Source organism: Parasphingorhabdus pacifica, from assembly GCF_054779195.1.
In genome coordinates this window covers 57,672-115,342 of sequence record NZ_BAAGYS010000002.1, presented here as the reverse complement: position 1 = coordinate 115,342, position 57,671 = coordinate 57,672, and the positions used below count along the sequence as shown (strand labels likewise).

Genomic DNA, 57,671 nt, shown 5'->3' with positions numbered 1-57,671 from the left:
ACGGCATGAAGATGTCGAAGTCGAAGGGCAACTACCCGGACGTCAACGAGGTGTTCGAACGGGACGGTTCGGACGCGATGCGCTGGTTCCTGATGTCGAGCCAGATCCTGCGCGGGGGTGACCTGGTGGTCACCGAGCGGGGCATCCGCGATGCGGTGCGCCAGGCGGTTCTGCCGTTGTGGAACTCGTGGTACTTCCTGGCTCTGTACTCCAACGCCGAGGGCGTCGAGGGCCGGTACCGGGTGGACAGCGAGCACGTGCTCGACCGGTACGTGCTTGCCAAGACCCACGAGCTGGTGGGCGACGTGCAGGACGCGATGGACGCGTTCGATCTCGCGGGCGCCTGCGCGACGGTGCGCGACTTCCTGGAAGTGCTCACGAACTGGTACGTCCGTCGTTCGCGGGACCGGTTCTGGGCGGGCGACCAGGATGCGATCGACACCTTGCACACCGTGCTGGAGGTGACGAGCCGGGTGGTTGCGCCGATGCTGCCGCTGACCGCCGAGGCCGTGTGGCGCGGGCTCACCGGTGGGCGTTCGGTGCATCTGGCCGACTGGCCGCTTGTCGACGAGCTGCCCGCGGATGCGGCTCTGGTCTCGGCGATGGACAAGGTCCGGCAGGTGTGTTCGGCGTCGTTGGCCCTGCGCAAGTCGAACAAGCTGCGGGTGCGGTTGCCGCTGGCGAAGCTGGTGGTGGCCTCTTCGGAGGTCGACTCGCTGCGACCGTTCGTGGACTTGCTGCGGGACGAGGTCAACGTCAAGGAGGTCGAGCTGACCACCGAGGTAGCTGCGCACGGCCGGTTCGAGATCGCGGTGAACGCGCGGGCGGCCGGCCCGCGGCTGGGCAAGGACGTGCAGACGGTCATCAAGGCGGTCAAGGCGGGCGACTGGTCCCGCACGCCCACGGGCGATGTGGTCGCGGCCGGTGTTGAGCTGCAGGAGGGTGAGTACACCGAGCGACTGGTCTCCACCGATTCGGGCGCGGCCTCGGCTCTCCCGGCCGGTAGTGGGCTGGTGGTGCTCGACACCGAGGTCACCTCGGCGTTGGCCGCCGAGGGTGTGGCGCGCGATGTCGTCCGGGTGGTTCAGCAGGCCCGCCGGGATGCCGGTCTGCAGGTGTCGGACCGGGTGGCTGTGACCGTGTCGGCCCCGGCCGAGGTGCTCGAGGCGGTGGCGGCGCATCGTGAGTTCATCGCGGGGGAGACGTTGGCGCAGGTCGTCGAACCGGGCTCGGCGGAGGGCGGTTTCGAGGGCAGCGTCGGCGACGGCGTCGGGATCGCGGTGTCGGTGACGAAGGTGTGATCGGTTCTCGGGTGGGTTCGGTGCTCCCGAGCCCACCCGAGCTCCGGAACCCAGCCGAGTTCGGGCCCGGCCGAGTTGGGGAACGGTCTGTTCGTCGACCGTGGTTCGTACCGCTGCGAGCGCGGTGAGCACGGTCGGGGACAATGGCGGTGTGAGCGCAGAACAGCCCGATCATGAGCGGGCCCCGAGGTCGTCCTCGCCGGAAGCGTCCTCGCCGGAAGCGCCCGTGCCGGAGGATTCCGGTTCCGACCCCGCCGAGTCGGTAGCCGAGTCGGGTTCCGAGCGGGCTTCCGAGCTCGGGGGAGCCGCTCGGCCCGCCCGGGATTCGACTGCGCAGGAACGCGCCCGGCCGGACACGGGGGCGGGTTCGGACGGCGCAGCCGGACCGGGTGATGCTGCCGGATTGGACACTGCGGCGGGTTCGGACACTGCGGGGGACTCGAGCAGCGCGGCCGAGCAGGGCCCGAACGCGGGCCCGCCGGTGGGACGCCGCTTGCTGGTGTTGTTGTTCGGGATCGCGACGCTGTCCTTGGCCTTGGACATCGTCACCAAGGTGCTGGCGGTGGCCAAACTGGCCGACCAACCACCGGTGCGATTGCTCGGCGGCACCGTCTACCTGGTGCTCGTGCGCAATCCCGGCGCGGCGTTCTCGTTGGCCACTGGGCTGACCTGGTTGCTGGCGCTGTTGGCGTTCGTCGTGGTCGGCGTGATCATCTGGCTCGCCCCGAAACTCCGTTCGACCGGATGGGCGATCGGACTCGGACTTGTTCTCGGCGGTGCCTGCGGCAATCTGGTCGACCGGATCTTCCGTCCGCCGGGGCCGCTGCAGGGGCACGTCGTGGACTTCGTGTCGTTGTTCGCTCCGGACGGCAGCGTGTGGCCGGTGTTCAACGTGGCCGACTCCGCGATCGTGTGCGGTGGTGTCCTAGTGGTGTTGATGTCGCTGCTGGGGCGGGACTACGACGGGAGCGTCCACCCGCCCAAGCGCAAGCGGACCGTGAAGGATTCCGGGGACGAGTCGTGACTGATCTTCGAACGCTGCCCGTTCCGGACGGGTTGGATGGCATGCGCGTGGATTCGGGCCTGTCGAAGCTGCTCGGCCTGTCGCGCAGCGTCGCGGCGACCTTGGCCGAGTCGGGCGACGTGGTCGTCGACGGTGCTCCGGCGGGGAAGTCGGACCGGTTGATGGCGGGAACCTGGTTGGAGGTGACTCTGCCGCCCACCGAGCAGCCGATCGAGGTCGTCCCGGTCGCGGTAGAGGGAATGGGCATCCTGCACCAGGACGACGACATCGTGGTGATCGACAAACCCATCGGGGTGGCGGTGCACCCGAGTCCGGGCTGGGACGGCCCGACGGTCATCGGTGGTCTGGCCGCCGCCGGGGTCCGGGTCGCCACGTCCGGCGCTTCCGAGCGGCAGGGTGTGGTGCATCGGCTCGACGCGGGGACCACCGGTGTCATGGTGGTCGCCAAGAGCGAGCGCGCGTACACCGTCCTCAAACGGGCGTTCAAGGAACGCACCGTCGACAAGCGCTATCACGCGCTGGTGCAGGGCCACCCCGATCCGAGCCGCGGGACGATCGACGCTCCGATCGGGCGGCATCCGCGGCACGACTACAAGTTCGCCGTGGTGACGGGCGGCAAGGACAGCATCACCCATTACGAGACGGTCGAGGCGTTCCGCGCGGCTTCGCTGGTCGACGTGAAACTGGAAACCGGGCGCACCCATCAGATTCGGGTGCACTTCGCGGCGATCAAGCATCCCTGTGTGGGAGATACGACCTACGGTGCGGATCCGGTGCTGACTCGCAGGCTCGAGGTCACGAGGCAGTGGCTGCACGCCCGCACGCTGGGGTTCGAACATCCGGACGATGGGCGTTGGGTCAGTTTCGACAGCCCGTATCCGCAGGATCTGCAGCATGCGCTGGACATTCTGCGCGCACAGGATGCTTGAGGACGTTGCTGTCGCGTAAATTGGGCGGGAAGATCTTGAACACGAGGAGTCTTCATGAGCGCCACGGACGGTTCCGAGCCTGATCGCCCCTGGACGGACGACACGCCCACCCCCGTAACCGGAATTCCCGCGCAGCCGCAGGCGGCGACGGACGACATGACACCACCCACCGGCATCGAAGGCCTCGCCGGCGCGGTCACCGCCGAGGACTTCGGGCAGGCAGGTCCTGCCGTGTTCGGCGCGGAACCGCAGGAATCGCCGAGGGAAGCCGACACCGGCGACTGGCCGAAGCTCGAATACCGCAGCCGGAACAAGCCCGAACGCCGTCGCGGCGGCATGTTCGACACGCTGCGCGGCCGGAGCGGCGAGCAGCAATAACACGTTCGGTGGGCCCGCTCGCGGCGCCGGCCTGGCAACGGCTGTACCCGAGCTGCGCGGCACCGGCCGTTCGGCGCGCAGGCCACCTCACCGGAAGCAGGCGCCGCGCGGGCCGGATCAGAGCTCGGTGATGTCCCACGTGAGCGTGCGCCGGTCGTCGCCGCGCCTGGGCATCCAGCGGACCGCGGCGAGATCGACCGGTTCGGGGAGCACGTAGATCGTGTGGCCGCCCGCGGTGGCCCCGGCGGCGAGGCCCGTCTGGTGCGGCGGCCGTGATGACAACGAAACCGGAGCCTTGCTCACCACGGAGCCGTCGGTCGCGATCAGTTCGAGGTACTCGTCGGGCAGTGCCGCGAACGGCACGCTGCCCCGGTTGGTGACCTCGGTGTGCACGATCACCGCGCGCTCGCCATCCGGAAGCTGGTATCCGGCCGCCGTGTACAGGAAGTCCGCTGGGTCGACCACCTCGACGAGCTGGATGGTGATCCGCTCGCCCTCGTACCCTTCGACGTCGAGCTTGCTGCCGATCGTTCCGGCCGGGACCGGTGCGGGCTGTGGAGGCGGCGACTGTGGAGGCGGCGACTGCGGAGGTTGGGCCCCCGCCTGCTGATCGCCGCGCGTCCAGGAGGCGGAGCCGGCGGGGCCCCACGTGCTCGCCGGGTCGGCGGGCGGTGCGTCTCCTTGCGGTGCTGCCTGCGCCGGGTATGCCTGGGCCGGGTACGGCTGTGACGGGTACGGCTGTGACCGGTACGGCTGTGAGGGATACGGCTGTGAGGGATACGGCTGGGAAGGGTACGGCTGCGGGCCGCTCTGCACCGGGGTCTGCCCGGACGGCTGCGGGTGGTTGCCGCTGGGATGCTGCGCCGGTGGCCACCCGGTCGGGGCCGGGACCGGATAGGAACCGCTCTGCGGCGGAGGCACCGGATGGCTGCCGCTCGGCGCCGGCCCGTGGTGCGCGCCGCTGTGCCCCGGCGCCGGCGGTCCCTGGTTCGGAACCTGGCCCGGCGGCTGGGTCTGGACCGGGTACGACCCGCTGGCCTGCTGGTACGCGTTCGCCGCAGCGAGCGCGCTGCGCAGGCCGTTCGGGTCACACTCGACCCCCACCACCAGCAGTAGGCCGGTGGTGGACAGCGACGCGAGCCGCGCGGCGACTTCGCGAACGTCCATGCCGAGTCGACCGGCGATCTCGTGCACCGCGGCCCGGCCCGTCTCGGCGACGACGCTCAGCAGACGGACGTCCACGGGATCAGGGGCAGCCACGCCTGTCCACGCTACCCCGTCGGGACGGGCCACGGATGCCGGGCACGCGGCGCTCCACCGAACGCCGGAGCGGCCCGGCACGAGCTGTCCGACGCGGGGCGGGGATGTCCCCGAACTCGTCGGGGCTTGGCGTTAGGCTGGGGTCGATCGGCGCCAGGCGCCACATCCGCCGGCTTCCGCCGCCCGTGCAGACCGGCGCCGATCCACCCGCAGCATCGCGCCGAACGTGCCGCGTTCGCTTCGTTGACAACGCCAGGAGGTTCGAACCTTGTCCGTCGACCCCTTCGTTCATCTGCACGTGCACACCGAGTACTCGATGCTCGATGGTGCGGCGAAGGTCGAGGCCCTGTTCACCGAGGCGAAGCGGTTGGAGATGCCCGCGGTCGGAATGACCGACCACGGCAACATGTTCGGCGCCGACGAGTTCTACCAGCAGGCGAAGAAGGCCGGCATCAAACCGATCATCGGCATCGAGGCGTACGTGGCCCCGCACAGCCGGTATCACAAGAAGCCGGTGTTCTGGGGCGAGGCGAAGCAGCGCTCCACCGACGAGTTCGGTGAGGGCGGTGACGTCTCGGGCGCGGGTGCCTACACCCACATGACCATGCTCGCGGCCAACGCCACTGGGCTGCGCAACCTGTTCACGCTCTCCAGCCGGGCCAGCATGGAAGGTCAGTACAGGAAGCCCCGCATGGACAGGGAGCTGATCTCCGAGCTCTCCGAGGGCATCCTCGCCACCACCGGTTGCCCGTCCGGTGAGGTGCAGACGCGGCTCCGGCTGGGACAGTACAAAGAGGCGCTGCAGGCAGCCTCGGACTACCGGGACATCTTCGGCCCCGAGAACTTCTTCTTGGAGTTGATGGACCACGGGTTGGCGATCGAGCGCTCGGTCCGCGAGAACCTGCTCAAGATCGGCAAGGAACTCGACCTGAAGCCGCTGGCCACCAACGACAGCCACTACGTGACCGCCGACCAGGCCGATTCGCACGGCGCGTTGCTGTGCGTGCAGTCGGGAAAGACGCTCGACGACCCGACCCGGTTCAAGTTCGGCGGCGACGGTTACTACCTCAAATCCGCCGAGGAGATGCGCGAGTACTGGGACAAGGAGGTTCCGGGCGCATCCGATTCCACGTTGCTGATCGCGGAGCGGGTCGAGTCCTACGACGACGTGTGGGACTTCCGCGACCGCATGCCGCGCGTGGCGGGCAAGGACGGCATGTCCGAGCGCGACCAGCTCGAGGCGGAGATCGAGCACTACCTCCCGTCGCGCTACCCGGAGGGTGCCAGCGAGGCGGTGCGCGAACGGGTCAAGATCGAGCTGGACGTGCTCGACACGAAGGGCTATTGCGCGTACTTCCTGGTGGTCGGTGACATCACTCGGTGGGCGAAGTCGCAAAGCATCCACGTCGGGCCCGGACGTGGTTCCGCGGCGGGCTCGTTGCTGGCCTACATCCTGCACATCACGAACCTCGACCCGCTCGCGCACGGGCTGATCTTCGAGCGGTTCCTCAACCCGGAACGTGACTCCCCGCCGGACATCGACCTCGACTTCGACGACCGCCGTCGCGACGAAGTGCTGCAGTACGCGATCAACAAGTACGGCAAGGACAAGGTCGCCCAGGTCATCACCTTCGGCAAGATCAAGACGAAGGCGGCGATCAAGGACGCGGCGCGGGTGCACCACGGCCAGCCCGGCTTCGCCATCGCCGACCGGATCTCCAAGGCCCTGCCCGCACCGATCGCGGCCAAGGACATCCCGCTCGCGGGCATCGTCGACGAGCAGCACGAGCGCTACGCCGAAGCCACCGAGGTCCGCAGCCTCATCGAGACGGACACCAGCGTGTCGCAGATCTTCGACACCGCTCGGGGACTCGAGGGACTGATCCGCAACGCAGGCGTCCACGCGTGCGCGGTGATCCTGTCCTCGCAGCCGTTGTTGGGGACCGTCCCGCTGTGGCAGCGCGACGACGGTTCGGTCATCACCGGCTGGGACTACCCGTCGTGCGAGTCCATCGGTCTGCTGAAGATGGACTTCCTGGGACTGTCCAACCTCACGATCCTGGGTGATGCCCTGGAGTCGGTGAAGGTCAACCACGACATCGAGGTCGATCTCTCGACGCTGGGCCTGGACGACGAGAACACCTACCAGCTGCTCGCCCGCGGCGACAGCCTCGGCGTGTTCCAGCTCGAAGGTGGCGGTATGCGGGAGCTGCTGAAGCGGCTCCGGCCCACCGAGTTCACCGACATCGTCGCGGCGAACGCGCTTTACCGGCCGGGTCCGATGGAAGTCAACGCGCACATGGACTACGCGGATCGGAAGAACGGTCGCAAACCCGTCGAACCGATCCACCCCGAGCTGGACGGGCCGCTCAAGGAGATCCTGGCCGAGACCTACGGTCTGATCGTCTACCAGGAGCAGATCATGGCCATCGCGCAGAAGGTGGCCGGGTACAGCCTCGGGCGAGCTGACATCCTGCGCCGGGCGATGGGCAAGAAGAAGAAGGAGGTCCTGGACCAGGAGTTCGAGGGCTTCCGCGACGGCATGCTCGGGCAGGGTTTCTCCGACGAAGCGATCAACGCGCTGTGGACGACGGTGCTGCCGTTCGCCGGCTACGCGTTCAACAAGTCCCACGCCGCCGGTTACGCCCTGGTGGCCTACTGGACCGCTTACCTGAAGGCGAACTACCCCGCCGAGTACATGGCGGCACTGTTGACCTCCAACGGGGACAACAAGGACAAGATGGCCGTCTATCTGGCGGAGTGTCGGCGGATGGGCGTCCGGGTGCTGTCGCCGGACGTCAACGACTCGCGGGACAACTTCACCGCCGTGGGCGCCGACATCCGGTTCGGGCTCAGCGCGATCCGCAACGTCGGGTCGAACGTGGTGGGTTCCATCTGCAAGGTGCGGGAGGAGAAGGGGCGCTACGGCTCGTTCACCGACTTCCTGGACAAGTCCGAGACGCTGGTGTGCAACAAGCGCGTGATCGAATCGCTGATCAAGGCGGGCGCTTTCGACTCGCTCGGGCACACCCGGATGTCGCTGGTGCAGCATCACGAGTCGGCCGTGGACGCGGTGATCGGCCTCAAGCGCCAGCAGGCACTCGGTCAGTTCGACCTGTTCGGCGCCGATTCGGGTGGCGAGGAGAACGCGGATGCCTCGCCGTTGGCCCATCTCCAGTTCACCACCGAGGAGTGGCCCCGCAAGCAGATGCTCTCCTACGAGCGGGAGATGCTCGGGCTGTACGTCTCGGCGCACCCGCTGGACGGTGCGGAGCGGTTGCTGGCGCCGTATCAGGACACCGGGATCGCCGAACTGGTCGGCGGAGAGCGGGACAGCGGCGGCGGTGGCGGCGGTGGCAAGGAGCCACAGGTCAAGGTCGCCGGCATGATCTCGGGAATTCAGCGCCGCATCAACAAGAACGGCCATCCGTGGGCGATCGTCACGCTGGAGGACCTGGATGCCAGCGTGGAGGTGCTCTTCTTCCCGAAGTCCTACGAGATGTTCTCGGATTGCCTGCTGGAGGACACCGCGATCGCGGTGAAGGGGCGGATCAACGAGCGGGAGGGCACGGTCAGCGTCTTCGCGTCGGATGCGGTGCAGGTGGACATCTCGGCGGCGGAGACCGATCCGGGAACCAGTCCCGCGTTCGTCATCAAGATTCCCGCGGGGCGGGTGGACCGGTCGCTGGTGAGCGAGCTCAAGCGCACCCTGCAGGCGCATTCCGGCACGGTTCCGGTGGAGGTGAAACTCCAGGGGCCGCGTGGCGTGACCCGGCTGGCGTTGTCCAGCGATTACTTCGTCTCGACGGAAAACGGGTTGCAGGGCGAGCTGAAGGGCCTGCTGGGCGCGGGCTGCTTCGAGGGCTTCTGAGGGGTCGTAGCACGGATTTCGCGGGGCCGCACGACTTTCTCGTGCGGTCGCTGCCGCGCTGGTTCGTCCGGGTGGTGTACCCGGTCCGCGTGTGACAGCCGGTCGCGATGTGAGTTGACTGGACGGCGATGTGTCGGCGACTCCTGGAGGACTCGCATGTCCCTGCCCGAATCAGCGCTACCCGACGACCACGTGGTCTTCGACCGCGACTTTGCTCAGGATCCGCATCTGCGTTTCGCGTTGATGCGCGATGAAACGCCGGCTCGGCGGGTGGTCACGAGCAGCGGACTGCCCGGTTGGGTCCTCACGCGGTACGACGACGTCCGCGCGGCGTTGAGCGATTCGCGGATCAGCAAGGACGTCGGGCGACTTCGGGAGGTCATTCGCGAGCGGCGGTTGCCCGGGGTCGGCGACCGGATGATCGACCAGTCGTTGTCGTTCCACATGCTCAACGCGGACCCACCCGATCACACCCGGTTGCGCAAGCTCGTGGTGAAGGCCTTCACGCCGGGCAGGATCGAGTCGATGGGACCCCGGGTTGAGCAGATCACCGACGACCTGCTCGACGCGATGGACGGTCGGTCCGAAGTGGACCTGCTGGACGAGTTCGCCTTCCCGCTCCCGATCACGGTCATCGCCGACCTGCTGGGCGTGGACGAAGACCGGCGGGAGGAGTTCCGCGCCTGGTCGAAAGTCCTGCTCGACGACGGCGTCTCCGAGGCCGCCGCGGAAGCGTTGCGGCAGACCACCGAGTACCTGTCCGGACTCGTGGCGAAGAAGCGGGAGCAGCCCGGCGACGACCTGCTCAGCGCGCTGGTCGAGGCGAGCGAGGATGAGGACCGGCTGGATGAGAACGAGCTGCTGGCCATGGCGTTCCTGCTGCTCGTAGCGGGGCATGAAACCACGGTCAACCTGCTGGCCAACTCGGTGCATGCGCTGCTGCGGAATCCGGAGCAGTTGGCGAAGCTCCGCGCGGATCCGGGATTCGTTCCGGCCGCTGTCGAGGAGACCCTGCGATTCGACAGTCCGGTCATGAACGCCACCGTGCGGCACACCACCGAGCCGGTGAGGTTCGGCGAGGTGGAGGTTCCGGCTCGTTCGGTGGTGTGGCTTTCACTCGGAGCGGCCAACCGCGATGCGGAACGGTTCACCGACCCGAACAGCTTCGACGTCTCCCGGGACACCAGCGGGCATCTGGCGTTCGGTCACGGGATCCACTTCTGCGTCGGTGCGAGCCTGGCCCGGTTGGAAGGCCGGATCGGATTGCGCAAGCTGATCGACCGGTTTCCGAACCTGCGTGCCGTCGAAACCCAGAGAGGATTGACCTGGCGGTCGAGCACGCTGATCAGAGGACTCGAACGGTTTCCCGTCCGCCTGGATTGAGTCGAGCCAGGCTCGGGGTGCCCGGTTCGGGCGGTGGTGCGGAGGTCAGCGGCGGGCAATGATCGTGTAGGGGCCCACGTCGCGCTGGGCGAACTCGGGGGACTCGAACGCGGCCCGGTCGAAGTGCACGTCGTAGTCCCGCACGTTGGGCAGCTGCGGGAACGCGTCTCCCTTGAGTTGGAGGGCCAAGTCGTCGGCGTGCCGACCGTCCTCTGGTCCTTCCTCCGAGTTCAACGGGCTCGTCGGGTTGCGGAAGACGAACACGTTCGGAGCTTCGTACGGGCTCCGGCGCAACATGTTCAGAAGTTCGCGCGGGTTCTCGGCATCCGCCCAGCGCTTGATCTCGGCAGCGCGGCCTTCGTAGTCGGCGAGCGGGTTCGCGTAGTGCGGCGTCTCCTGCTGGAAGCCCCAGTAGGGTTTGAACGACATGATCTTGTAGTTGGTGCTCAGCAGCAGGTTCTTCTCCGGGGAACGGCCGGTCATCCCGCGGATCGCGGCGAACACGTCATCGGCCCACGCGCCGGTCTGCTCCGGGTCTCGATGCCCCTTGGCGTTGTCGCCGGTCGGGTAGTAGTCCTCGTAGGCGAGTTTGGTGGAGTCCGCCAGTTTGGAACCGATCGCGTCCTGGGTCAGCGCGACCGCGCCCAGCAGGCCGAAAGTCGCGCTGATGAGCGAGACCCGTGCTGCGTAACGGGTGTCGACGTGGCGGCGAAGGTAGGTGATCAGCTCGACGAGGCCGAGCACGCCCGCGGTGGCGAGGACGAGTTCCAGGATCACGTTGAGCCGGAACGCCAGCAGCGTGGTCTTGGCCATGAGCGCCAGCGTGGAGAGCGCGAACCAGCAGTAGACGGCGAGCACGATCGTGAACATCGCCGCCGCGACCTCGCTGTTGCGGAAGCGCATCAGCAGCCAGACCACCCCTGCCAGGCAGAGCACGCCGAGTACCGACGCCTCGGTCATCGGAAGCGGGAGGAAAGCGCCGTTTCCCGGCAGGTAGTGCTGTGCCGCGCTGCGCGGATTGTTCAGCAGGAACTGCGTGGAAAGCAGGTAGGGCAGCCACACGAGCAGGGCCAGCAATCCGCTCACGATGCCGATCGGCAACAACCGGAGGAACAGCCGCTGCACCGTCGGCCACACGGCGGCACCGTCCCGCACGCGGAAGATCCCGATCAGGACGGCCATCGCGACGAACAGCAGGACCGCGAAGCCGAAGTGTAGCGTGTAGGTGATCGCCGTGAAGCCGACGTAGCCGCCGATGCAAATCAGCGTCCAGCGGGGTGCGCGGTGCTCACGGCGCAGCGCGTGCCAGGTGAGCACGGCGATGGGTGGCAGCCAGGCGGCGGACGGCCAGGCGTACGGCTCTTCGATCCCGTGCAACATGCCGGCCAGCGTGGTCGCGAGTGCGGCGACGAGGGCGAGCCTGCGTCGCAGCACGACGCTCCAGAGCGTGAACGTGACGACCGCGGTCACAGCTACCCAAGCCAGCGCGTACGGCTTGTACGCGGCCCAGCCCTCCCAGCCGAGGAGGTTCGCGAACCGGCCGCCCAACCAGAACCAGCCGCTCGGGTAGTAGGGCGCGGTGTCGGCGTAGTTCATGTCGGCGAGGCCGGGTGAGGAGGCCGCGCGCGTCATGAACTGCAGCCGAAAGCCGTTGTCCGTTGAGGACCCGCCGAAGTAGTAGCGGGTGCCCTGCAACGGGATGGCGAGGGCGATCGTGACGAACGAGGACAGGGCGAGCCAAGTGCCCCCCAGTCGGGCCCAACGTGGTGAACGTCGACGACCGAGGAACAGTAGTCCGAACAGGACGATCAGGATCGTGCCGCTGCCGACGGCGGCGAGTGCCTCGGGCGCGAAGCTGGGCTCGCTGATGCCCAGCCGGGCGACGACGAATTGGAGCACGAGGCTGACCACGGCGGCCAGCGCCGAGCCGAGCAGCAACTCACCGATCGTGCTCCGCAGCGGCAGTCGCACGGCCGAGGCGCGGCGCGGTTCGTCGATCGGGCTGAAGTCGGTCGGTGCCGAGGTCGGCAAGATTCCCGCCACGTGGGCTCGTCCTTCACCGGTGGGCGACATTGGGGCATGCGAAGAATAGTTGATGCTCGATTGAGCTCTTGCGGCCGAGGTGCCCGTCGCTCGCGCTGCCGGTCAGCGGGGTACGTCGGTCGATCCGGGCGTTCGCGCCAGGCTGCGTCCAGGGTCGGCGTGCGGGGGCGGCGACCGGGCCGGTGGGGCGGTGGCTCGGCGGTGGTGCGTACGGGCGCGGGGGTGTGAGCGCTATGGTTCCGGGAGCAGCCGTCGGTGAGGTCGAGGAGGTCGCCAGCGTGCGTGACGAAGCGCCGTCGGAGTCGGTCGATGCGCGTGCGGAGCCCGTGCGGATACGTCCGGACGGCGTCGAGGGAGGCCTCCTGTCCGGGAGGGCGGACACGATCCCGCGAGTGGTCGTCAAGGCGGACCTGCTGCCGGCTCTGAGTGCGTTGTCCCTGCTGGCGTTGCTGGGTTTCCCGCTGGCCTGGGCGTGGTCGAGGCTCGCGCTCCCGCAGGAGAGCGTGCTGGCCCGGAACGGTGAGCTGGTGCCGCTGCTGCTGGCCGAGAGCTACCACGAGTTCGATTCGCTGGGCGTGTTCATGCTGCTGGAGTTGGCGCTCGGCGTGCTGTCCGCCGCCGCGCTGTGGCAGCTGCGTGGTCGGCGCGGGCCGGTGATGCTGATCGCGGGGGCGGCCGGTTCGTTGGTGGCGGCGTGGATGGGGGCTCGAATGGGGCCGTCCTTCGCCGCCTCGCGCTACCCGATGCCCCCCGAGCTGGAGGTCGGTGGCTTGGTGACGGTGGCCCCGGAGATCACCCAGCTGTGGGTGGTGCTCGCCGCGCCGTTGGCGCTGGCGTTCACCTACGGTCTGCTGGTCGCGTGGAACGGACTGGACGACTTGGGACGCCGATTGCGCTGACCCGGGCGGGTCAGTCGCCGGGGCGGAACGATTCGCCGATGCGGTCGACCACGTCGGGCGGGACTGCCGCGGGCACTTCCTGGTCGGCGATCGTGATGTGCACGACCGAGCTGGTGCCGTTGTTGTTCGTGGCGATCACGTTGATCAGGACGGCCGGCGAGCCGCACTGTTCGGTCCCGGCGGGGGTCACGGTGGCGGCCACGCGGGTGCCGTCCGTCGCGCCGTCCGCGCCGAGCCGAACCTGCTGGACGGGACTCAGTGCCACCTGCGGCTTCGTGCCGTCGACGGTGTAGGCCAGCTCCGCGAGCTTCCGGGCGGTGTCGGTGGCCACTCGGGCGTCGTCGGGCCCCTCGCGAGCGGTGGCGCCCGCGAGTGCCCGGAAGCTGCCGCTCTGCCCGGCGCAGAATCCCCGCTCGTGGGTGGCTACGCCGGTCATGGTCACCGAGTCCTCGGGCGGACCGAAGCCGATCACGTTCGTCGGGGACTCCGTTTCCCAACCGGGTGGAACGTCGTAGACCGCTCCGCGCTCGGGAACCGGTACTGCTTGCCAGCCCGGGACGACGGCGGTTCCCGGGGCGATGGTGGCGGTCGCCGCGCTCGTCGGCGCGGTGGGGGTTTCCCGCGCGGCAGGCTGCTGCGGTTCCCCGTCGCGGTTGACCAGGACGATCGTGGCGGTGATCGCCACGATCGCGACCGCCGACGCGGCGAGGGTGGCGATCAGCGGTCCACGCTGCTTCTCCGGCGGTTCGGGTTCGCCACCGCCGGCAGCGGGGTGCGAGAAGGTGCCGAGCCCCTGGTAGCGCCCGCTTTGGTGCCCCTGCTGTGTCGGTCCGTACTGCGGGCCGGGGTGAGTGTGTTGCGGGGCGGCGGGGACTGGCTGACCGGTGAGCGGGTCGTAGTACTGATGCCCCTGGTCCGGCATGCGCGGGGCGCCGTCCGCACCCCCGGGTGGTGGGCTCCCGCCCGAGAACGGCCCCCAGGTCCGGTTACCGTCCGAATTCCCGTTGCCCGGGTCACCAGGTGACGACATGGGCAAGATCCTATCGAGTCGCCGCCCGGTGCGGGGATTCAGTTGACGCTGGTCTGCTCGGCGAACTGCGCCAGCGGTGCCGGGATGGCACGGAGCTCACGGAGGAACTCGGCCTCGCGCAGCATCAGCGTGCGCGCCAGCCGCAGGCGTTCGAGCGGGTCGGTTTCCGCCAGTAGCGCCTGCCGATCCTCGGTGGTGAGCACGCAGTCCTCGGCGAGCGTGTAGGACAACTCGGCGCTGTCCAACGCGGCGTCGGGGGCTTCGTAGCGGTCGCCGCGCAGCCCGGTCGCGTGGTAGCGCTCGTGGGCGAACCGCGCGGACGCGTCGAGACGTTCGCGCCGCCGGTCCGAATCCCCGTTGGACGCGACGTCGGGGAGCCACTGCACGCGGGCCATCAGGTAGGGCGCGGCCTCCCGGTCGATCTGCAGCAGGCGAAATCGGCGCTCGCCCGTCCCGGTAATGTCGTAGCGCCCCTCGGGCAGTTGCCGGGCGTGTTGGAGCACGGCCGAGCATCCGACGTCGTACATCGAGTCGATGTTGTCGTCACCCACCTCCCAACCTTGTTTGATGCCGACCACGCCGAATCGGCGGTCGGGTACCACGTCGTTGAGCAGGTCGACGGTGAGCTGTCGATACCTCGCCTCGAAGACGTGCAACGGCAGGGACGCGCCTGGCAGCAGCACGGTGCTCAGCGGGAAGAGCGGGAGCGTGTCCATCACGTCGTCCACACTACTGCGAGGTCCGGGTCGGAGGGGTCAGGAACCGGTCTCGGACGTGGGTGGGCGGAACACCGCGAACGGGTCGGTGATCGCGAGGTCACCCTCGGTGAACCGGAACAACGCGGGTGGGCGTCCGCCGGAGGGGCCGGCGGGAACCGTGCGGCCGGTGGGCTCGAGCACGCCGCGCCGGGACAGCACGCGTTGCAGGTTCGTGGCCGACACCTGGTAGCCGAGCGACGCGGAGTAGATGCGGCGGAGTTCGGAGATGGTGAATTCGGCCGGAGCCAGCGCGAAACCGATGTTGGTGTAGGAGAGCTTGGCCCGGAGTCGTTCCCGGGCGGTGAGCACGATCTTCTCGTGGTCGAAGGCGGTCGAGGGCAGGGCGTCGACCGCGTGCCAGGCGGTGTCCGCCGGCACTTCCGGGTCGACGTCGGACGGCACCAGTCCGAGGAAGGCGGTGGCGACGACGCGGCGCGACGGAACTCGTGTCGGATCGCTGAACGCGGCGAGCTGTTCGACGTGGGTGAGCTTGTGCATGTCGACCTTCTCGGCGAGCTGGCGGCGGATGGAGGTCTCCACGTCCTCGCTGGAGCCGAGTCTGCCGCCGGGCAGCGACCAGCGACCGAGATGCGGGCTTTGCGCACGCTGCCAGAGCAGGACGTGCAGGTGGCCGCGTCGTGACTGCAGGACGCTCGCCAGTACTTCGTGACCGGCGTCGCTCTCGTGCCGATCGGTGTCGGTGTTACGATGAGGCACGTTTTCGATTGTAAGGCGAAAACCCGCGCAAGACCATCTCGGCGGGTTGAGCCCGGGTGAGTCGCGCCATCCGGCCAGGTCGTCGGCGGTGCGGTGAGGAGGACGAGATGTCGGTTGCCGACAACGCGCTCGCGGTCGTGCCGCAGCGGACGGAGGCCGGTTACGTCGGGGTGGAGCCCGACGGCGACTGGGCAGCGGAAGTCCGCAGGCTCGCGAACGAGCATGACGCCGTGCTGCTCGCGCACAACTACCAGATGCCGGAGATCCAGGACGTCGCCGACCACACCGGAGACTCCCTTGCTCTGAGTCGGATCGCCGCATCCAGTACCGCGAGCACGATCGTCTTCTGCGGCGTGCACTTCATGGCTGAAACGGCCAAGATGCTCGGCCCCGACAAGACGGTGTTGATCCCCGACGAACGCGCCGGTTGCTCGCTGGCCGACTCGATCACCGCCGAGCAGCTACGTGAGTGGAAGGCGCAGCACCCCGGTGCGGTCGTGGTTTCCTACGTGAACACGACCGCTGAGGTCAAAGCCGAGACCGATATCTGCTGCACCTCGTCCAATGCCGTCGACGTGGTGCGCTCCATTCCGGCCGAGCAGGAAGTGCTGTTCTGCCCCGACCAGTTCCTCGGCGCCCACGTTCGGCGCGAGACCGGGCGGGAGAACCTGTACGTCTGGGCGGGTGAATGCCACGTGCACGCGGGCATCAACGGTCCGGAACTGGCCGACCGGGCGGCGGCGAACCCGGACGCGGACCTGTTCATCCACCCCGAATGCGGCTGCGCGACCTCAGCGCTCTACTTGGCGGGAGAGGGCACGCTGCCCGAAGACCGGGTCAAGATCCTTTCCACCGGCGGAATGCTCGATGCGGCGCGGGAGACCGGGGCCGACTCCGTACTGGTGGCCACCGAAGTCGGCATGCTGCACCAGCTGCGCAAGGCCGCTCCGGAGATCGACTTCCGCGCGGTCAACGAGCGGGCCTCCTGCAAGTACATGAAGATGATCACACCGGCCGCGCTGTTGCGCTGCCTGCGCGACGGAGCCGACGAAGTGCACGTCGACCCGGTCACCGCAGAGCGCGGGCGCGCTTCGGTCGAGCGCATGATCGCCATCGGAACGCCGGGAGGCGGCGAGTGACCTGGGAGGCCAGGGCGGACCTTGTCGTCATCGGCACCGGCGTCGCGGGGCTGACCGCGGCACTGCGCGCCCGCGCGGCGGGGCTGCGCGTACTCGTGGTGACCAAGGAGGCCGCGGAAGCGGGCAACACCGGCTGGGCGCAGGGCGGGGTCGCGGTCGTGCGTCCCGGTGAACACGACCCGCAGGACAGCATCGAGCGGCACGTCGACGACACGCTGGCGGCCGGGGCGGGGCTCTGCTCGGCTCCGGCTGTTCGGGAGATCCTCGCGGGTGGGGCGGCGGCCATCGAGTGGTTGCGGGAGGTTGGGGCATCGTTCGACACGGCGCACGACGGCATGCTCGCCCGAACCCGCGAAGGCGGGCACAGCGCGTTCCGCGTGATCCACGCGGGAGGTGACGCCACGGGAATCGAGGTGCAGCGCGCGCTCACCCGAGCTGCCGATGACGTTCCGGTACTCGAACAGCACTGCGTGGCCGAACTGCTCAAGGACGAAGCGGGTGCGGTCGCCGGCGTGCTGGCGCTCGACGCGGAAGGGCGGTACGGCGTCGTCCGGGCGCCCGCCGTGCTGCTGGCCACCGGCGGTCTCGGGCAGCTGTACGCGGCCACGACCAATCCCGATGTGGCCACCGCCGACGGGATCGCGCTGGCGCTGCGGGCCGGAGCCTCGGTCGCCGATCTGGAATTCGTCCAGTTTCACCCGACCGTCCTCTTCACCTCGCGAACCGCGCGTGGGCGACGTCCGCTGGTCACCGAAGCGGTGCGAGGTGAAGGTGCGGTCCTCGTCGACGTGCGCGGTGACCGGATCATGGCGGGGGAGCACCCGCTGGAGGACCTGGCCCCGCGCGACATCGTCTCGGCGGCGATCAACCGTCGGGCGGCCGAGACCGGCGCGGAGTGCGTCTACCTGGATGCCACCGGTATCGGAGCCGGTTTCGCGGAACGGTTCCCGACGGTTTTCGCGGCCTGCGGCGAAGCAGGCATCGATCCACAGCGTGAGCCGATCCCCGTGACCAGTGCCGCGCACTACTCGTGCGGGGGCGTGGTGGCCGATGTGGACGGACGTACCGGGGTCGCCGGGCTGTACGCGGCAGGAGAAGTGGCCAGCACGGGCCTGCACGGCGCGAATCGCCTGGCCTCCAACAGCCTGCTCGAAGGTCTGGTCGTCGGTTCGCGCTCCGCCGCCGCGGTCGCCGAAGACCTGCGCAGCGGTGTGCTCGCGCGAAGGCCCGGCCAGCCCGCCGACGTGGCACCCGCCACGGCCGTGGTGGATCGGAGTCTGCTCCAGCGCACCATGAGCCGCAGTGCCGGTATCGGACGTTCCGGCGAAGGAATGGCCGCTGCGCTGACGGAACTCGATCAGGCGGGCGTCGTTCGTCCACTACGGACTCGACAAGCGGTGGAGGATTCGTCGTTGGCGTTGACCGCCCAGGCGTTGCTGACTTCGGCGGGTGTGCGCACCGAATCCCGCGGCTGCCACCGGCGGATCGACCACCCGTACACCGATGATCAACGTTGGCGCCGCAGCAGCGTCCTGCGCCTGGACGTGTCCGGCTGGTTGATCCGAACCGAAAGCGAACCCTTGGGGAGGGCGGCGTGACGCTGTCGGACACCACGAGCGCCGCACTGCGTTCGGCCGGTCTCGATCCGGAAGAGACCCGGGCGCTCGTTCGGGCCGGGCTGGCCGAGGACCTGCGCTACGGGTCGGACGCGACGTCGGCCGCGACCGTCGCCGCCGACACCATCGCCGAAGCTGGGTTCAACACCCGTCCCGCGGGGGTGCTGGCCGGGATCCCCATCGTGCGCGCCGTACTCGACGAGGTGCTCGGTGCCGACGGGTACCTGGTCCGGTCCGAGCGGCCCGACGGATCCACCCTGCGTCCGGGCGAGTGCGCGCTGCAGGTCAGCGCACCCGCACGCGGACTGTTCACCGCGGAACGAACGGCGCTGAACTTCGTCTGCCACCTGTCCGGCATCGCCACCGCCACGGCGGCGTGGGTGCGTGCGGTCGCGGGAACGGGATGCCGCATCCGGGACAGCCGCAAGACCCTGCCGGGCCTGCGACTGCTGCAGAAGTACGCGGTCCGGTGTGGTGGTGGGGTCAACCACCGGATGGGGCTCGGCGACGCGATCCTGATCAAGGACAACCACGTGGCGGCGGCCGGGTCGGTGGTCGCAGCGCTGCGTGCCTGCCGACACCAAGCCCCGGAACTGCCGATGGAAGTCGAAGTGTCCACGCTCGACGAACTCGACGCGGTGCTGGCGGAAGGAGTCGAGCTGGTGCTGCTGGACAACTTCACACCCGAGCAGTGCGCGGAGGCGGTCCGGCGCACCGGCTCGGTCTCGCCTGCGACCGAGCTGGAAGCGTCCGGTGGCCTCGCCCTCGATGTCGCGCACACCTACGCCGAAACCGGCGTGCACTACCTCGCGGTCGGTGGCCTCACCCACTCGTCCCCGTCCTTGGACCTCGGTCTCGACATGTGACCGAGCGCGGTTCGGCGGCGGGGAGCTTCGGAATCGAGATCGACCGCCGGTTGGGGTGGAACAACGACCGAGCAGCCCACGCCGGGGCGGCGTCCCGCCCCGGCGGGCACGCGATCAGCGGACGTCGGCCGGTGCCGTCCTCGCGGTCAGCGCGGGCAGCAGCAGGTGGGCGTGGGCTTCCGGGGTCCGGTTGTACGGCAGTTTCGAGAGCAGGTGCGCCATGGCACAGGTGTTGCTGACGGCGGCGAACGTCAGTCCGGCGCCGATGAACCCGGCGAGCCACTTCGCCGGCTTGAACACGGTGCTGGCCAGCACCCCGGTCAGCGCGAGCGATCCGGCAACCAGCCGGACCTGCCGCTCCATCTCCCAGCGTCCCTCGCCCTGCTCGACGGGGTAGCCTTCCTTGCTCCACTTGTCGAGGCCGCCCGCGAGTACACCCAGTTCGCCGACACCGGCGTTCGCCAGCAGTGTCCGAGCCTCGTCCGCACGCGCCCCTGATGCGCACACCAGCACGACCGGTTCGGAGTGCTGGATCCGCAACGTGTCCTTGTTCTCCTCCAACAGGTCGAGGGGCACGTTGTGCGAGCCGGGGATGCGCACCGCGGCGAACTCGCCGGTGGTGCGCACATCGATCACCCGGGTCGGAGACCCGGTTTCGAGTAAGTCGCGAACTTTGCTCATGTCCACAGTAGAATTGTGAGTCGTCACGGAATTCCTCTCTCCTGGACCGTGGAAAAACATCCTGCGAAGATCGATTTCTTCGGGGTGGCTGTGCGCCGAGCGCCTCCCGCGCGTTCCGGACACATCAGTCCATTGAGGTCAGTGGTACGCCGGCGTCGCTCGCCGTGGCGAACATGTCGTCGATGAGTACCACCGCGCGCCCGGCGGCGTCGAGCAGCGAAGCTCCCGCGGCAGCGCGGTAGCCGCTTCCGCAGTGGACCCAAACGGTACCGTCCGGAACTTCATCGACTCGGCGCGGAAGTTCGTAGAGCGGGATGTGCACCGCGTTTTCCACGTGGGACGCGCGGAACTCGTTCTTCGTCCGCACATCGAGCACCACTCCCGGAGCGGGAAGTTCGGAACCGCCGCCGTTCAGCGCGCGAGCGAGGTCCGCGAACACGGCGGTGGGCATGCCGCGCAACTGCGCGGTGTCGGCCGCGAGCTCTTCCGGGGTGCCGGTGGCGGCGGCGGAGAACTTGTCGATGCCGATGCGGGCGAGTTCTCGCTGCGCCTCCGCGACCTGGCCCGGCGTCTCGCCGAGCAGCGTGATCGGAGCGCCCCAGTCGATCATCCAGCCGAGCCACGTGACCATCGGACCGTCCAGGCCGAGGCTGATGGTGCCCGCAAGGTGCGAGTGGACGTAAGCCTTGCGGGCACGCAGGTCGACGACCCACTCGCCGCGTTCGAGTCGTTCCCGCACCTGCCCCGGGTCGGCCGTCGTCGGTGCGCGCAGGTCGATCGGTTCCGGGCCCGCGGTGTTCCGCACCCCCATGTGGGCGTAGTAGGCCGGGTATTCGTCCAAGCCGGACAGTGTCCGTTCGACGAACTCGCGCTCGGCCAGGGTCAGTGCCGGGTTCTTCTCCTGCTGGTCACCGATGGTGGCGGAGTCGCCGTCCGCCTGCGCCGCCGAGCAGAAGCTGCCGAACCCGTGGGTGGGCCAGATCAGGGCTCCCGAGGGCAGCAGTTCGGCGAGCTTGCGGGCGGAGGCGTGCTGGTGGCGTGCCAGCTCCTCGCTGAGGTCCTGGCCGAGCAGGTCGGTTCGGCCGGTGGTGCCGTACAGCAGCGAACCGCCGGTGAACACGCCCACCGCCCCTTCCGGGTCTTCGAGCGCGTAGGACAGGTGGTGGAAGGTGTGCCCCGGAGTGGCCAGCGCCCGCACCCGCAGCCGGTCGGACACGTCGATGACATCGCCGTCTCGAATGGGGCGTCGTTCGTACGGGACTTCGTCATCGGCGGCGACGCCGTACTCCGCCCCGGTGAGACGAGCCAGTTCCAGTCCTCCGGAGACGTAGTCGTTGTGCACGTGCGTTTCGAGCACGAGCGCGATCCGCACCCCCAGTTGCCCCGCCGCGGCGATCACGCGGTCCACGTCGCGCTGCGGGTCGACCACTACCGCCACCTGCCCGTCGGTTGCGAGGTAGCTGCGGTCGCCCAGCGAAGACGTTTCGATCACTTCGACGGTCAGTACCGGTGTTCGAGAAGTGTGCGGAGCCATTTCGAACCTCCTTCAACCGCGCGACCGGACTCGATCGACCCGGAGGTGCTGCCGAGGACCGAGGCGACCCGCACGCCCACGGCGTTCATGGTCGCGGCCCGGAGACCGTGCCCCATCGCCCGCGCCCATCACCCCCGGGCCGCCCCGGTCCTACCAGCTTGGCCCACCAGCTTGACAGATTGCGTGGACGGTTTCAGTGGTGAAGCGGGCGGGTAACGAGGGCGTCGTTCATCGGGATGCCGATCGTTCCGGGGCATGTGTCCTCTCGCGCATTCGGCGGAGCGGACATCGACCACCGTGGTGCCCCGGTTCCGCGCGGCGGCTCGACCATACCCATGAGGACCCGAGTGGTCCAGGAATCGCCGCTGCGCGAGTTCGCCGCTACGTAGTCGGTAGCCGATCGTCGTGCTGCGCGATCGCTCCGGCACCGGTGGCCTCTCCACCGCGACAACCGGCGCCTCAGAACTTGCGGTTGGTCAGCACCGGGAGCGCGCTACGCACGCCTTCGACCGCTGACGGGTCGACGTCGACCACCAGGACGTCGGGGGCGTCGCCGAGCTGGGCGTGGACCTGACCGGTGGGGGTGGCCACCAGGCTGTACCCGATGCCCGTCGGGGCCTTGCCGTTCGGTTCGCGACCGATGCTGCGCGGATCCGCCTGCCCGCAGGCGACCACCCAGGACGTGGAGTCCAACGCGCGTGCGCGCGCGAGCAACTCCCATTGCTCCCGCTTTCCCTCGCCGGCACCCCACGAGGCCGACGTGACGATGATCGAGGCACCCCGGTCGCTGAGCGTCGTGTACAGGCCTGGGAACCGGATGTCGTAGCAGGTGGTCAGACCGACTCCGGTGCCGTCGAGATCGACGACGAGCGGCTCCTCGCCGGGAGCGACCGTGTCGGACTCGGCGAAGCCGAACGCGTCGTATAGGTGGACCTTGTCGTAGCTGGTGTCGAGGCCGCGACCGGTGACGAGCAGGGTGTTGGTCACGCGCCCGTCCTCGGTGGGGGTGAACATGCCCGCGACCACAGCGAGATTCGCCTCGGCGGCGAGTCGCCGCACCTCGGTGGCCCACGGCCCGTCCAGCGGTTCGGCGAGCGGACCGAGCTTCACCCCGAAGCAGGCCATCGTGGCCTCGGGGAAGACCGCGAGATCGGCGCCTGCCTCGGCGGCCCGTCGCACGCCGTCGGCGATCAGATCGAGGTTCTCCCGGGGGTCCGGAGTGGACACGAGCTGGCACAACGCGATCCGCATTGTCGTTCCGCCTTTCTGGTGCGCACGGGGCCGGGCGCGGCGCGATTCCGTGAGGGCGCCTCGGAGGTCGCTCAGCGCCACCGTATCGTTCGAGCGTTGCGACGTTCGGGTGAGACTCCGGGCCGGCCGAAGTGTTGCGTGAGCGTCCCCGGCTGTGCGGCGGCGGTGCGTCGGTGGTCGCGCTCGGAGTGCACTCAGAGGGATCGACGTCTCACCGTTATTGAGAGTTTCTTGCAATTGCACATACTATTCGGCTGTGCTGACACGTCGTGGATTCCTCGCAGTCATCCCGCTCACCATGGGTGCATTCGGTGCCGGATGTGCCGCCCCTTCCTCGCCCGGTTCCAGTGGCCCCGGAGCGCGGTCCATGGTCCTCGCCGACGGCTACGAGCCGGAGAGCCTCAACCCGCTGCTCGGGTACGGGCAGGAAGGCGCCGCGAAGTTCTACGACGGGTTGATGGCCTTCGACGGTACCGGGGCGATGCGTCCCGCGTTGGCGGCTGAGGCACCCCGGTCGGAGGCCGGAGCAACGAGCTGGACGGTCCGGTTGCGGGAGGGCGTCACCTTTCACGACGGGACCCCGCTGGAAGCCCAGGACGTGGTGGCGACCTACCGGGCGGCGATCGATCCCGCCTACGCCTCCACGATCAGCTCCGAGTACTCGATGCTGGCCGACGTGCGCGCCATCGACTCGCACACGGTGCGGTTCGACCTGAACATCCCCTACGCACCGTGGCCCTCGAAGCTCTCGCTCGGAATCCTGCCCGGGGAGAAGCTCGCCGAACCCGTGCCACAGGACAAGTCCGAGCTCAACACCAGCCCGGTGGGCACCGGTCCTTACCGGCTGGTGGAGTGGCGCCAAGGTGATCGGATGGTCTGGGAGGCCAATCCGGACTACTGGGACGGCGCACCGGAGGTCGGCGAGGTGACGGTCGTCTTCTCCGAGGACGACAACACCAGAGCCCAGCGGCTCCGCTCCGGAGAGTTCGACGGCACGGTTCTGCCGCCGGTGCTCGCCGAGAGCGTGGGTGTCGACGGGTATCGGACGGTTCACCACGAGACCGCCGACTACCGCGGGATCGCGCTGCCCAACGAGCACCCGGTGGCCGGTGACCCGGCGGTGCGGCTGGCGCTCAACCACGCGGTCGACCGCGACGGGATGCTCAAAGCGCTGCTCGGCGGACACGGGGTGCCCGCGCACACGCCGATCCCGGAATCGATGGGCGATTCGTACGACGCCGGAGCCAAGTTCGACTTCGACCGGAAACGAGCCGAGGGGATACTGGAATCCGCGGGTTGGCGGATCGGCCCGGACGGGATCCGGGAGCGTGCCGGTCAGCGCGCCCGCTTCACGCTGATGTACTTCGCCGACGACAGCCTGCGCAAGGACTTCGCCAGGGCTTTCGCTTCCGACGTCAAGGCGGTCGGCATCGAGGTCGAGCTGGCCGGAGTGGATCGCTCGGTGGTGCCCGAACGGTTGGACACCGACGGAATCGTGCTCGGCGGCGGAAACCCGATGGACCCGGACCCGCAGGCCTACAAGAGCCTCCACTCGTCGGTGATCGGCACCGGCACCTACAACAACCCCGGTCGCTACCGCAACGAAGCGGTCGACGCCGCGCTCGACGGCGGGCGTCGTTCGACCGACCCGGCCGAGCGCGCCGAGTTCTACAAGCGCATGCAGCGTGCCTACGTGGCCGATCCGGGCTTGGTGTACCTGGCGTTCATCGACCACAGCTACGTGCTCCGCGAAGGCCGGTGGGAGGGCTACCGGCCGGCCATCGAGCCGCACACCCACGGAACCACCTGGGGTCCGTGGTGGAACATCGAGGATTGGACGCTGCGCGAATGAGCGTCCTCCCCGATTCGAATCGCCTGGCCGCCGCCGGATTCCTGGTGCTGCGCAGGTTGGCGGTTGCCGTGCCGATCCTGGTGATCGTGGCTTTCGTGGTCTTCCTGCTCGCCTCGGCGTCCCCCTTCGACCCGGTGCACCAGTACTACGGGGTGGAGCTGTTCACCGCCTCCGCCGCGGATGTCGCCCGGGTACGTGCCGAACTCGGTCTGGACGATCCCGTGCTCGTCCAGTTCTGGAACTGGGCAACCGGGGTGCTCAGCGGGGACCTGGGCGTGTCCCGCTCGATGCGGCAGCCGGTCGCACAGGTCGTCGGGGAACGACTGCCGTGGACCATGCTGCTGGCCACCACCGCGCTGGCCTTCGCCATCGTGCTCGCCCTCGTGCTGGGCACCGTGGCGGCATGGCGGCAGGGCGGCTGGATCGACCGGTTGGTGACCGCGGTCGGGCACGCGCTCGAAGGTGTTCCGCCGTTCGTGCTGGCGCTGTTGTCGATCGCGGTGTTCTCCCTCGGGTTGGGCTGGCTGCCGGTGGCGGGTCTGACCGATGCGGGCAGCTCGTTCAGCGTGGGGCAGGTCGCCGAACACCTGGTGCTGCCCGCCGTGGTGCTGGGCATCTCGCAGTCGCCGTGGCTCGTGCTGCACGTCCGGCAGTCCATGCTCGGCGCACTCTCGGAGGACCACGTGACCGGCGCACGCTCCCGTGGCTTGAGCGAACGGATCGTCGTGCTGCGGCACGCGCTGCCGACGGCGCTGCTGCCGTTCGTGACCGTCATCGGTGCGCGCGTCCCCGAGCTCGTGACCGGGGCGGTCCTGGTCGAGGAGGTCTTCTCCTGGCCGGGCCTGGCCGCGGCGGTGGTCACGGCGGCGACCGCGGTGGACTACCCGTTGCTGGCCATGGTGACGCTGATCGCGACGGCTGCGGTACTGCTCGGATCACTGCTGGCCGATGTGGCCGCGGTGCTGCTCGACCCGAGGGTGGCGGCCGATGGTTGAGCTGCGGAACGAGGGGTGGATCTCCGCCGGGCGCGCCCGCGCGGGTGTCTCGCGCGGGCGCGCGGCGGAAACGCGGGCCCGCGTCCGGTTGTGGGGTTCGGTGGCGGGCCTGGTCGCCCTGGTGCTCGCCGCGCTGTTCGTGCCCGCGCTGTCGGGCGGGGCGTTCGGGATCCGGTACGACGCGATCCGGCTGCCTCCGAGCTTCGCGCACCCGATGGGCACCGACTCCGGTGGTCGGGAACTGCTGGAGCGGTCGCTGGCGGGTCTGCGCGTGTCCTTGCTGGTGGCGGCGTGCTGCGCGGCGATCTCCACCGTGCTGGGGGCCTTGTTCGGGGTGGTCGCAGGCGCGCTCGGCGGTTGGTCCGACCGGATCCTGATGCGCTTCGTGGACACGGTCAACGCGGTTCCGCACCTGCTGCTGGGCATCGTGATCGTGGCGCTGTACCGGGGCAGCCTGCTGGCGGTGATTCTCTCGATCGCGCTGACGCACTGGACGACCGTCGCCCGAGTGGTTCGTTCGGAAGTGCTGTCGCTGCGGCAGCGCCCGTTCATCGACGCGGCGGTCGCAGGCGGTTCGTCCCGGTGGCGGGTCACGAGCAGGCACCTGCTGCCCGCCATCGTTCCCCAAGCCGCGCTGTCGGCCGTGTTGATCCTGCCGCACGCGGTGTGGCACGAGACGGCGTTGAGCTTCCTCGGTCTCGGGCTACCGCCCCACATGGCCAGCATCGGCAACATCCTCGGCGATGGCCGGGAAGCGGTCCTGCTGGGCGCGTGGTGGATCATCTTCTTCCCGTCGGTGCTGCTGGTGCTGACCACGCTCGCGGTGTCGGGGCTGGCGGCCACCTGGCGGGACCGCGCCGTACCCAGACGTCGATCGGAGCTGGAGCTATGACGGCGAACCAGGCGGATGTGCGTACCCACGGGAAGGTCTCGCACCGGACCGGGGCGGACTCCACCGACGTGCTGCGGTTGGACGACGTTTCCGTGCGGTTCCTGCTGGGCCGGCGTCGCGGAGGTGCCGAGGTCCGGGCGGTCAACGACGCGGACCTCGGTGTCCGACCGGGACGCGTGATGGCCTTGGTGGGTGAGTCCGGCTGCGGCAAGTCGGTGCTGATCTCGGCCCTGCTCGGGTTGTTGCCCTCGAACGCGCAGGTTCGCGGGCGCGCGCGGCTGCGGGTGGACGGTGGCTCCGTCGAGCTGCTCGGCGCGTCGGAGTCGGTGCTGTCCCAGCAGGTTCGCGGCAGGCTCGTGGGATTGATACCGCAGTCCGCGAGCACCCATCTGACCCCGGTGCGGACGGCGCGCAGCCAGTTGGCGGAAACGGTCCGGACGTTGCGTCCCGAGGAAGCGGGCTTCGTGGACCAGCTGGCCGACCGGGTCGGGTTGAGCCCCGGCGAGCTGGACCTCTTCCCGCACGAACTGTCCGGCGGCATGGCCCAGCGAGTGGCGATGGCGATGGCACTGGTCGCCGACCCGCCGCTGCTACTGGCGGACGAACCGACGACCGGGCTGGACCGCCCCCTCGTGCACCGCGCCCTGGACCTGCTGGCGGCGTCGGCGGCCGACGGGCACGCGGTGCTGCTCGTGACCCACGACATCGCGGCCGTCCGCCGAGTGGCTACGGATGTAGCGGTGATGTACGCGGGACGCATCGTGGAATCCGGCCCGGCGGCGGAGGTTCTCGGTGACCCATGGCACCCGTACACCGCGGGACTGCTCGACTCCCTGCCGGAGAACGGCTTCCGGCCCATACCCGGGCACCCACCCGCGTTGAGCGAGCTGGATCGCCTCGAAGCGGAGTGGGGATGCGTGTACTGCCTGCGCAACCCCGACCCGGACGGTGCTTGCACGGGTGATCCCACCCTGCTAGTCCGGGGCGACCGGGCCGTCGCGGCTCACGCGCCGTGCTGACCGGGCGGAAGTTGGTTGCCGGGTACCGCAAGGGCCTCCCGGTGATCGATGGTGTCGACCTGGACGTCCCACCCGGGTCGGTGGTGGGGCTGGCGGGACCGAGCGGCTGCGGAAAGTCCACTTTGGCCAGAGTCCTCGGCATGTTGCACGCGCCGTGGTCGGGAGAGGTCGAAGTGGACGGATCGCCGGTCGCGGGATTCCGGCATTCGGCTCCGCGGAAACTTCGCACCTCGGTCGGGTTCGTGTTCCAGCAGCCGCGTCCGGCGGTCGATCCGCGGTTCACTCTGCACCGGATCGTTGCCGAACCCCTGCTCGCCAACGGTGTTCGAGAGCAGGTCGGGGACCGGGTCGCCGAGGTGACCGAGCTGGTCGGGCTGACCACCGAGCTGCTGTCCCGGCGCCCGCACGAGGTGAGTGACGGGCAGCTGCAGCGGGCCTGCCTTGCCAGGGCACTGATTCTGCGTCCCCGCTACCTGATCTGCGACGAGATGACCGCGATGCTCGACGCCTCCACGACGGCGGCACTCGTTCGGGGCGTCAACCAGCGGGTCGATGAGCAGGGGACCGGGGTGTTGACGATCAGCCATGACGAGGACTTGCTGCGGTGGTGGGCTTCGCATGTCGTCCGTCTGTGAAAGATCGCGGTATGACAGGGTGGCCGCCGTCGCAAGTTCGTGTGGCGGACGCTCTGGAGGCAGCGAAGAGTATGGGAGACAGGGACGTGAGCGACGGTGGCGAAGGCACCACGTTCATGCAGTGGCGTGAACGGGCTCAAGCGGAGGTCCGCGACGGTGAACCGCGGCTGCGCAAGATGCTGATCACGGCTGGAGTCGTGGTCGTGGCGGGCATCGTCCTCGGGGTGATCGTGCTCCTGCTGTCCTGACAGCTCGGGAGGCGAGCGGCACGCGTCCAGGACCGGACGCGCACCGGAACGGCGCAGGCCCTGCCTCGAGGTAGGCCCTGCTTCGAGGTAGGCCTTGCCTCGGGGTGGGGCCTTCCCCGCTCGATTTCCTGGCCGGTGGCGTCGCGGCGGATCCGGGCGGTGTCCTGCGGTTCCGCTCTGCTCGGCCTCGCCGTTCAGTAGCCCACGGTTTCAACCAGGTAGGGGCTCAGCACGGTCGAGATGGACCCCGCTGTTTCTGCCGGGGTGCTGGCGGGGGACGCGGCGTGGCTGACCGCCAACCGGACCAGGCACTCGGCGATCGGCTCCAGCGCGACCGGGTCGGCGTCCGGCCAGCTCCGGCTCAGGTGGTTCGCGAGTCGCCGTTTCGCTCCGTCCAGCAGCGGTCCCGCGTGGTTGGTGACCACCGACAGCAGGCCGTCGCTCTCGTCGCCGGCCACGATCGCCCTGATGAGCGGCTCTTCGCCCGCTGCCACCAGGAAGACCTCGATGGCGGCCGACAGCGCCTCGCGAGGTGCGTCGAGACGAGCCGCGACGGCTTCTTCGACGGCGTTGAGGAACCGTTCCGACTCGCGGAGGATGTAGGACTCGGCGAACGCTTGGCGAGAACCGAATTCCTTGTACAGGGTCTGCCTGCTGACGCCGGCTGCTTTCGCGATGTCCGCCATTTTGGTGTGCTGCCACGAGCGCGTCCGCAGCAGATCGGTGGCCGCGTCCAGCAGTGTGTTCCTGAGCAGCTCGCGGGCGGCTTCGGCGTACGGCACTCGCTGGGGAACGGTCGTCATCCTTCAGATCTTTCTCGTATCGGCGGGAATGCTCCCCGGCGGGCGATCGCGGTGAAACGCAGGTTTCGGAAGTGAATCCGGTCGAGCTCCCCGACGTTGCGAGGTGGGGGAGCGGTCGAGTCAGCGACGTTGTCACCACGTGCTGGGCGTGTCAACGGGACGGACCACATTGCGAACATGATTCGCCCGCCGCACCCGTGCCTGGTCAACGCCCGCCCGGCGAACCGGTCATCGCCGCGAACCGGTCGGCGTCGCGCGGGGTCCACAACAGATGAGGACCGGGGTGGTGGGGCACCCCGGTCCTCGGTGTTTCGACGCCGCTACGTCAGGCGCCGGCCTCCCGGAGCAGGAGGTCCACCGCGGCGTCGTTGCGCGCGGTCTCTTCCTCGATCACCTCGTCCGGCGGGTAGAAGCCGTCGAGGCCACCGCCCGAAGCCGGGTACATCTCGAAGGTGAACGCCAGGATCTTGTGCTCGCCCCACATCCAGTCCAGGCTGTCGCCGTCGGTGACGTAGAGGTCGCTGGATTGTTGCGGGGTGTAGCCGTTGGTCTCGGCCATCGCGGTACCGACCCGCTCGAACCGGTCGCGCTCCTCCTGGGACATGCCCTCGGTGGTGTCGTCCGTCGTGTGGCCGAACGGCCAGAGCACGAGCTCCGAGTAGGTGTGGAAATCGACGGCTGCCTTGATCTGCTGGGTGCCGTCGACCACGCGGGAGTCGATGAAATCGCGCATGGCGGCGGTTTCCGGGGCCGACCAGGGTTCGGTGCCCCGGTAGGTCTCCGAGTTGGGGTCACCGCTGGAACCGCCGCAGCACCCCCACTTGTACCCCCAGTTGCGGTTCAGGTCGGTGCCGGTCTCCTGCCGGTTCTTGCGCCAACCGCGGTACTGGCCGGACTCCACGTCGTAGATCGAACCGTCCACGTTGAGCATCGGAATGACCCAGATCTCCCTGGTGTCGACCATTTCCGTGACGGTGGGATCGCTGCCGTACCCGCCGGTGAAGCGGTCGACGATCCGCAGGCACATCTCGGTGGTCAGGTGCTCACGAGCGTGCTGGTTGCAGTTGAACAGGACCTCCGGCTCGTCCTCGTCCTTCCCGACGTTGTCGCTGATCTTGAGCATCGGGATGTCCCGGCCCTCGAAGGTCTCGCCGATGCTGGACTTGGCCGCGATGTCGGAGTGGTCGCCGGCTGCCGAATCGAGTTCGGCGACCATCTCGTCGTAGTTGTGGTACTTCTGGTCTTCCGGTGGGAAATCCCCGGGAACGGCCGGGGTCCGCGCGTTGATCCCTGCCAGCGCCTCGGCAACGCCGGTCTGCCTTTCGAGTTCGAACCCGTCCGCGCGCAGTGCCTCGGCCTGGCCCTCGGTGGCTTCCACGGTGGCGGTCCCGCCGCGCACCGAGATGATCTGGGCGCCGCTGCGGTTGATCTCGGTACGCGCGGCGGTGTCGGTGCCCGCCACGGTGTAGACGGCCCGTCCCTGCTGCGGGGCGGCCTCGGGAGTGGGCGAGTCCGGAGCTGCCAGCACGCTGGCCTGGAGCGGCGGGAGGAGCACCAGGCACGCGGCTGCCGCTACCGTCGCGGCCTTGCGTCGTGAGCGCAACATCGAGTCTCCGATCGATCACTGAAGGTGACCTTGAAAGGTTCCGCCAGTGATCTTGGGGTTGGCAACCCACTTATGTCGGAGAAACCAGGCCAGTTTTCCCACTCGACGTCGGTAACCGGAGGGCGCTCACGGGCCCGCGCGGCACGATCGGCGACCGGCCCGGGCACCGGGGCAGCCGAATGCCCGCGCCGGTCGCGGCGGAGGGCGAGGTCACACGGGAGACGTCCGTGGTCCCGGGGCCAACCGGGGCGATTACCCTGGGGGGGTGGATCCCCCCGTCACGGAAGGACGCTCATGCTCACCCGTACCGACCTGCGCGGTCGTGTTCCCTCCACCGCAGAACTGCGCGCGACCCTGCCGCGCGCCGAAACGGACGTGGAGCACGTGCTGCATCAGGTGCGACCGGTGATCGACGCCGTGCGGGATCGCGGAGTGGACGCGGTGCTCGACTACACCGAGCGCTTCGACTCGGTGCGTCCCGAGCAGGTGCGGGTACCGGCGGGGGAGCTGCGCCGAGCACTCGCCGAACTCGACCCCGCCGTGCGGGCGGCCCTGGAGGAATCGATCGCGCGGGCGCGCAGGGTCCATCAGGACCAGCTGCGCAGCGATGTGACCACCCAGGTGGTTCCCGGCGGTACGGTCACCGAGCGGTGGCTACCGGTCGAGCGGGTCGGTCTGTACGCGCCGGGCGGGCTGGCGGTCTACCCGTCGAGCGTCGTGATGAACGTGGTGCCCGCACAGGCCGCCGGAGTCGACTCGCTGGTCGTGTGCTCCCCGCCGCAGGCCGATTTCGCGGGTCTGCCCCACCCGACGATCCTGGCGGCCGCCGAACTCCTCGGGGTGGCGGAGGTGTGGGCGGTCGGCGGTGCGCAGGCCGTGGCGCTCCTCGCTTACGGCAGCACCGACACCGACGGCAGCGAGCTGCTGCCCGCCGACATGGTCACCGGCCCGGGAAACGTCTACGTGACGGCCGCCAAGCGGCACCTGCGCAGCCTGATCGGCATCGACTCCGAGGCGGGGCCGACGGAGATCGCCATCCTCGCCGACTCGACCGTCGACCCGGTGCACGTGGCGGCGGACCTGATCAGCCAGGCCGAACACGACACCCTGGCCGCGAGCGTGCTGGTGACCGACTCCGAACAGCTGGCCGACGCGGTCGACGCCGAACTGGAGAGCCAGGTCGCCGCGACCAAGCACACCGAACGCATCCGAACGGCTCTGACCGGTGTGCAGTCCGGCTGCATCCTGGTGTCGGGAGTCGACGAAGGGGTGCGGGTGGTCGACGCGTACGCGGCCGAGCACCTGGAGATCCAGACCGCGGACGCTTCCGCGGTGGCCGGACGGGTGCGCAATGCGGGCGCCGTCTTCGTCGGCCCCTATGCGCCGGTGTCGCTGGGGGACTACTGCGCCGGATCGAATCACGTGCTGCCCACCGGCGGATGTGCCCGGCACTCCTCGGGGCTGAGCGTGCAGAGCTTCCTGCGCGGCATCCATGTCATCGACTACAGCGAGCAGGCGTTGCGAGACGTCGCGGGCCAGGTCGTCGCCCTGGCCGACGCCGAGGACCTGCCCGCCCACGGCCAGGCCGTGACCGCGCGCTTCGACGCGTGAGAACGGCACACGAGAGAGTGAACCCCATGAGTGACGTGCTCGGTGGCGATCTGAACCTGTCCGACCTGCCTCTGCGGGCGGACCTGCGCGGACGCAGTCCCTATGGCGCACCCCAGCTGGACGTGTCGGTGCGGCTCAACACCAACGAGAACCCGTTCCCACCGCCGCCCGAGTTGGTTTCGGACGTGACCGAAGCCGTTCGGGAGACCGCGGCCGGACTGCATCGCTACCCGGATCGGGACGCCACCGAGCTGCGGGCCGATCTGGCCGCCTACCTCACCGGCGCGACCGGAGTGACGGTCTCGGAGGCGAACGTCTGGGCGGCCAACGGGTCGAACGAGGTTCTGCAGCAGATCCTCCAAGCGTTCGGCGGCCCGGACCGCACAGCGCTCGGATTCGAGCCGTCGTACTCGATGCACCCGATCCTCTCGGCGGGGACCCGTACCGAGTGGTTGCCCGCGCCGCGTCGGGACGACTTCAGCCTCGACGGTGCGGAGGCCGCGCGGATCGTTTCCGAGAAGCGGCCCGACGTGGTCTTCGTGACCAGCCCGAACAACCCCACTGGGCAGTCCGTGTCCGTCGACGATCTGCGGGCGGTGCTCGAAGCCGCACCGGGCGTGGTGGTGGTCGACGAGGCCTACGTGGAGTTCTCCTCGGAGCCGAGCGCGGTCAGGCTCATCGGCCAGTACCCGGCGAAATTGATCGTCAGTCGCACCATGAGCAAGGCGTTCGCCTTCGCGGGGGGCCGGCTCGGTTACCTCGCTGCCGCGCCCGCCGTGATCGACGCGTTGCTGCTGGTCCGGCTGCCCTACCACCTCTCGGCGCTCACCCAAGCCGCCGCCCGGGCCGCCCTCCGCCACGCGGAGGCGACGCTGGGGTCGGTCCAGGCGCTCGTGGACGAGCGTGAGCGGGTGGTGCGGTCGTTGCGGGAACTAGGGTTCACAACGGTCCCCAGCGACGCCAACTTCGTCCTGTTCGGACGATTCGAGGACGCGCACCGGGCGTGGGAACGCTACCTCGATTCCGATGTGCTCATCCGGGACGTCGGGATCCCCGCACATTTGCGGGTGACGATCGGAAACCCGGAGGAAAACGACGCCTTCCTGGTCGCCAGCAAGGCTGTGAGCGAGGAGATCTCCCAGTGACCCAGGCAGCTTTCCCGATCGGCACCCGCACGGGCAAGGTCGAACGCACCACGAAGGAATCGTCCGTGTTCGTCGAGCTGGACCTCGACGGGACGGGGCAGGTCGAGGTGGACACGACGGTGCCGTTCTACGACCACATGTTGACCGCGCTGGGCACCCACGCGGCATTCGACCTGACGGTGCGGGCCACCGGCGACGTCCACATCGATGCCCACCACACCGTCGAGGACACCGCCATCGTGTTCGGGCAGGCGTTGCGCCAGGCGCTGGGGGAGAAGAAGGGGATCCGCCGTTTCGGGGATGCCTGGATCCCGATGGACGAGACGCTCGCGCACGCGGCCGTGGACGTCTCGGGGCGTTCGTACTGCGTGATGGCCGGTGAGCCCGAGCAGTACAACAGCTTCACGATCGGCGGCAACTACCCGTTCGTGCTCAACCGGCACGTGTTCGAATCGATCGCGTTTCACTCGCAGATCAACCTGCACACCCGGGTGATCCACGGCCGGGACCCGCACCACATCGCCGAGGCCGAGTACAAGGCGATCGCCCGGGCGCTGCGTGCGGCGGTGGAGCCGGACCCCCGGTTCGCCGGGGTGGTCCCCTCCACCAAGGGCGCGCTCTGAGCCCAGTTTCGACCCTCGGTTCGGCGGAGTAGCGGCGGACGTGGCGGTAGAGGCGTCGACTTTCGCCGAAGTCAACGCCTCTCACCTGTCCCCCAGGGGCGGTCGCCGGTCTAGCTGCGGTCGTGTTCGTCGGACGTTTCCCACGGAGCCCAGGCCAGCACCGCCAGCGGTATGGCCAGACCCGCGATGAGGATCAGCACCAGGGTCATCGACCTGCTCCAATCGGCGGATGTTCGGCCCCGGTCGCGAGGCCGGTCGCGGTGTTCTTGGTCGTTTTTCGGCTCACCTGCGCGATCGGCCGCCTCGGTCGAGATCCGTGCCGGTGAGCCCGAACCCGTCACCATGACCGTTGGCAGCCGTGGCGATGGTCCGTTGCGCAGCACCGGAACCCGTGCGGGTCGGAATTTCGCACTTCCGTGGCAGGGAGCGTCATTCGTCCCCGCTGCGGGGTATCCGCCGTTCGTGTTCGATCCGGCGGTTCCGGTCCCCCAGCGTCGCGGTGATCCGTACGCAGCTCATGCACGGCATGCCGTGAGCTACTTCCATCAGCTCCGGATCGAAGGTCTGCCCGCAGAGGGAGACCAGCTGTCCTTCCGGGGTCGTGGTCGCCGCATGCACCACGCGGGCTGATTCCCCCACCACGCCGAAGCGGTAGCGGATGTTCAGCATCGCCACGTCCCGGTCGCCGGGCGTTGTGTGCGGAGCGCGGCGGTATCGGTCGGACGGTAGTGACCGACGTGCCGATCGCGGAGTGCACGCACCATGCTCGTCACCTGCTTGTTCACTTGTCGTAATCCTGCGTGCCCGACGGTAATTCATACCGGGCACCCGGAGTGACAGTCTGGTGACAGTAAGCGTATGTCGGTGTCTTCATGTGCACCTGCATTTACCCTAAAGCATGGTTGTATTCGCGCGTTCGAGGAGAGTTGATGAGCTCCGTCGCAGCTGGTTCGACCACTGGTGAGCGTGTGGCCATGGCACGCAAGGTCGCCGGCCTGAACCAGCACGCCCTCGCACAGCGGGCGAACTACAGCACCAGCATGGTGCGGGCGGTGGAACAGGGGAGAGAGCCGGCTTCGCCCGCCTTCGTCGCCGCGGTCGTCCGCGCCTTGGGCATCGAGACGGAGGAGCTCTACGGCCAGCCCTACCGGGAGCTGCTCGACGACGACGGCGGGGCGCCGGGTCTTTCCGCGCTGCGCGCGCTGTTCGCCGAGGGAAACTGGGTGCTCGCGGTGGACCCCGGATCGGCTGCCGACCTGGCCGCGGACCTGGAGCGAGTCCGCGAGCTACGCCGCACCGACCGGGCCCACCAAGCGATCGAGCTCATGCCCGTGCTGCTACGCCAGCTCTTGGGGGCTGTCGAGCAAGCCACGAGCGGCGCGCGGCGCGAGCACGCGCAGCGCATGCTGGCCGCCGCGTACGCCAACACCGCGCAGCTCGTCTACCGGTTCGGCTGGACGGTTCTGGCCGCGCACGCGGTCGATCGGATGGAGATCGCCGCCGAGAAGTCGGACGATCAGCTGCTGCTCGCGCACGCGGCACAGCACCGTTCATTGCTGCTGCTGTCCCACGCTTCCTACGACACCGCCGGCGATCTCGTGGCCCGCTCGCTCGACAGAACGACCGGGTTCGCGGACGAGGAGCCCGTGCTTGCGCTGCGCGGGTCGGCACATCTGCGCGGAGCGATCATCTCGGCTCGGGCGGGCCTCCCGGACCGCGCGCGGGAGCACGTCCGCGAGGCGCGCACGTTCGGTGCGCGGTTGGGGCGTGCGTCGACGGCTTACGACACCAATTTCGGGCCGGGGAACGTGGAGATCCACGATGTGGCGGTCTCGTTGGAGGTCGGTGATCCCGGTCGAGCGGCGCGGGACGGTTCGGCGTTGAACCTGCCGCCGGACACCCCGCCGAATCGCGTCGGGCACCACTGGCAGGACGTGGCCCGCGCGTGGGTGCTGTCCGGCGAGCACGCGAACGCGCTCAAAGCGTTGAACCAGGCCCGGCGGGTCGCTCCGCAGCAGACCCGCTACCACCCCCAGGTGCACGAGACCGCTCGGGCGATCGCCCTCGCCGAGCGCCGCAAGTCGGACAGCATCGCGCATTTCACCGCATGGTTGGGCCTCAAGGCGTAGACACGCGCGTTGAGCGGGCCGCTTCGGAGCGAGTTCGATCAAAATCAGCTCTGGCCGCCGCTCTGTTTTTAGGTTAGCCTCCCCTTAGCGTCGAATGGAGGGGTGGATGAGTACGACGGCACAGGCCACTACGACCCGCACGAGCTATCGCTTCGCGACCGTGCGCAGTGTCGAATCGGTGACCCCCAACATGCTGCGGGTCGGGTTCGAGGGGGCCGACCTCCGCTGGATCGTGGGTGCTGGGCCGGATCAGTACGTCAAACTGTTCTTCCCGATCCCCGGACAGGCTCGGCCCCAGCTCCCGGAGGGCGAGACCGAATACGGCATGTCCTGGTACCGGGCCTATCTGGACATGCCCGACGATGTGCGGCCTGCGATGCGTACCTACACGGTTCGTGCGCTGCGTCCCTCGCTCGGCGAGATCGACGTGGATTTCGTCCTGCACGGTGACGACGGGCCCGCATCGCGCTGGGCGCGGCGCGCCCGCCCTGGTGACGAGGTGGCGATGATCGGTCCGCACGGCATCTACGCGGTGCCACCGGAGGCGAACTGGCAGCTGCTCGTCGGTGACGAGACCGCTGTTCCGGCCATCGCGGCGATCGTGGAGAGCCTGCCGCGGGAGGTCGCCGCCCGCGTGTTCGTGGAAACCGGTTCGGAGGTGGACGAACAGCACTTCGACACCCCGGCGGACGTCGACATCCGGTGGTTGCCGCGCGGTTCCGCGCCGCGTGGGCAGCGCTTGCTGGAAGCGTTGCGTGCCGACGAGTTCCCGGCCGGCTTCCCGTACGCGTGGCTGGCGGGTGAAGCCGGCGTGGTCAAGCACGTCCGCCGCCACTTGGTTTCCGAGCGCGGATTCGAGAAGCGGGCGATCACCTTCACCGGCTACTGGCGGCAAGGAAAGTCCGAAGAGGACACGGGGAGGGCGGTCGTGCAGCAGCGCGACCGCGTCAAGGAAACCGAGGACTGAGAACTCGGTTCGGAAGCGTTCGGTGGCCGCGTTCCGCCCGGTACGCCCCACCGCCGAAGTCGCTGCATAGCCGATAGGCGGTTGCACGGGCAGGTACCGCGCAACGCGAACCTGCCTGGGGATCCGGACATCGTCTGACTGAAACACCAGGCGCAACGCGCCGCCGGAGCCGCATTCGTGCGGCCGATGCGTGCGCGCGAAAAGCGCTGAATTCCGCGGAACGAAAGAGAAAAGAAAATTGGGTATGGCAGCAGGCGATGATGCTCGCCTTGATGGACAGTCCCGGACGCCGTCGTCGGTGTCGTCCCGGAAAGACATCGGTCGCCGGGGTTTCCTCGCGGCGATGGGTGGACTGCTGGCGGTGGGTGCCGCCGGCTGCGGTTTCGGGGCTTCCGGTTCGAACGAGGAAGGGAGCAAGCCACGCAAGATCCAGCACAAGCACGGCGTGACCGAGATCGAAGGCATCCCCTCCCGGATCGTCACCGTCGGCCTGACCGAGCAGGACTACGTACTGGCGCTCGGAAGTGCCCCCGTGGCGGTGCGCGAGTGGTTCGGTGACCACCCCGGTGCCCTGTGGCCGTGGGCGCGGCAGGCGCTGGGTGATCGCCCGCTGCCCGAAGTGCTTCCCGTGGACGGGCTCGATTTCGAACGTATCGTGGGCTTCGAGCCGGACCTCGTCATCGGAGTCAATTCGGGGTTGACCGCGCAGGAGTACGACACCCTCGCGAAGATCGCGCCCACGGTGGCCCAGCCCGAGGACTACGCCGATTACGGTGCGCCCTGGCAGGAAATCACTCGCGTCATCGGACAGGCGATGGGACGCGAGCAGCAGGCCGAAGACCTCGTCCGCCGGCTGGAGCAGCGGTTCGACCGGACACGCGCGGAAAACCCCGGTTTCGCCGATTCGACGGCACTGCTCGCGGCCTCGATGGGGGGCGAGGCCTACGCCTACGCCGAGGGGCCCGCGCCGAAGTTCCTCACCCAGCTCGGGCTCGAGCTTCCGCCCGCTGCGGCGGGGTTGTTCACCGGCGAGAATCGCGCGCCGGTCCAGGTCAGCCTGGAACGCCTGAAGGTGCTCGAAGCTGATGCGCTCCTGCTCGGCGTCTACGACACCGCCGGGCGCGGTGTCGCCGACAAGCGCGTCTACCAGGAGCTCGACACCGTGAAGCAGGGTCGTGACCTGGTGATGCCGCAGATGAGCAGAGTCAACGGAGCGCTCTCGTTCGGGTCGGTGCTGAGTCTGCCCATCGCGTTGGACGAGGTGGTGCCCCGGCTCGCGGCCATGGTCGATGGTGACCGGCGCACGGAACCGGAACCGGCGGGCTGACGAAACGTGGGTGCGGGGTCCTCTGTGTTCACCCCGCTTGGGCGTCCACTATGGTCGGAGGCAGGCCACTGCGATCGGTCACCGCGACCGTGCACTGTGGTTGTTCGTTTTACCCGGCTAGAGCAGTGAGAACCGGCCGCCGCCGATGACCGCACCCACGGCCGCCCCCGCGACGACCTGAGATCGGCCGTACGGACCCGTGACCACGAGGTGGCGACGACGATCATCATTCGCAGCGGGCACCACGGCCCGTCGATGTCACCGGCGCCGCACGCGTCCAGCCGATGCCCCGCCGCGTAAACTGGCCAGGATGGCGATGAATGCGGCGAGGAGCGTGCTGTGCAGGACTACCTTCCGATAATCCTGCTGGGAGTGGCGGGTTTCCTGGCAGGTGGTGCCTACACCACCTGGAAGAACACGCGCGGTTTGGCGATCATGCTGGCGGCCGCGGCCGTGGTCGCCCTCGCCGCCGGTATCGGCTGGATGTTCTGAAACCGCGTCATCCGGCGCGCCAGGGCGACCAACGTCGAAGCCGCCCCGGCACATCGGCGGATCAACCGCGGGTGAACTCGGGCAGCCGCGTCGCGACCTCCTCCGGGGAGGGCATCGCGGCGATTTCGTCGGCGATCCGGCGTGCGGAGGCGGTAGCGGTTCCCGCCAGCAGTGCTCGGGCGGCCGCGTTGATGGAATCCGGGGTGGCGTCCGCCGGGAACAGCTGGGTACCCGCACCGGCGGCAACGGCGGCGTCGGCATTGATGAACTGATCCGCTCCTTGCGGGAGGAACAGCTGCGGGACGGCAGCGCCAAGTGCGCCGAGCGTCGTACCCGAACCGCCGTGGTGCACGACGAGATCGGCGTGCGGCAGCAGCTCCGCTTGCGGAACCCACGGCAGAACGGTGACGTTGTCGGGCACGTCCCACAGTTCACTCGCCTCCACCCGCGGCCCGGCGGCGACCATCAGATCGCCGTCGACCGCGGCCAGACCCTCGATAGCGGTTCGCAGCAGTTCGGCGTTGGCGAACGCGGTGCCGAGAGTCAGGTAGACGAGCGGGCGTCCGCGATCCCGTGCGGTCACCACCCCCGGCAGCTTGCCTCCCTCGTCGAACGGCACCGGACGCAGCGGGATGCGGTTCGGTGCGGTGCCCGACTCCGGGCCGCGCAGCGAGGCCGGGTAGATGTCGAGGTACGGGTTGCCGAGGGAGCTCGACAGAGGACTCGGCAGCGGGAGTCCCATTTCGGACCCGAGCGAGTGCAGTGATTCCAGCAAGAGCGGGCCGACGCTGCTGATGTCCTCGCGGCCGAATCCGTGGCACACGCCCGGTACGCCGGCGCGCATGGCGGCCAGACCGGCGCCGGGGTTGCCCGCCTCGTGCACCACCAGGTCGAACCGGGCATCGTCCAGTACGGGGATCAGGTCGCGGACGAATCGGCGCGGCAGCACATCACCGAACACTCGGGACATGACCTGCCGCTGCCATTCCGCCACGGAGAAGTCGTCTCGGCTGAGCTCCCCGTTGGCACCGCGCATTTCTTCCACGGCTTCGGGCATGCTCATCCCCGCGGTGGCGGGTTCGAGACCCGCCGCGATCAGGGTCGAGTGGAACGCCGGCCCGGTCGCGAAGACGACCTCGTTCCCGGCTCGGCGGGCGGCGACCGCCAGTGGGAGCAGCGGGTAGCAGTGACCGTGGGTCGGAAGAGCCGAGAACAAGATGCGCACGCCTTCACCATAGACACACCGGTTGGTGGGTGGCGGCCCGGTCGGCCGAGCGAGGCGGGACGGTTCGACATCGGGACGCGCTCACCGGAGCCTTTCGCGGGCGCCGCGGATCGAGTTTCCACCATCTCGCTCCACCATCTCGCGAAACAGGTGGAGAGTGCGTGGAGAGGAGAGCGAGAGCATCCCCGCATAGCGTTCGTCGGTACCGGGTTCGCAATACCGACCAGGGCTGATCCTGGAGATCCGTTCCCGGGAACGTCCTCGAACCAACAGTTCCGATTCCCCGTCGCAGAACCACTGGGGAGGAGGCATCATGCAGGGAAACGTCCACCCGTTCAAGGCGATCATCATCGGAGCCGGTCCTGTCGCGTGTCTGGTCGCGCTCCAGCTCCGCGCCCGTTCCATTCCGGTCGACGTCTACGAAAAAAGCGTCGACATCCGGCGATTACCCTTCAACAAGAGCCACTCGTTCAATCTCACTCTTACCCGGCGCGGGTTGGGATCGCTTGCCCCGAAGCTCACCGAAGCCCTCTACGGAATGGGTGTTCCGCTTCCACAACGGGTTATTCACCAAGCGGACGGGACGCTCTCGTACCAGCAGTACGGAACCGCGCCGGACCACCACCTGTTGTCGATTCCACGAGACAGCCTGCATCGCACGCTGCTCACCGAGGCCGAGAACGCGGGCACCAGGTTCTTTTTCGGACACCAGTGCGTAGGCGCGGACCCGAACACGGCACGGGCCACGTTCGCGGTGGAAGGCAACGGAATCACCGAAGCGGCCGGGGACGTCCTCATCGGCTGCGACGGCGCGAACAGCATCGTTCGGCACGAGATGTCCCGGCGCGGTGCCCGCATGCGCATCACCCAGGAGTACATCGAGCACGGTTATGTCGAACTGCGCACACCGCCGGGGACGGACGGGCAGCACGCGTTGCTCGGCGCCCTGCGCGATCCGGAACAACCCGCGAGCCAGCTCCACGGCCTGCACGTCTGGCCGCGCGGCGATTTCATGGCGCTTGCCCAACCCAACGTCGACAACAGCTACACGACCAGCCTGTTCATGCCGTTGACCGGCTCGGAGGGGCAGCCGAGTTTCCGGTCGTTGCGCACGCCCGGTGATGTGGACGCCCTTTTCGAACGCCATTTCGCGGATCTCGCGAAGTACGTCCCCGATGCATCCACGGACGTGCTCGCGACACCGCCCGCCTCGTTGAAGACGGTCAAATGTTTTCCGTACCACCACGAACGAGCGGTGCTCATCGGTGATTCCGCGCACACGATGGTGCCGTTCTACGGGCAGGGAATCAATTGCTCCTTCGAGGACGTGGAAACATTCGCGGCGATTCTCGATCGCCATTTGAAAGCGATCGGACCCACCGAGGCGATCCGGCAGACCCTGATCGACTTCACGGCAGCCCGCAAGGATCCGGGTGACGCGATCGCGGACCTGTCCCTTTCCAACCTGAGAGAACTGACCTCGCAGACCGGTAAGAACACCTATCACACCCGAAGTCATCTCGAGCAGAAACTGCACGAACGTCATCCCGACCTGTTCATCCCGCTCTACCACATGGTGGCGTTCACCGACATTCCCTACCAGGACGTGGTGCGCATTCGGGAACAGCAGGAGAAGGTATTGGACGAACTGTGCGAGCGTTTCGACGCCGGAACCGAAGCGGATCGGATCATCGAGGCCTACGCCGCCAGGGCAACCGAGAATCCGTGCGTTCCCGACAACGCAGCCGAGCTCACCGCCCTGTCGTCGAGTCTGGAGCTCACACCGGACGAGTCCAGAACGTTCGTGAACACCGTCGTGGCCCGGATTCTGAAATACCAGGAAGACCTCGCCGCCGGGCGATACCCGGCGTCCTACCTGCACGGTGCGGAGAACGCCCGCGACTACTCGGAGGGCAGGCGGGTGGCCGTCCGGCTGCGGGAGCCACGCCCACCCTTGCTGGGTACCGACCTGGACACCTTGTTGAAGGAGGTGTTCGACACGGTGATGACCAACGGGATGATCCACCCGCATCCCGGTTTCCTCTCACACGTGCCCTCGGGTGGCCTGTTCCAGGCGGCCGTCGGGGAGTTCCTCGCCCGCACGCTGAACCGGTTCGCGGGGGTGTGGGCGGCCGCGCCCGGCTTCACCCAGATCGAGACCAACGTGATCCGTTGGTTCTGCGGGATGCTCGGCTACGGCGAAGGGTCGTTCGGCTACCTCACGACAGGTGGTTCCATCGCCAACTTCATGGGCCTGCGGTGTGCCCTGGAACAGCAGGACGAGGTGTCGCGGCGTTCCGCCACCGTGTACGTCTCGAGCCAGGGCCACTTCTCGGTCGCGAAGGCGGCGCGGATGGCAGGCGTCGAAACCGATCGGGTCCGGGTCGTCGACGCCCATCCCGATCACACCATCGACGTCGAGAACTTGCGGGAGCGGATCGAGCAGGACAGGCGGCTCGGGCTGTCTCCGGCGTGCGTGGTCGGCACGGCGGGCACCACCAACACCGGGGCGATCGACGACCTGGTGCGGCTCGGTGACCTCTGCAGGCAAGAGGGAATCTGGTACCACGTCGACGCGTGCTTCGGTGGCTTCTTCCGGCTCACCGAACGCGGCCGGGCACTGCTCAGCGGAATCGAGCAGGGCGACTCCATCGCCGTCGACGCGCACAAGTCGCTGTTCCTGCCGCACGGTACGTCGGCGCTGCTGGTGAAGGATCAGGCGAACCTGCGTGGCGCGTTCGAGGTTCCCGGTGCCGGCTACATTCCGGAACTCACCAGCGACGACGACCACGTCGACTTCTGCGACTACGGGCCCGAACTGACTCGGGAGGTGCGCGGGCTGACCGCGTGGCTGCCGATCAAGTTGCACGGTGTCCTCGCGTTCGAGCAGTCCCTGGACGAGAAGCTCGACCTGGCCGCCGATCTCGCCGAACGGCTGCGCCGGCTGGACGGGATCGAGGTCGTGGAACGGGGTTCGCGACACCTGCCGGTGGTCGCCTTCAAGCTGCGCGCCGAGAGCGGTGCGGAGGAAGAACTGTTGAATGAGCGGCTCTGCGAACTGATCTGCGCGCGCGGGAACGTCTACCTCGCGACTGCCCGCTTGCCCCGAGAGGGCCTGGTCATCCGTGCGTGCGTGCTGCATCACCAGACCGACAAGGCAACCATCGACCAGCTCCTCGACGACGTCGCCTGGTCGATCAGCAACGTGCGACAGGAGGCTTTGAGCAATGCCGACCACGACTGAGCCAGCATTCCCGCCCGGACCGACCGGTAGTACGGGGGAACAACTCGAACGCTTCAACCAGGATCCGTTCGGACGCGTGCTCGAGCTGGAGCGGGAGCACGGAACCATCTTCACGCTGCGGCTGGGCGGTCTCGGCAACGAAGAGCTGGTGGATATCGACAACAACGGTCACTGGGTTTTCTTGTCCCGGCCGCACCAGATCAAGGCGATGTACTCGGCCGATGCGGAGACCATCAGCGGTGCCCAGGCCAACGCGCTGTTCTTCGGCACCAACGAGAAGTCCGTGTCCTACCTCGACGGCAAGGACCACCGGTACCGGCGGTCGCAGATCCTGCCGTCGTTCAGCGGCGGCCGGGATTACGTCTCGATCATCTCCTCGGCCATCGACCGGAACCTGTCGCAGTGGCCCAGGGAAACACCTTTCGCCCTGTTTCCCGCTCTGCAGAAGCTCACGTCGGAGATCATCGTCGAGATCGTCTGCGGCAACTTCGACGAGCTGGATCGCGTCGAGCTGGCGGCGTTGATGCCGCGGATCGAGAACGCGCACAACACGCTCGACGACGTGCTGGAAGCGGATGGGAAGATCCGCTCCTTCGTCGACGCACGAATCGACGGTCACCTGGTCAAGTCGGACGAGGCAGGCCGGGACGACGTGCTCGCCACCCTGCTGCGGTTCGCGGCCGACGGTGATGCGTCACTGACCCGGGAAGTCGTGCGCGACGAGGTGTTCAGCCTGCTGTTCACCGGCTTCTCCACGACAGCCAACACCCTGTCCTGGGCGTTCTTGCGGATCCTGCACCACGAGGACGTGTACGAGGAACTGCTGCGCGAGCTGGGCGAAGACTTTCGGGAGCGTCCGTTGCGGCGAGAGGCCTTCAGTTCCCGGAAGTACCTCGAAGCGACGATCATGGAGGTGCTGCGGCTACACCCGGTATCGGCGCTCAACGGGGTGCGCATGCTCCGGGAACCGTTGGAGATCGACGGACACCTGATCCCGGCCAAGACCATCCTGGTGCACTGCGCCTACCTGCTGCAGCGCAGCCCGGAGGTGTACGACGAGCCCGAGCGGTTCACTCCCGAGCGGTTCATGGAGACCTCGGTGAGCCCGTACGTGTGGGGCGCTTTCGGGGGTGGGGAAAGAACCTGCCCCGGACGCAACTACTCGCGCGAGGAAATGAAGATCGTGCTGGCGATGGCTCTGTCCGAGCTGCGCATCGAACCGGTCGGCGAGTTCCCGACTTCGCAGCAGCAGGGCATCTTCATGGCGCCCGAGGACCACGCACAGGTCGTCATCCGGGACCGCTAAGTCCGCTGTGGACGGTGGGGTGAACCGACACTTCCGGTGTTCTTCACATCCTGCGCACACGAACGCCACGATGAAGGGCGAATAGAAGTGCACAACGTACGAGAAGTGGAAACCGCCGCGATCGACATGGTGTCGGTCCCCGACCGGGACGGTGTGGCGGCGCTCGCCGACGACTATCCGATCATTCCCATATACCAGGAGTTTCTGGCCGACACGGTCACTCCGGTGATGTTGTTCTCGCAGCTGTGCGGCCCGGATGATCCCGGCTTCCTGCTGGAAGGCGTCCCCGTCTCGGGCGACGTGGCGCGGTACTCCTACATCGGCTACCAGCCGAGTCCGGTCGATCTCCCCGAAGGTGACCCGCTCACGGCGCTGCAGGAGATGACGACCCGGCCGGTCGCACCGGTACCCGGTCTGCCGCCGTTCCGCGGTGGAGTGGTGGGATATCTCGGCTACGAGACGGCCGGTCACTTCGAACGGCTACCCGAGTCCGACGGTCCGGCACCGGACTTGCCGGACGCGGCCTTTCTGTCGGTCGAGGACCTGGTCGTCTTCGACCACGCGACCCGCCGGCTGCTCCTGGTCACGATGCACCGTCCGAACGCGGAGTCCTACGACGACGCGTGCGCCCGGATCGGACTGTTGCGAGAGCGGTTGCTCGCCGCCGCCACCTGGGGGCAGTTCACCGTTCGACCGCTCACCCGCGAGACCGAACCGGACGTCGACCGCTGGGAGTCCAACTTCACCCGCGAAGGGTTCGAATCCGGGGTGAAGCAGGCTCGCGAGTACATCGCGGCCGGTGACGCGTTCCAAATCGTGCTTTCGCAGCGGTTCAGCAAGCCGCTGCGGGCCGACCCTCTCGACCTGTACCGACACCTTCGGGCGACCAACCCGTCCCCGTACATGTATCACCTCAGCCTCGGAGGCGGCAGGCACGTGATCGGTGCCTCGCCGGAGTTGTTGGTCAAGGCGGATGGCGGGCGGGTGGAGACCCGGCCGCTGGCCGGAACTCGACCCCGCGCCGCCGACGCCGCGACCGATGCGGAGCGGGAACGGGAGTTGTTGTCCGATGAGAAGGAACGGGCAGAGCACGTCATGCTCCTCGACCTCGGCCGAAACGACATCGGCCGCGTCGCCGAGCCGGGAACTGTCCGCGCGGAACGCGTCATGGAGGTGGAACGCTTCTCCCACGTCATGCATCTGTCGTCCACCGTGGCCGGTGAGTTGACGCCCGGAGCCTCCTGCCTGGATGCGCTGCGGTCGACCTTCCCGGCCGGAACCCTGAGCGGCGCCCCGAAGATTCGGGCGATGGAGATCATCGCGGAGCTCGAGCCGCAGCGGCGGGGCGTGTACGGCGGTGCGCTGGGCTACGTCGGCTTCGGTGGTGCGGCCGACCTCGCCATCGCCCTGCGGACCATGGTGATCGCGAACGGGCAGGTGCACGTCCAAGCGGGCGCCGGGATCGTCGCGGATTCCGATCCGACCGCGGAATACCTGGAAACACTGCACAAGGCGCGGGCGATGTTCAGCGCTGTCGAGCGCGCGGAGGCGGCGACATGACCGCACGAGACGAGGTCCGTTCTCGCCCGAGGGTGGCCGTGGTCGACAACTACGATTCGTTCACCTACAACCTTGTGCACCACATAGCCGAACTCGGTGGCGAACCGGTGGTGTTCCGCAACGATGCGACCACCGTCGACGAGCTCGCGGGACACGACATGCTGGTGCTCTCACCAGGGCCGTGCACGCCCGCCGAAGCCGGACTGTCGGTGACGGCGGTGCGCGAGCTCAGCGGTCTGCTTCCGCTGCTCGGGGTGTGCCTCGGCCACCAGTGCATCGCCGAGGCGTTCGGTGGATCCGTCGTCCGGACGGCACCGGTGCACGGCAAAGCTTCCGACATCGACCACGACGGAACCGGTGTGCTCGCCGGCCTGCCCCGCCCGTTCGCCGCGACCCGCTACCACTCGCTCGCGGTCGACCCCGCAACGCTGTCCGCGCCGCTGGTTGTCAACGCCACGGCCGGCGGTGTGGTGATGGGAATGCGGCACGAATCCCATCCGACGTTCGGCGTGCAGTTTCACCCGGAGTCGCTGCTCAGCGTCGAGGGCAAGCAGTTGTTGGCGAACTTCCTGGAGTGCGGCGATGATTGAGCTACTCAGGCGGGTGTCGGGCGGGCATTCGCTGACCGAATCCGAAGCGGCCTCCGCGATGCGGATGATCATGCGGGGCGAGGTGAGCCCCGTTCGCGTGGCGGGGTTCGTGATGGCGCTGGCGGCACGTGGTGAGACGGTTGACGAGATCACCGGCCTGGCAATCGCCGCGCGCGAGTTCGCCACCGAGGTGCCGATCGACTCCCACGTGCTCGACACCTGCGGCACCGGCGGCGACGGCCACAACACGTTCAACATCTCCACCGCTGCGGCGGTCGTCGCCGCCGCGTGCGGTGTTCGGGTGGCCAAGCACGGCAATCGCAGCGCGTCGTCGTCGTGCGGGAGTGCCGATGTGCTCGAAGAACTCGGGGTGGGGATCGAGCAGGAACCGGGAGATGCGGCCCGAGCGCTGGAGACGGTGGGAATCGCGTTCCTGTACGCCCCTCGGTTCCACCCCGCCTTCCGGTACGTGGCCGAAGCCCGCCGCGAACTGGGTGTCCGAAGCGTGTTCAACCTGCTCGGTCCGTTGTGCAGCCCGGCACGCGCCCGATTCCGGATGCTCGGCGTCCCCAGTCCGGAACTGGTCACGCCGATGGCGGAGGTGCTCTCGCGCCTCGAGGTGACCCGCGCGTTGGTCTTCCACTCCGAGGACGGGATGGACGAGTTGAGTCTCGGAGCACCCTCGAAAGTCGTCGAAGTGGCCGGTGACCAACGCCGGGAGTACCGGCTCGATCCCACCGAACTGGGGTTGTCCACGACACCGGCCGCGGACCTCGAGGGTGGTGACCGGCGGATCAACGCGGACATCCTGCGTCGCGTCTTCACCGGTGAACGTGGAGCCGCCCGCGATGTCGTGCTGCTCAACACCGGGGCCGCGCTGCGGGTCGCGGGCCGCGTCGACGGGTGGCACGAGGGCTTGGAAGTGGCGAGCCGTGCGATCGATAGCGGCGACGTGCACGAACTGCTGCAGAACTGGGTGAGAACGACCCACGACGCCCGACCGTTGAGGAGTTTGACATGACCACGACCATGCTGACCGGCCTCGTAGCGGCCGCCGAACGACAGACCGCCCGACGTAGGAGCGTACGTGCGGACGACGAGATCACCCGACGTGCGTTGTCCGCGCCCGCGGCCCGGGATTTCGCCGCCGCGCTGGCCGAACCGGGACTCGGCGTGATCGCCGAGATGAAGCGACGCAGCCCCTCCCGGGGAGCGCTCACCCGTTCCTACCAGCCGAAGGACCTGGCCGCGAAGTACGAACGCGGCGGGGCGGCCGCGATCTCGGTGCTCACCCATGAGGACGGGTTCGGCGGCAGTCCGGAACACCTTCGCGCGGTCCGAGCCGAGACTGCTCTTCCGTTGCTGCGCAAGGATTTCATCGTCGACGACTACCAGGTGTGGGAGGCACGTGCCCTCGGTGCGGACGCCGTGCTGCTGATCGTCGCGGCACTGCCGGAACAACGACTCGGCGAGCTGCTCGACCGCACCCGGCGCCTGGGGATGGAAGCACTCGTGGAGGTGCACACCGAAGCCGAGGTCGACGCGGCGATGGCGGCGGGTGCTCGTGTCATCGGCGTCAACCACCGGGATCTGCACACGTTCTCGATCGACATGACGCGTACGGAGCGGTTGCGCGGTCGTGTCGGCAGGAGTCGGTTGTTGGTCGGCGAAAGCGGGGTGCGTTCGGCTGAGGACGCGCGTCGGCTCCGGACAGCAGGAGCAGACGCGACGCTCGTCGGCGAAACCTTGATGTCCGCCGTCGACCCGGAGACGAAGTTGAAGGAGCTGAGCGAAGCATGAAGCCCCAGGACGGATTCGGCCGCTTCGGCGGTCGGTATGTGCCGGAAACGCTCGTGGCCGCGCTGGACGAGCTGGCCGAGGCGTGGAATGGCCTGCGCGACGATGCGGGGTTCGGAGCCGAACTGCGCGCCTACCAGGCGAGCTTCGTGGGCCGCCCCACCCCGCTCTACGAGGCGGAGCGATTGACCGAGCACCACGGCGGAGCCACGATCCACTTCAAGCGCGAGGACCTGTGCCACACCGGAGCGCACAAGCTGAACAACGCACTCGGCCAGGTGGTACTGGCCCGCCGCATGGGGAAACGCCGCATCATCGCGGAAACCGGTGCCGGCCAGCACGGGGTGGCGACCGCGACCGTGTGCGCCAGGTTCGGTCTCTCGTGCGTGGTGTACATGGGGGCCGAGGACATGCGGCGGCAGGAGGTCAACGTGCGCCGCATGCGCCTGCTGGGGGCGGAGGTCCGTCCGGTCACGGCGGGTACGGCGACCTTGAAGGACGCGACGTCCGAAGCGATCCGGGACTGGGTCACCAACGTCGGCGACACCCACTACATCATCGGATCGGCCGTCGGTCCGGCCCCGTATCCGGAAATGGTGCGGGAGCTGCAGCGGGTGATCGGGGACGAAGCCCGTGCGCAGTATCTCGCGGAGTCGGGTGTCCTGCCGGATGTCGTCGTGGCGTGCGTAGGCGGCGGTTCGAACTCGATCGGCATGTTCAGCGGCTTCACGGAGGATGCCGGTGTCGCTCTGCTCGGAGTCGAAGCGGGTGGTACGGGACTGGCCGAGGGTAGGCACGCGGCGGGCACGGTCGCGGGAACACCGGGTGTGCTGCACGGCAGCTACAGCTTGCTGTTGCAGGACAACGCCGGCCAGATCCAGCCGACCCATTCGGTCGCGGCGGGGCTCGACTATCCCGGTGTGGGACCCGAGCACGCGATGCTCGCCGACCAGGGCCGAGCGTCCTATGTCGCGGTTTCCGACGACGAAGCCCTGGCGGCGTTCAAATTGTGCACCAGGTTGGAAGGCATCATGCCCGCGTTGGAGACATCGCACGCGTTGCACCAGGCCGGTGAGCTGGCTGCGGAACTCGGCCGTGGTGGCCGCGTCCTGGTCTGCCTGTCCGGCCGCGGTGACAAGGACATGCACACCGTCGAGGAGATGTCGCCCATCGACGGCGAAGCCGTGAAGGCGGGAATCGACCGGGAACCGAGCATGGCGGGAGGCCAGCGATGACGACGACCGAAGTGTCGCCATTGGAACACCGATTGCGCAACGACGACGGCAGCCTCGCCCTGGTGCCGTACCTGATGGCCGGGCACCCCGACGCGCGAACCACGCGGGAGGTGGGGCGTCGTCTCGCCGGTGCCGGTGTCGGGGCGATCGAGTTGGGCATCGCTTACAGCGATCCGCTCGCTGACGGACCGGTCATCCAGCGGGCCGGTCAACGCGCGCTGGAGGCGGGCGCCACGGTGCCGGGCTGCTTGGAACTGGCCGCCGACATCGTGGCCGAGGGCGGCGCGCCGGTGGTGCTGATGACCTACGTCAACCCGGTACTGGCGTACGGCGTGCAGCGGTTCGCGCGCGACGCCGCCCAGGCGGGGGTGACGGGGGTGATCGTGCCGGACCTGCCGGTGGGGGAGTCCGACGAGGTGACGGGACCGTTTCGGGCCGAAGGCCTCGATCCGGTGTTCCTCGTGGCTCCGACCAGCTCGTCCGAGCGCGTCGCCGCGGCGTGTTCCGCGTCGAGCGGGTTCGTCTACTGCGTCACCGTCACCGGGACCACCGGCAGCCGGTCCGCGCTGCCGGACGGGGTTTCCGGACTGTTGTCGCACGTTCGGCAGCAGACTTCGTTGCCGGTCGCCGCCGGCTTCGGCATCTCCGGCCCGGAGCACCTGGCGCGGCTGCGCGGACGTGCGGACGCCGCTGTCGTCGGCAGCGCGATCGTGAGGGAACTCGACAAGGGGCGGGACGCCCGGTCGCTCGTGGAGGAGTTGTTGTCAGCATGCAGGTGATCGAAGCCGATTCGCAGCCGATCGAGAAGACCCAACCGGCCGCGCCGGACCCGGCGTACCCGCTGGTGCATCGAGCCCCGGGTTCGTGGCGGCCCGACTCCTGGGCGGACCGGCCCGCCGAACAACAGCCTCGCTGGCCGAACCCGGACGCGGTGGAAACCGTCGCAGAGGAAATCTCGCTGCTACCACCGCTCGTGCTGCCCACCGAGGTTCAGCAGTTGCACCGGTCGCTCGCGACGGTTGCCTCGGGGCGGGCTTTCCTGCTCCAGGCGGGCGACTGCGCCGAACAGTTCAGTTCCTGCACCGAGCAGGGTGTGCGCGGCAAACTTCGGGTCATCCTCCAACTGGCCATCCTGCTGACCTACGGCTCGGGACTGCCGGTGGTGAAGGTCGGCCGGATCGCCGGCCAGTTCGCCAAACCCCGGAGCACCGATGTCGAAACCGTGGCCGGACAGGAACTCCCGGTCTTCCGGGGCGACATCGTCAACAGTCCGGAACCGACCGCGCAGGCACGCCGACCCGAACCCGAGCGGATGTTGCGGGCGTACCACAACGCCTCGGCGACATTGAACATGTTGCAGGCACTGACGAAGGAGGGTTTCGCCGACCTCGACCAGGTGCACGCCTGGAACCAGGAGTTCGTACGTCGCAGCCCCGCAGGCCGGGATTACGAGGCGGTCGCCGACGACATTACATGGGCGCTGCGGTTCATGTCCGCGTGCGGCACCGAGCAGGTGAGCTCGCAGGCGCTGCACCAGGTGCAACTGTTCACCTCCCACGAGGCGCTGTTACCCCGCTTCGAGCAGGCCCTGACGCGGTTCGACGTCGAAACCGGTGCGTGGTTCGGCACGAGCGCCCACATGCTGTGGGTTGGGGACCGCACCCGGAAGCTCGACGGGGCACACATCGAGTATTTGTCGGGCCTGGCCAATCCGGTCGGAATCAAGATCGGTCCTTCGACCACGCCCTCGGAGCTGCTCGCCTTGTGCGAGCGGCTCGACCCGGAACACCTACCGGGGCGCCTCGTGCTGATCTCGCGGATGGGGGCACAGCGGATCAACAGCGAGCTGCCGCCACTGGTGCGAGCGGTGCACGATTCGGGGCATCCCGTGGTGTGGTCGTGCGATCCCATGCACGGCAACACGTTCCGCTCCGCGAGCGGGTACAAGACGCGGCACCTGACCGATATCACCGCCGAGATCGCCGGTTTCTTCGCCGTGCTCGGTGAAGCCGGCGTGCATCCCGGTGGTATGCACCTGGAGATGACGGGGGAGGACGTCACCGAGTGCCTCGGCGGAGCGGACGAGGTGTTGGACACGCACCTGTGCACGCGTTATGAGACGGCGTGCGATCCGCGGCTGAATGCCAGCCAGTCAATCGAGTTGGCGTTCCGGGTCGCGGAACTGCTCCGCGAACACCACGGGTAGGGATCGCGAGTGGCTGACGTCGTTCGTGCGATACGACCCGGCGTCGGTGGCGGCGGGGCACCGCGGATCGTCCGTTCCGGTGCCCCGCCGTTCTCGCTTCCGCACAGCAGGCTTGTTCGAGCCCAATCACTTTCGTGCGAGACGCGTCAGGGCGAGGGGGCCAACTCCGATTCCGGCGGCGGACCTGGCGGTGTGCCCTTCCCGAAGGGACGCCCACCCAGCGCCGCACGCCCGTGCGGAGTGAACCAGTTCGACAGCTCCGGCCCCTCCGGGACGATGCCGCTCGGGTTGATGTCGGTGTGCACCTCGTAGTAATGCCGCTTGATGTCGTCGAAGTGCACCGTGTCGCCGAATCCGGGAGTCTGGAACAGATCCCGGACGTACGCCCACAATGCCGGCATCTCGCTGAGCTTGTTGCGGTTGCACTTGAAATGGCCGTGGTAGACGGCGTCGAAACGTACGAGAGTGGTGAACAACCGGACGTCGGCCTCGGTGATCGTCTCGCCCACCAGGTAGCGGCGATCGGTGAGCCGGTGTTCGAGCGCGTCCAGCCGACCGAACAACTTGCGGTACGCCCTGGAGTAGTCCTCCTGGCTCTCGGCGAACCCACATGCGTACACGCCGAAGTAGAGGTCATCGGCCATTTGCTCGATGAGCTCGTCGATCTCGTCGCGCAACGGTTCCGGGTAGAGGTCGGGAGCCCCCTCGCGGTGCTGCGCACGCCATTCGGTGGCCAGGTCGATCGTTAACGTCGTGTGGTCGTTGGTCACCAGCTCGCCACTGGGCACGTCCACCACCGCCGGAACGCTGACACCACCGTCGTACCCGGGGCGTGCTGTGCGGTAGGCCTCCCGCAGGTAGGCGATGCCCAGTACCGGGTCCCGTCCGCCCGGGTCGAGGGAGAATCGCCAGCTCCACTCACCCTGGAGCGGATCGACCACCGCGAGAGAGAGCACGTCCTCCAGGCCGAGCAGGCGCCGCACGACCAGCGCGCGGCTGGCGAACGGGCAGGCCCTGCTCGCCACCAACCGGTACCGGTCCCGTTCCACCGGCCAACCGGACGAGCCGTCCGCTGTGATCCGCGTGGTGAAGCCGTCGTTCATACCCCAGTCCTTCCGTCGTTGTCACGACAGCGGCCTTCGGCCACTGTCGTGGTGTCCGCACGACCATCTTCGGCGTCAGCGTCCTCCTGTCCAACGACATTTCGGCCGAAAAAGCGGTGGGTCTCGGAGAGCGGAGCGAGAGAACGACGAGAGCCCCCGTTCATACCGTAGTCATCAGGCGCGACGAACCGGAAGCGCCGATCCCGGAATCCAGCGGAGGAGTAGTCGTGACCACGACCGAACAGTCGCCCTCACTCATCGATACCGACGTTCCCGCGCACTGGGCGGTGCGCCCCGCGAGCGAAGAGGAATGGGTGCGGCGGGCCGTCGAGGTCCGCGAGATCCTGTCCACCGACGCCGCCGAACGCGATCGCGCCAACGAAACCCCGTACGCCGAGGTCGCGCTGCTCAAGGCTTCCGGGCTGGTGACGTTGTTGGGCCCGACCGAGCACGGCGGTGGGGGACAGGAATGGCCGACCGCGCTGAAGGTGGTCCGCGAGGTGTCCGCCGCCGACGGTTCGATCGGACATTTGCTCGGCTACCACTACCAGTGGAACTACCTGCCCCGGTTGATCGGTACACCGGAGCAGAGCGCTCGGTTCGAGGCCGAGGCCGTTCGCAACAACTGGTTCCTCGCCGGCGCGATCAACGCCCGGGACGCCGATGTGCTCATCCGCGATGACGGCGACTCGCTCGTGTTCAACGGAAAGAAGTTCTTCGCCACCGGTGCCAGGGTTTCGGACATGACCTGCCTCGAGGGTGTGATCGAGGGGACCGACACCCACGTGTTCGCGATGGTGCCGACCGACCAGTCCGGCCTGACCCCGATGAACAACTGGGACAACATGGGCCAGCGGCTCACCGAGAGCGGCGGGGTATTCATCGACGAAGTCCGCGTTCCCTGGGGCGATGCGCTCGGATTCGACCAGGACAAGCGGTTCTCGACCTGGCCTTACGGCACCATGCAGGTGCCGACCGGCCAACTCGTGATGGGGAGCTTTTGGCTGGGTATCGCCCGCGGCGCCCTGGACACGGCAGTGGAGTACGTCCACAGCCACGGCAAGCCATGGGGCGGGTACGAGCGTTCCGCTGATGAGCCGTCGGTCATCGACACCATCGGCGATCTCACCGCGAAGCTGTGGGCGGCGGAGGCCCTCGTCGACCAGGTCGCCCGGGAGAATGTGGAGATCCACCGCAATCCGGGAAAGCTGACCGAACGCGCGCGCGGCGAGCACAAGATCCGCACCGGAGCGGTCAAGGCCAGGGCCGACGAAGTAGCGCTCGAAATCACCACCCGCATATTCGAGGTGACCCGTGCCCGTTCGACCGCGAGCAAGTACGGCTTCGACCGATTCTGGCGGAACGTGCGGACCCACACCGTGCACGACCCGGTCGCCTACCAGCGAAACGAGGTCGGGCGCTTCCAGTTGTTCAACGAGGTCACCGAGCCCGGTTGGTATTCCTGATCGCGGTCCAGGCAGCTGAACGGAGAGGAGTGATCGGTCATGGCGCAGATACCCACCGTGACGCTCAACGACGGGGTGGCTCTGCCCCGCGTGGGTTTCGGCGTGTTCCAGGTGTCTCCGGAAGAGGCGACGGAGGCGGTGTCCACCGCCCTCGACGCCGGTTACCGAACCTTCGACACCGCGTCCGTGTACGGCAACGAGGAAGGCGTCGGGAAGGCCATCGTGTCGAGCGAGGTGGCGCGTTCGGACATCTTCCTGATCACCAAGGTGTGGAACGACGATCAGGGGTACGACGAGACGCTGCGGGCTTGTGAAGCCAGTCTCGAGCGTCTCGGGGTCGAGTACGTCGACCAGTACCTGATCCACTGGCCCCGTCCGAAGCTCGACCGTTACGTCGACACCTGGAAGGCGTTGGTGCGCCTGGTGTCCGACGGTCGGGTGCGTTCGATCGGGGTGTCCAACTTCGCGCCGGAGAACATCCGGCGATTGGTCGACGAGACCGGGGTCGTGCCTGCGGTCAACCAGGTCGAATTGCATCCCGGTTTCCCGCAGACCGAATTGCGCTCGTTCCACGAGGGGCTCGGTATCACGACCCAGGCATGGAGTCCGCTCGGTCGCGGCCAGGGATTCCTCGGCCATCCGGTGGTCGGTGCGATCGCACGTGCCCACGATCGGACCCCGGCACAGGTCGCACTGCGTTGGCACGTCCAGCTCGGTGTCGTCGCGCTGCCGAAGTCGGTTACTCCGGAGCGGATCCGGAGCAACATCGGGATATTCGACTTCGAGCTGACCGAGCCGGAGATGGCGCAGCTGACCGATATCGGTACGGACTTCCGGGTGGGCCCCGATCCCGCGCTGTTCTTCGACATGTCCTGACCGCTGTTCGACGAGCCGTCGCCCACCGCCGGGCTACGCGGATCCCCGCGTCGCGGTGATCACCGCGACACGTGCCGCCGAGGTCGGTGGTGGGCAGAACACCAGAGGAGAGTCGATGTCCGTCGCGTTACTGGCGATGGCGCTGAGTGCGTTCGTCATGGGCACCGCTGAATTCGTGATCACGGGGTTGCTGCCCGAGGTGGCCGCAGACCTGATGATCTCCATTCCCGCAGCGGGAGTGCTGATCTCGGGCTATGCGCTGGCGATCGTGGTCGGTGGTCCACTGTGTACCGTCGGCGGTTCGCGGGTTCCCCGCAAGACACTGTTGCTGCTGTCGGTCGCCCTGTTCGTCGCGGGCAACCTCGTGTGCGCGCTCGCGCCGGGCTACTGGATCCTCATGATCGGCCGGGTGCTGGCCGCGTTCGGGCAGGCGTCCTTCCTGGGAATCGGGTCGGTGGTGGCGGCGAACCTGGTCGCACCGACCAAGAGGTCCCGCGCGATCGCGATGGTCTTCACCGGCATTACGGTGGCCAACGTGGTGGGATCCCCGCTGGGCACGCTGATCGGCCAGAACTTGGGCTGGCGAGTCACGTTCTGGTTGATCACCGGGGTCGCGGTGCTCAGCTTCGCCGGGTTGGCGGCGCTGGTTCCCGCGCAGCCGCCACCGGTGGCCACCGGTGTGCGGCGCGAGCTGGCCGTGTTCGGCGGTCTCCGGGTGTGGTTGACGCTGGCGATCTGCATGTTCGCCATGGGGGCGGTGTTCTCGACGTTCAGCTACGTCGCGCCCCTGCTGACCGAGGTGACGGGGATTGCCTCGAACGGGATCACGCTGGTGTTGGCGCTCTTCGGACTCGGCCTGGTCGCCGGGAACCTGATCGGCGGCTGGTGTGCCGACCGTGCGGTGCTGCCGACCTTCTACGGTGCCCTGGCCCTGTTGACCGTCTTCCTGGTGGGCTTCGCCCTGCTGGCGCCGTTCGTGGTTCCCGCGGTGGTGCTCCTCGTGCTCATCGGTGCCGCGGGGTTCGCGGTCGTCCCGGCTTTCATGTCCCGCCTGATCGGGTTGGCCGGGGGTGAGTCCCCGTTCGCCGGGGCGGCCGGCGGTTCCGCCAGCAACTCCGGAATCGCCGTCGGTGCTTACGCGGGCGGGCTCGTGATCACCGCGGGGTTCGGGTACGCGGCACCGGCTTGGCTCGGGGCGGGCTTGGCGTTCACCGGCTTGTTGGTGGCGCTGCTCCTGGGGGCGCTCGAAGCGCGGGGGCGGCGTGGCGCGCTCGGCGAGCACGTGACGGCCGCGACGGTGCGGTGAGCTGGCGGGTCGTGCGCTGGGCCGGTGGGTAGTGCGCTGGGCCGGTGGCGGTGTCGGGTTCGCACGCGGTGCTGCGATGTGGGAGAAGAGAACACCGGCACGGTTCGCCCGTGCCGGTGTTCTCCCGCGTTTCCGCGCGTGATCAGGCTGTCGCGCGCAGCGGTGCGACGGCTGCTGAGACCTTCGCGAGTCGGCCGCCCTGGAACTTCGCGGCCTTCAGGAGGTCCTTGCTGGGCTCGCCCTGACCGGAGGGGCTGCTGAGACCGTACGGGTTGCCACCGGCTTCGTGGATGATGTCGTAGTCGGCGTAGCCGGTCGGCAGGATCATGGAACCCCAGTGGTACATCACGTTGTACAGCGACAGCAGCGTGGATTCCTGACCGCCGTGAAGTTCGTAGCTGCTGGTGAAGCCGGTCGCCACCTTGTCGACCAGTTCGCCGGCTTCCCAAATGCCGCCCGCGGTGTCGATGAACTGCTTGAGCTGCGAGGCGACGTTGCCGAAGCGGGTGGGTGTGCCGAAGGCGTACCCGTCGGCCCAGACCAGATCGTCCAGCTTGGCGGTCTCGACGTCCGCGGTGGCGTCGAGGTGGGCACGCCACTCTGGGTTGCCGTCGATCGCTTCCTTGGGGGCGATTTCGGGGGTGCGCCGCAGCCGGACCTCGGCACCGGCGTCTGCGGCTCCTTCGGCGACGGCCTCGGCGATGGCGTGGACGTTCCCGGTCGCCGAGTAGTA

At 68.4% G+C, this 57,671-nt stretch carries 49 protein-coding genes (2 of these 49 cut by a window edge); 35 read left to right on the top strand and 14 right to left on the bottom strand.

The annotated features are described in order from the left end of the window. The 4 genes from ileS to ACYVAN_RS00485 form a co-directional block, all read left to right on the top strand. Positions 1 to 1,301, top strand: partial view of an isoleucine--tRNA ligase gene (gene ileS, locus ACYVAN_RS00500; protein WP_460954363.1) — the end only. 1,885 nt of this gene lie to the left of the window's left edge; 1,301 of the gene's 3,186 nt are visible here — the last part of the coding sequence; its start codon lies off the left edge, out of view; its stop codon occupies positions 1,299 to 1,301. A gap of 151 nt (positions 1,302 to 1,452) precedes the next feature. Continuing rightward, entirely contained in the window at positions 1,453 to 2,325 is an 873-nt protein-coding gene (gene lspA, locus ACYVAN_RS00495; protein WP_460954361.1) for a signal peptidase II, read from the top strand. Beyond that, positions 2,322 to 3,254: an RluA family pseudouridine synthase gene (locus ACYVAN_RS00490; protein ID WP_460954359.1), complete on the top strand. Its 933-nt coding sequence runs from the start codon at positions 2,322 to 2,324 to the stop codon at positions 3,252 to 3,254. Before lspA ends, ACYVAN_RS00490 begins: the two co-directional genes overlap by 4 nt. Before the next feature lie 54 nt (positions 3,255 to 3,308). Next, positions 3,309 to 3,632, top strand: a complete 324-nt coding sequence (locus tag ACYVAN_RS00485; RefSeq protein WP_460954357.1) for a hypothetical protein — start codon at positions 3,309 to 3,311, stop codon at positions 3,630 to 3,632. A gap of 117 nt (positions 3,633 to 3,749) precedes the next feature. Here ACYVAN_RS00485 and ACYVAN_RS00480 read toward each other — a convergent pair whose 3' ends face one another. Next, positions 3,750 to 4,892: a hypothetical protein gene (locus ACYVAN_RS00480; protein WP_460954355.1), complete on the bottom strand. Its 1,143-nt coding sequence runs from the start codon at positions 4,890 to 4,892 to the stop codon at positions 3,750 to 3,752. Between the two features lie 268 nt (positions 4,893 to 5,160). On the opposite strand from ACYVAN_RS00480, the gene dnaE reads away from it, so the two are divergent. Further along, positions 5,161 to 8,763 carry a DNA polymerase III subunit alpha gene (gene dnaE / locus ACYVAN_RS00475; RefSeq protein WP_460954353.1) on the top strand — a complete coding sequence of 1,201 codons (3,603 nt, stop codon included), beginning with the start codon at positions 5,161 to 5,163 and terminating at the stop codon, positions 8,761 to 8,763. Between the two features lie 156 nt (positions 8,764 to 8,919). Continuing rightward, positions 8,920 to 10,146: a cytochrome P450 family protein gene (locus ACYVAN_RS00470; RefSeq protein ID WP_460954351.1), complete on the top strand. Its 1,227-nt coding sequence runs from the start codon at positions 8,920 to 8,922 to the stop codon at positions 10,144 to 10,146. Between the two features lie 45 nt (positions 10,147 to 10,191). Here ACYVAN_RS00470 and ACYVAN_RS00465 read toward each other — a convergent pair whose 3' ends face one another. Continuing rightward, positions 10,192 to 12,219: an arabinofuranosyltransferase gene (locus ACYVAN_RS00465; protein WP_460954349.1), complete on the bottom strand. Its 2,028-nt coding sequence runs from the start codon at positions 12,217 to 12,219 to the stop codon at positions 10,192 to 10,194. A 203-nt stretch (positions 12,220 to 12,422) separates the two neighbouring features. Here ACYVAN_RS00465 and ACYVAN_RS00460 point away from each other — a divergent pair, with 203 nt between their 5' ends. Beyond that, entirely contained in the window at positions 12,423 to 13,088 is a 666-nt protein-coding gene (locus ACYVAN_RS00460) for a DUF2567 domain-containing protein (RefSeq protein ID WP_460954347.1), read from the top strand. Between the two features lie 10 nt (positions 13,089 to 13,098). On the opposite strand, the gene ACYVAN_RS00455 is transcribed toward ACYVAN_RS00460, so the two are convergent. From ACYVAN_RS00455 to ACYVAN_RS00445, 3 genes are read right to left on the bottom strand one after another with little or no spacing between them, the layout of a single operon-like run. After that, complete coding sequence (locus ACYVAN_RS00455) at positions 13,099 to 14,118, bottom strand: hypothetical protein (RefSeq protein ID WP_460954345.1); 1,020 nt, start codon at positions 14,116 to 14,118, stop codon at positions 13,099 to 13,101. 38 nt (positions 14,119 to 14,156) lie between these two features. Further along, entirely contained in the window at positions 14,157 to 14,834 is a 678-nt protein-coding gene (locus ACYVAN_RS00450; protein WP_460955259.1) for an LON peptidase substrate-binding domain-containing protein, read from the bottom strand. A 39-nt stretch (positions 14,835 to 14,873) separates the two neighbouring features. Further along, a complete protein-coding gene (locus tag ACYVAN_RS00445; protein WP_460954343.1) occupies positions 14,874 to 15,593 on the bottom strand; it encodes an NUDIX hydrolase in 720 nt (239 codons plus the stop codon). 107 nt (positions 15,594 to 15,700) lie between these two features. Here ACYVAN_RS00445 and nadA point away from each other — a divergent pair, with 107 nt between their 5' ends. Genes nadA through nadC form a run of 3 tightly spaced genes read left to right on the top strand, consistent with a single transcriptional unit; the run spans position 15,701 to position 19,214 of the window. Continuing rightward, on the top strand, positions 15,701 to 16,732 hold the full coding sequence (gene nadA / locus ACYVAN_RS00440) for a quinolinate synthase NadA (RefSeq protein ID WP_460954341.1): 1,032 nt from the start codon (positions 15,701 to 15,703) through the stop codon (positions 16,730 to 16,732). Beyond that, positions 16,729 to 18,330 carry an L-aspartate oxidase gene (locus tag ACYVAN_RS00435; RefSeq protein WP_460954339.1) on the top strand — a complete coding sequence of 534 codons (1,602 nt, stop codon included), beginning with the start codon at positions 16,729 to 16,731 and terminating at the stop codon, positions 18,328 to 18,330. The genes nadA and ACYVAN_RS00435 overlap by 4 nt, the downstream gene beginning before the upstream one ends. Beyond that, positions 18,327 to 19,214 carry a carboxylating nicotinate-nucleotide diphosphorylase gene (gene nadC, locus ACYVAN_RS00430; protein WP_460954337.1) on the top strand — a complete coding sequence of 296 codons (888 nt, stop codon included), beginning with the start codon at positions 18,327 to 18,329 and terminating at the stop codon, positions 19,212 to 19,214. Before ACYVAN_RS00435 ends, nadC begins: the two co-directional genes overlap by 4 nt. A 114-nt stretch (positions 19,215 to 19,328) precedes the next feature. Here nadC and ACYVAN_RS00425 read toward each other — a convergent pair whose 3' ends face one another. From ACYVAN_RS00425 to ACYVAN_RS00415, 3 genes are all read right to left on the bottom strand, one after another. Continuing rightward, on the bottom strand, positions 19,329 to 19,895 hold the full coding sequence (locus ACYVAN_RS00425) for a rhodanese-like domain-containing protein (RefSeq protein ID WP_460954334.1): 567 nt from the start codon (positions 19,893 to 19,895) through the stop codon (positions 19,329 to 19,331). Between the two features lie 124 nt (positions 19,896 to 20,019). Then, positions 20,020 to 21,429: an MBL fold metallo-hydrolase gene (locus tag ACYVAN_RS00420; protein ID WP_460954332.1), complete on the bottom strand. Its 1,410-nt coding sequence runs from the start codon at positions 21,427 to 21,429 to the stop codon at positions 20,020 to 20,022. Between the two features lie 459 nt (positions 21,430 to 21,888). Beyond that, complete coding sequence (locus ACYVAN_RS00415) at positions 21,889 to 22,680, bottom strand: carbon-nitrogen hydrolase family protein (RefSeq protein WP_460954330.1); 792 nt, start codon at positions 22,678 to 22,680, stop codon at positions 21,889 to 21,891. Between the two features lie 256 nt (positions 22,681 to 22,936). Between ACYVAN_RS00415 and ACYVAN_RS00410 the strand changes: the two genes are divergently transcribed. The 6 genes from ACYVAN_RS00410 to ACYVAN_RS00385 all read left to right on the top strand — a co-directional run bounded on the left by ACYVAN_RS00410 (position 22,937) and on the right by ACYVAN_RS00385 (position 28,321). Further along, the gene (locus ACYVAN_RS00410) at positions 22,937 to 24,532 is read left to right on the top strand and encodes an ABC transporter substrate-binding protein (protein ID WP_460954328.1); all 1,596 of its coding nucleotides are present in this window, start codon (positions 22,937 to 22,939) and stop codon (positions 24,530 to 24,532) included. Then, on the top strand, positions 24,529 to 25,527 hold the full coding sequence (locus ACYVAN_RS00405; RefSeq protein ID WP_460954326.1) for an ABC transporter permease: 999 nt from the start codon (positions 24,529 to 24,531) through the stop codon (positions 25,525 to 25,527). Before ACYVAN_RS00410 ends, ACYVAN_RS00405 begins: the two co-directional genes overlap by 4 nt. Then, complete coding sequence (locus ACYVAN_RS00400; protein WP_460954324.1) at positions 25,520 to 26,419, top strand: ABC transporter permease; 900 nt, start codon at positions 25,520 to 25,522, stop codon at positions 26,417 to 26,419. The genes ACYVAN_RS00405 and ACYVAN_RS00400 overlap by 8 nt, the downstream gene beginning before the upstream one ends. After that, complete coding sequence (locus ACYVAN_RS00395; RefSeq protein ID WP_460954322.1) at positions 26,416 to 27,438, top strand: ABC transporter ATP-binding protein; 1,023 nt, start codon at positions 26,416 to 26,418, stop codon at positions 27,436 to 27,438. The genes ACYVAN_RS00400 and ACYVAN_RS00395 overlap by 4 nt, the downstream gene beginning before the upstream one ends. Continuing rightward, positions 27,432 to 28,073, top strand: coding sequence for an ABC transporter ATP-binding protein (locus tag ACYVAN_RS00390; RefSeq protein WP_460954320.1), 642 nt, complete (start codon positions 27,432 to 27,434; stop codon positions 28,071 to 28,073). Before ACYVAN_RS00395 ends, ACYVAN_RS00390 begins: the two co-directional genes overlap by 7 nt. Positions 28,074 to 28,159: 86 nt before the next feature. Continuing rightward, entirely contained in the window at positions 28,160 to 28,321 is a 162-nt protein-coding gene (locus ACYVAN_RS00385) for a hypothetical protein (RefSeq protein ID WP_460954318.1), read from the top strand. Between the two features lie 194 nt (positions 28,322 to 28,515). Here the strand turns inward: ACYVAN_RS00385 and ACYVAN_RS00380 are convergent, their stop codons facing one another. After that, a complete protein-coding gene (locus ACYVAN_RS00380; RefSeq protein ID WP_460954316.1) occupies positions 28,516 to 29,124 on the bottom strand; it encodes a TetR family transcriptional regulator in 609 nt (202 codons plus the stop codon). Positions 29,125 to 29,449: 325 nt separating this feature from the next. Beyond that, complete coding sequence (locus tag ACYVAN_RS00375; RefSeq protein ID WP_460954314.1) at positions 29,450 to 30,730, bottom strand: M14 family metallopeptidase; 1,281 nt, start codon at positions 30,728 to 30,730, stop codon at positions 29,450 to 29,452. A gap of 294 nt (positions 30,731 to 31,024) precedes the next feature. Between ACYVAN_RS00375 and hisD the strand changes: the two genes are divergently transcribed. From hisD to hisB, 3 genes are read left to right on the top strand one after another with little or no spacing between them, the layout of a single operon-like run. Further along, positions 31,025 to 32,341 (top strand): histidinol dehydrogenase, encoded by a 1,317-nt coding sequence (gene hisD, locus ACYVAN_RS00370; protein ID WP_460954312.1) that lies wholly within the window; start codon positions 31,025 to 31,027, stop codon positions 32,339 to 32,341. 26 nt (positions 32,342 to 32,367) lie between these two features. Further along, positions 32,368 to 33,486, top strand: a complete 1,119-nt coding sequence (locus tag ACYVAN_RS00365) for a histidinol-phosphate transaminase (protein ID WP_460954310.1) — start codon at positions 32,368 to 32,370, stop codon at positions 33,484 to 33,486. Then, positions 33,483 to 34,109, top strand: coding sequence for an imidazoleglycerol-phosphate dehydratase HisB (hisB, locus tag ACYVAN_RS00360; RefSeq protein WP_460954308.1), 627 nt, complete (start codon positions 33,483 to 33,485; stop codon positions 34,107 to 34,109). The genes ACYVAN_RS00365 and hisB overlap by 4 nt, the downstream gene beginning before the upstream one ends. 429 nt (positions 34,110 to 34,538) lie before the next feature. On the opposite strand, the gene ACYVAN_RS00355 is transcribed toward hisB, so the two are convergent. Next, positions 34,539 to 34,778, bottom strand: a complete 240-nt coding sequence (locus ACYVAN_RS00355) for a hypothetical protein (RefSeq protein ID WP_460954306.1) — start codon at positions 34,776 to 34,778, stop codon at positions 34,539 to 34,541. A 260-nt stretch (positions 34,779 to 35,038) separates the two neighbouring features. Here ACYVAN_RS00355 and ACYVAN_RS00350 point away from each other — a divergent pair, with 260 nt between their 5' ends. From ACYVAN_RS00350 to ACYVAN_RS00335, 4 genes are all read left to right on the top strand, one after another. Next, entirely contained in the window at positions 35,039 to 36,238 is a 1,200-nt protein-coding gene (locus ACYVAN_RS00350) for a helix-turn-helix domain-containing protein (protein WP_460954304.1), read from the top strand. A 106-nt stretch (positions 36,239 to 36,344) separates the two neighbouring features. Further along, positions 36,345 to 37,205 carry a siderophore-interacting protein gene (locus ACYVAN_RS00345; protein WP_460954302.1) on the top strand — a complete coding sequence of 287 codons (861 nt, stop codon included), beginning with the start codon at positions 36,345 to 36,347 and terminating at the stop codon, positions 37,203 to 37,205. Between the two features lie 298 nt (positions 37,206 to 37,503). Next, positions 37,504 to 38,532 (top strand): ABC transporter substrate-binding protein, encoded by a 1,029-nt coding sequence (locus ACYVAN_RS00340; protein WP_460954300.1) that lies wholly within the window; start codon positions 37,504 to 37,506, stop codon positions 38,530 to 38,532. A gap of 339 nt (positions 38,533 to 38,871) precedes the next feature. Beyond that, positions 38,872 to 39,024 (top strand): hypothetical protein, encoded by a 153-nt coding sequence (locus ACYVAN_RS00335; RefSeq protein WP_460954298.1) that lies wholly within the window; start codon positions 38,872 to 38,874, stop codon positions 39,022 to 39,024. A 61-nt stretch (positions 39,025 to 39,085) separates the two neighbouring features. Here the strand turns inward: ACYVAN_RS00335 and ACYVAN_RS00330 are convergent, their stop codons facing one another. Further along, positions 39,086 to 40,249, bottom strand: coding sequence for a glycosyltransferase (locus tag ACYVAN_RS00330; protein WP_460954296.1), 1,164 nt, complete (start codon positions 40,247 to 40,249; stop codon positions 39,086 to 39,088). A 313-nt stretch (positions 40,250 to 40,562) separates the two neighbouring features. Between ACYVAN_RS00330 and ACYVAN_RS00325 the strand changes: the two genes are divergently transcribed. From ACYVAN_RS00325 to ACYVAN_RS00285, 9 genes are all read left to right on the top strand, one after another. Continuing rightward, positions 40,563 to 43,493, top strand: coding sequence for an aminotransferase class V-fold PLP-dependent enzyme (locus ACYVAN_RS00325; RefSeq protein WP_460954294.1), 2,931 nt, complete (start codon positions 40,563 to 40,565; stop codon positions 43,491 to 43,493). Next, entirely contained in the window at positions 43,477 to 44,799 is a 1,323-nt protein-coding gene (locus tag ACYVAN_RS00320) for a cytochrome P450 (protein ID WP_460954292.1), read from the top strand. Before ACYVAN_RS00325 ends, ACYVAN_RS00320 begins: the two co-directional genes overlap by 17 nt. Before the next feature lie 87 nt (positions 44,800 to 44,886). After that, positions 44,887 to 46,359 (top strand): anthranilate synthase component I family protein, encoded by a 1,473-nt coding sequence (locus ACYVAN_RS00315; RefSeq protein ID WP_460954290.1) that lies wholly within the window; start codon positions 44,887 to 44,889, stop codon positions 46,357 to 46,359. Further along, a complete protein-coding gene (locus ACYVAN_RS00310) occupies positions 46,356 to 46,949 on the top strand; it encodes an anthranilate synthase component II (RefSeq protein ID WP_460954288.1) in 594 nt (197 codons plus the stop codon). The genes ACYVAN_RS00315 and ACYVAN_RS00310 overlap by 4 nt, the downstream gene beginning before the upstream one ends. Beyond that, on the top strand, positions 46,942 to 47,970 hold the full coding sequence (gene trpD / locus ACYVAN_RS00305) for an anthranilate phosphoribosyltransferase (RefSeq protein ID WP_460954286.1): 1,029 nt from the start codon (positions 46,942 to 46,944) through the stop codon (positions 47,968 to 47,970). Before ACYVAN_RS00310 ends, trpD begins: the two co-directional genes overlap by 8 nt. Further along, positions 47,967 to 48,749, top strand: coding sequence for an indole-3-glycerol phosphate synthase TrpC (gene trpC, locus ACYVAN_RS00300; protein ID WP_460954284.1), 783 nt, complete (start codon positions 47,967 to 47,969; stop codon positions 48,747 to 48,749). The genes trpD and trpC overlap by 4 nt, the downstream gene beginning before the upstream one ends. Continuing rightward, positions 48,746 to 49,981 (top strand): tryptophan synthase subunit beta, encoded by a 1,236-nt coding sequence (gene trpB / locus ACYVAN_RS00295; protein WP_460954282.1) that lies wholly within the window; start codon positions 48,746 to 48,748, stop codon positions 49,979 to 49,981. The genes trpC and trpB overlap by 4 nt, the downstream gene beginning before the upstream one ends. Beyond that, positions 49,978 to 50,760: a tryptophan synthase subunit alpha gene (gene trpA / locus ACYVAN_RS00290; protein WP_460954280.1), complete on the top strand. Its 783-nt coding sequence runs from the start codon at positions 49,978 to 49,980 to the stop codon at positions 50,758 to 50,760. Before trpB ends, trpA begins: the two co-directional genes overlap by 4 nt. Continuing rightward, a complete protein-coding gene (locus tag ACYVAN_RS00285) occupies positions 50,751 to 52,187 on the top strand; it encodes a class II 3-deoxy-7-phosphoheptulonate synthase (RefSeq protein ID WP_460954278.1) in 1,437 nt (478 codons plus the stop codon). The genes trpA and ACYVAN_RS00285 overlap by 10 nt, the downstream gene beginning before the upstream one ends. Positions 52,188 to 52,333: 146 nt before the next feature. On the opposite strand, the gene ACYVAN_RS00280 is transcribed toward ACYVAN_RS00285, so the two are convergent. Continuing rightward, the gene (locus ACYVAN_RS00280; RefSeq protein WP_460954276.1) at positions 52,334 to 53,290 is read right to left on the bottom strand and encodes a glutathione S-transferase family protein; all 957 of its coding nucleotides are present in this window, start codon (positions 53,288 to 53,290) and stop codon (positions 52,334 to 52,336) included. A 227-nt stretch (positions 53,291 to 53,517) separates the two neighbouring features. Here ACYVAN_RS00280 and ACYVAN_RS00275 point away from each other — a divergent pair, with 227 nt between their 5' ends. The 3 genes from ACYVAN_RS00275 (at position 53,518) to ACYVAN_RS00265 (ending at position 56,938) form a co-directional block, all read left to right on the top strand. Beyond that, positions 53,518 to 54,756, top strand: coding sequence for an acyl-CoA dehydrogenase family protein (locus ACYVAN_RS00275; RefSeq protein WP_460954275.1), 1,239 nt, complete (start codon positions 53,518 to 53,520; stop codon positions 54,754 to 54,756). A 39-nt stretch (positions 54,757 to 54,795) separates the two neighbouring features. Then, complete coding sequence (locus ACYVAN_RS00270) at positions 54,796 to 55,632, top strand: aldo/keto reductase (RefSeq protein WP_460954274.1); 837 nt, start codon at positions 54,796 to 54,798, stop codon at positions 55,630 to 55,632. A 115-nt stretch (positions 55,633 to 55,747) separates the two neighbouring features. Next, positions 55,748 to 56,938, top strand: a complete 1,191-nt coding sequence (locus ACYVAN_RS00265; RefSeq protein WP_460954272.1) for an MFS transporter — start codon at positions 55,748 to 55,750, stop codon at positions 56,936 to 56,938. 142 nt (positions 56,939 to 57,080) lie between these two features. Here ACYVAN_RS00265 and wrbA read toward each other — a convergent pair whose 3' ends face one another. Then, positions 57,081 to 57,671, bottom strand: the 3' portion of a protein-coding gene (gene wrbA, locus ACYVAN_RS00260; RefSeq protein ID WP_460954270.1) for an NAD(P)H:quinone oxidoreductase. The gene runs 24 nt beyond the window's last position; only the last 591 of its 615 coding nucleotides appear in the window; its start codon lies off the right edge, out of view; the stop codon is at positions 57,081 to 57,083.

Coding starts and splice junctions, on each gene's coding strand:
- ACYVAN_RS00485 (WP_460954357.1), top strand. CDS start 3,309: ATGAGCGCCACGGACGGTTCCGAGCCTGATCGCCCCTGGACGGACGAC.
- ACYVAN_RS00470 (WP_460954351.1), top strand. CDS start 8,920: ATGTCCCTGCCCGAATCAGCGCTACCCGACGACCACGTGGTCTTCGAC.
- ACYVAN_RS00465 (WP_460954349.1), bottom strand. CDS start 12,219: ATGTCGCCCACCGGTGAAGGACGAGCCCACGTGGCGGGAATCTTGCCG.
- ACYVAN_RS00460 (WP_460954347.1), top strand. CDS start 12,423: ATGGTTCCGGGAGCAGCCGTCGGTGAGGTCGAGGAGGTCGCCAGCGTG.
- ACYVAN_RS00455 (WP_460954345.1), bottom strand. CDS start 14,118: ATGTCGTCACCTGGTGACCCGGGCAACGGGAATTCGGACGGTAACCGG.
- ACYVAN_RS00450 (WP_460955259.1), bottom strand. CDS start 14,834: ATGGACACGCTCCCGCTCTTCCCGCTGAGCACCGTGCTGCTGCCAGGC.
- nadA (WP_460954341.1), top strand. CDS start 15,701: ATGTCGGTTGCCGACAACGCGCTCGCGGTCGTGCCGCAGCGGACGGAG.
- ACYVAN_RS00425 (WP_460954334.1), bottom strand. CDS start 19,895: ATGAGCAAAGTTCGCGACTTACTCGAAACCGGGTCTCCGACCCGGGTG.
- ACYVAN_RS00420 (WP_460954332.1), bottom strand. CDS start 21,429: ATGGCTCCGCACACTTCTCGAACACCGGTACTGACCGTCGAAGTGATC.
- ACYVAN_RS00415 (WP_460954330.1), bottom strand. CDS start 22,680: ATGCGGATCGCGTTGTGCCAGCTCGTGTCCACTCCGGACCCCCGGGAG.
- ACYVAN_RS00405 (WP_460954326.1), top strand. CDS start 24,529: ATGAGCGTCCTCCCCGATTCGAATCGCCTGGCCGCCGCCGGATTCCTG.
- ACYVAN_RS00400 (WP_460954324.1), top strand. CDS start 25,520: ATGGTTGAGCTGCGGAACGAGGGGTGGATCTCCGCCGGGCGCGCCCGC.
- ACYVAN_RS00395 (WP_460954322.1), top strand. CDS start 26,416: ATGACGGCGAACCAGGCGGATGTGCGTACCCACGGGAAGGTCTCGCAC.
- ACYVAN_RS00380 (WP_460954316.1), bottom strand. CDS start 29,124: ATGACGACCGTTCCCCAGCGAGTGCCGTACGCCGAAGCCGCCCGCGAG.
- ACYVAN_RS00375 (WP_460954314.1), bottom strand. CDS start 30,730: ATGTTGCGCTCACGACGCAAGGCCGCGACGGTAGCGGCAGCCGCGTGC.
- hisD (WP_460954312.1), top strand. CDS start 31,025: ATGCTCACCCGTACCGACCTGCGCGGTCGTGTTCCCTCCACCGCAGAA.
- ACYVAN_RS00365 (WP_460954310.1), top strand. CDS start 32,368: ATGAGTGACGTGCTCGGTGGCGATCTGAACCTGTCCGACCTGCCTCTG.
- ACYVAN_RS00355 (WP_460954306.1), bottom strand. CDS start 34,778: ATGCTGAACATCCGCTACCGCTTCGGCGTGGTGGGGGAATCAGCCCGC.
- ACYVAN_RS00350 (WP_460954304.1), top strand. CDS start 35,039: ATGAGCTCCGTCGCAGCTGGTTCGACCACTGGTGAGCGTGTGGCCATG.
- ACYVAN_RS00345 (WP_460954302.1), top strand. CDS start 36,345: ATGAGTACGACGGCACAGGCCACTACGACCCGCACGAGCTATCGCTTC.
- ACYVAN_RS00325 (WP_460954294.1), top strand. CDS start 40,563: ATGCAGGGAAACGTCCACCCGTTCAAGGCGATCATCATCGGAGCCGGT.
- ACYVAN_RS00320 (WP_460954292.1), top strand. CDS start 43,477: ATGCCGACCACGACTGAGCCAGCATTCCCGCCCGGACCGACCGGTAGT.
- ACYVAN_RS00310 (WP_460954288.1), top strand. CDS start 46,356: ATGACCGCACGAGACGAGGTCCGTTCTCGCCCGAGGGTGGCCGTGGTC.
- trpD (WP_460954286.1), top strand. CDS start 46,942: ATGATTGAGCTACTCAGGCGGGTGTCGGGCGGGCATTCGCTGACCGAA.
- trpC (WP_460954284.1), top strand. CDS start 47,967: ATGACCACGACCATGCTGACCGGCCTCGTAGCGGCCGCCGAACGACAG.
- trpB (WP_460954282.1), top strand. CDS start 48,746: ATGAAGCCCCAGGACGGATTCGGCCGCTTCGGCGGTCGGTATGTGCCG.
- trpA (WP_460954280.1), top strand. CDS start 49,978: ATGACGACGACCGAAGTGTCGCCATTGGAACACCGATTGCGCAACGAC.
- ACYVAN_RS00285 (WP_460954278.1), top strand. CDS start 50,751: ATGCAGGTGATCGAAGCCGATTCGCAGCCGATCGAGAAGACCCAACCG.
- ACYVAN_RS00280 (WP_460954276.1), bottom strand. CDS start 53,290: ATGAACGACGGCTTCACCACGCGGATCACAGCGGACGGCTCGTCCGGT.
- ACYVAN_RS00270 (WP_460954274.1), top strand. CDS start 54,796: ATGGCGCAGATACCCACCGTGACGCTCAACGACGGGGTGGCTCTGCCC.
- ACYVAN_RS00265 (WP_460954272.1), top strand. CDS start 55,748: ATGTCCGTCGCGTTACTGGCGATGGCGCTGAGTGCGTTCGTCATGGGC.